Origin of the sequence: Sphingobacterium alimentarium (assembly GCF_004342685.1) — a bacterium.
Lineage (GTDB): Bacteria > Bacteroidota > Bacteroidia > Sphingobacteriales > Sphingobacteriaceae > Sphingobacterium > Sphingobacterium alimentarium.
Genome location: NZ_SMBZ01000023.1, coordinates 1 through 52,072, shown reverse-complemented (window position 1 = coordinate 52,072; position 52,072 = coordinate 1). Strand labels below are relative to the sequence as shown.

47 protein-coding genes, 6 tRNA genes and 1 riboswitch are annotated in these 52,072 nt (G+C 38.6%); of the genes, 19 read left to right on the top strand and 34 right to left on the bottom strand.

What is annotated here, in order from left to right:
• Positions 1 to 2: 2 nt before the first annotated feature.
• Complete coding sequence (locus tag EDC17_RS09655) at positions 3 to 854, bottom strand: glycoside hydrolase family 25 protein (protein ID WP_132777873.1); 852 nt, start codon at positions 852 to 854, stop codon at positions 3 to 5.
• 48 nt (positions 855 to 902) lie between these two features.
• On the opposite strand from EDC17_RS09655, the gene EDC17_RS09650 reads away from it, so the two are divergent.
• Both EDC17_RS09650 and EDC17_RS09645 read left to right on the top strand, forming a co-directional pair.
• Complete coding sequence (locus EDC17_RS09650) at positions 903 to 1,787, top strand: bestrophin family protein (protein ID WP_132777872.1); 885 nt, start codon at positions 903 to 905, stop codon at positions 1,785 to 1,787.
• 117 nt (positions 1,788 to 1,904) lie between these two features.
• A tRNA-Ser gene (locus tag EDC17_RS09645) sits at positions 1,905 to 1,989 on the top strand.
• 381 nt (positions 1,990 to 2,370) lie between these two features.
• On the opposite strand, the gene EDC17_RS09640 is transcribed toward EDC17_RS09645, so the two are convergent.
• Positions 2,371 to 3,060: a hypothetical protein gene (locus EDC17_RS09640; RefSeq protein ID WP_132777871.1), complete on the bottom strand. Its 690-nt coding sequence runs from the start codon at positions 3,058 to 3,060 to the stop codon at positions 2,371 to 2,373.
• 207 nt (positions 3,061 to 3,267) lie between these two features.
• Between EDC17_RS09640 and EDC17_RS09635 the strand changes: the two genes are divergently transcribed.
• Complete coding sequence (locus tag EDC17_RS09635; protein WP_132777870.1) at positions 3,268 to 4,128, top strand: Rpn family recombination-promoting nuclease/putative transposase; 861 nt, start codon at positions 3,268 to 3,270, stop codon at positions 4,126 to 4,128.
• Between the two features lie 522 nt (positions 4,129 to 4,650).
• On the opposite strand, the gene EDC17_RS09630 is transcribed toward EDC17_RS09635, so the two are convergent.
• Positions 4,651 to 4,989, bottom strand: coding sequence for a fasciclin domain-containing protein (locus EDC17_RS09630; protein WP_132777869.1), 339 nt, complete (start codon positions 4,987 to 4,989; stop codon positions 4,651 to 4,653).
• A gap of 295 nt (positions 4,990 to 5,284) precedes the next feature.
• Here EDC17_RS09630 and EDC17_RS09625 point away from each other — a divergent pair, with 295 nt between their 5' ends.
• Complete coding sequence (locus EDC17_RS09625) at positions 5,285 to 6,103, top strand: ZIP family metal transporter (protein ID WP_132777868.1); 819 nt, start codon at positions 5,285 to 5,287, stop codon at positions 6,101 to 6,103.
• A 76-nt stretch (positions 6,104 to 6,179) separates the two neighbouring features.
• Here the strand turns inward: EDC17_RS09625 and EDC17_RS17060 are convergent, their stop codons facing one another.
• The 5 genes from EDC17_RS17060 to EDC17_RS09610 all read right to left on the bottom strand — a co-directional run bounded on the left by EDC17_RS17060 (position 6,180) and on the right by EDC17_RS09610 (position 9,341).
• Complete coding sequence (locus tag EDC17_RS17060) at positions 6,180 to 6,584, bottom strand: group II intron maturase-specific domain-containing protein (RefSeq protein WP_262708185.1); 405 nt, start codon at positions 6,582 to 6,584, stop codon at positions 6,180 to 6,182.
• A gap of 33 nt (positions 6,585 to 6,617) precedes the next feature.
• A complete protein-coding gene (locus tag EDC17_RS17055; RefSeq protein ID WP_394343356.1) occupies positions 6,618 to 7,100 on the bottom strand; it encodes a reverse transcriptase domain-containing protein in 483 nt (160 codons plus the stop codon).
• Between the two features lie 81 nt (positions 7,101 to 7,181).
• The gene (locus EDC17_RS17050; RefSeq protein ID WP_207895737.1) at positions 7,182 to 7,367 is read right to left on the bottom strand and encodes a hypothetical protein; all 186 of its coding nucleotides are present in this window, start codon (positions 7,365 to 7,367) and stop codon (positions 7,182 to 7,184) included.
• Between the two features lie 736 nt (positions 7,368 to 8,103).
• Positions 8,104 to 8,445 (bottom strand): ribosome hibernation-promoting factor, HPF/YfiA family, encoded by a 342-nt coding sequence (gene hpf / locus EDC17_RS09615; protein WP_132777867.1) that lies wholly within the window; start codon positions 8,443 to 8,445, stop codon positions 8,104 to 8,106.
• Between the two features lie 14 nt (positions 8,446 to 8,459).
• Positions 8,460 to 9,341, bottom strand: coding sequence for a tyrosine-type recombinase/integrase (locus tag EDC17_RS09610; RefSeq protein ID WP_132777866.1), 882 nt, complete (start codon positions 9,339 to 9,341; stop codon positions 8,460 to 8,462).
• A gap of 164 nt (positions 9,342 to 9,505) precedes the next feature.
• On the opposite strand from EDC17_RS09610, the gene EDC17_RS09605 reads away from it, so the two are divergent.
• The 3 genes from EDC17_RS09605 to gloA2 are packed head-to-tail and all read left to right on the top strand — an operon-like array spanning position 9,506 to position 13,481.
• Positions 9,506 to 12,145, top strand: coding sequence for a heavy metal translocating P-type ATPase (locus tag EDC17_RS09605; RefSeq protein ID WP_132777865.1), 2,640 nt, complete (start codon positions 9,506 to 9,508; stop codon positions 12,143 to 12,145).
• A gap of 28 nt (positions 12,146 to 12,173) precedes the next feature.
• Positions 12,174 to 13,079: a DUF72 domain-containing protein gene (locus EDC17_RS09600; protein ID WP_132777864.1), complete on the top strand. Its 906-nt coding sequence runs from the start codon at positions 12,174 to 12,176 to the stop codon at positions 13,077 to 13,079.
• A gap of 9 nt (positions 13,080 to 13,088) precedes the next feature.
• Entirely contained in the window at positions 13,089 to 13,481 is a 393-nt protein-coding gene (gene gloA2 / locus EDC17_RS09595; protein WP_132777863.1) for an SMU1112c/YaeR family gloxylase I-like metalloprotein, read from the top strand.
• A gap of 53 nt (positions 13,482 to 13,534) precedes the next feature.
• On the opposite strand, the gene EDC17_RS09590 is transcribed toward gloA2, so the two are convergent.
• The 4 genes from EDC17_RS09590 to EDC17_RS09575 form a co-directional block, all read right to left on the bottom strand.
• On the bottom strand, positions 13,535 to 14,122 hold the full coding sequence (locus tag EDC17_RS09590) for a response regulator (RefSeq protein WP_243646109.1): 588 nt from the start codon (positions 14,120 to 14,122) through the stop codon (positions 13,535 to 13,537).
• A 90-nt stretch (positions 14,123 to 14,212) separates the two neighbouring features.
• On the bottom strand, positions 14,213 to 15,529 hold the full coding sequence (locus tag EDC17_RS09585; protein WP_132777862.1) for a tetratricopeptide repeat-containing sensor histidine kinase: 1,317 nt from the start codon (positions 15,527 to 15,529) through the stop codon (positions 14,213 to 14,215).
• On the bottom strand, positions 15,495 to 15,914 hold the full coding sequence (locus EDC17_RS09580) for a hypothetical protein (protein WP_132777861.1): 420 nt from the start codon (positions 15,912 to 15,914) through the stop codon (positions 15,495 to 15,497). Before EDC17_RS09580 ends, EDC17_RS09585 begins: the two co-directional genes overlap by 35 nt.
• Before the next feature lie 110 nt (positions 15,915 to 16,024).
• Positions 16,025 to 16,558: a thermonuclease family protein gene (locus EDC17_RS09575; RefSeq protein WP_132777860.1), complete on the bottom strand. Its 534-nt coding sequence runs from the start codon at positions 16,556 to 16,558 to the stop codon at positions 16,025 to 16,027.
• A 176-nt stretch (positions 16,559 to 16,734) separates the two neighbouring features.
• Here EDC17_RS09575 and EDC17_RS09570 point away from each other — a divergent pair, with 176 nt between their 5' ends.
• Entirely contained in the window at positions 16,735 to 17,541 is an 807-nt protein-coding gene (locus EDC17_RS09570; protein ID WP_165894396.1) for an alpha/beta hydrolase, read from the top strand.
• Between the two features lie 123 nt (positions 17,542 to 17,664).
• Here EDC17_RS09570 and EDC17_RS09565 read toward each other — a convergent pair whose 3' ends face one another.
• Entirely contained in the window at positions 17,665 to 18,846 is a 1,182-nt protein-coding gene (locus EDC17_RS09565; RefSeq protein WP_132777858.1) for a class I SAM-dependent methyltransferase, read from the bottom strand.
• A gap of 95 nt (positions 18,847 to 18,941) precedes the next feature.
• Here EDC17_RS09565 and EDC17_RS09560 point away from each other — a divergent pair, with 95 nt between their 5' ends.
• Together EDC17_RS09560 and EDC17_RS09555 are read left to right on the top strand one after the other, a co-directional pair.
• A complete protein-coding gene (locus EDC17_RS09560) occupies positions 18,942 to 19,730 on the top strand; it encodes a Cof-type HAD-IIB family hydrolase (RefSeq protein ID WP_132777857.1) in 789 nt (262 codons plus the stop codon).
• Positions 19,731 to 19,911: 181 nt separating this feature from the next.
• Entirely contained in the window at positions 19,912 to 20,286 is a 375-nt protein-coding gene (locus tag EDC17_RS09555) for a hypothetical protein (protein WP_132777856.1), read from the top strand.
• Positions 20,287 to 20,421: 135 nt separating this feature from the next.
• Here the strand turns inward: EDC17_RS09555 and EDC17_RS09550 are convergent, their stop codons facing one another.
• The 5 genes from EDC17_RS09550 to pdxH all read right to left on the bottom strand — a co-directional run bounded on the left by EDC17_RS09550 (position 20,422) and on the right by pdxH (position 24,765).
• Positions 20,422 to 21,747: a PDZ domain-containing protein gene (locus EDC17_RS09550; protein WP_132777855.1), complete on the bottom strand. Its 1,326-nt coding sequence runs from the start codon at positions 21,745 to 21,747 to the stop codon at positions 20,422 to 20,424.
• A gap of 250 nt (positions 21,748 to 21,997) precedes the next feature.
• Entirely contained in the window at positions 21,998 to 22,195 is a 198-nt protein-coding gene (locus tag EDC17_RS09545) for a hypothetical protein (protein WP_132777854.1), read from the bottom strand.
• 227 nt (positions 22,196 to 22,422) lie between these two features.
• A complete protein-coding gene (locus tag EDC17_RS09540) occupies positions 22,423 to 23,616 on the bottom strand; it encodes an NADH-quinone oxidoreductase subunit D (RefSeq protein ID WP_132777853.1) in 1,194 nt (397 codons plus the stop codon).
• A 1-nt stretch (position 23,617) separates the two neighbouring features.
• Positions 23,618 to 24,115, bottom strand: coding sequence for an NADH-quinone oxidoreductase subunit C (locus EDC17_RS09535; RefSeq protein ID WP_132777852.1), 498 nt, complete (start codon positions 24,113 to 24,115; stop codon positions 23,618 to 23,620).
• The gene (gene pdxH, locus EDC17_RS09530; protein WP_132777851.1) at positions 24,112 to 24,765 is read right to left on the bottom strand and encodes a pyridoxamine 5'-phosphate oxidase; all 654 of its coding nucleotides are present in this window, start codon (positions 24,763 to 24,765) and stop codon (positions 24,112 to 24,114) included. Before pdxH ends, EDC17_RS09535 begins: the two co-directional genes overlap by 4 nt.
• Positions 24,766 to 24,899: 134 nt before the next feature.
• Between pdxH and EDC17_RS09525 the strand changes: the two genes are divergently transcribed.
• A complete protein-coding gene (locus tag EDC17_RS09525) occupies positions 24,900 to 25,460 on the top strand; it encodes a YqgE/AlgH family protein (protein ID WP_132777850.1) in 561 nt (186 codons plus the stop codon).
• 253 nt (positions 25,461 to 25,713) lie between these two features.
• Here EDC17_RS09525 and EDC17_RS09520 read toward each other — a convergent pair whose 3' ends face one another.
• The 5 genes from EDC17_RS09520 to EDC17_RS09500 form a co-directional block, all read right to left on the bottom strand.
• Positions 25,714 to 26,280, bottom strand: a complete 567-nt coding sequence (locus EDC17_RS09520) for a hypothetical protein (RefSeq protein WP_207895736.1) — start codon at positions 26,278 to 26,280, stop codon at positions 25,714 to 25,716.
• A gap of 835 nt (positions 26,281 to 27,115) precedes the next feature.
• A tRNA-His gene (locus EDC17_RS09515) sits at positions 27,116 to 27,189 on the bottom strand.
• Between the two features lie 306 nt (positions 27,190 to 27,495).
• A tRNA-His gene (locus EDC17_RS09510) sits at positions 27,496 to 27,569 on the bottom strand.
• A gap of 115 nt (positions 27,570 to 27,684) precedes the next feature.
• Positions 27,685 to 29,574 carry a molecular chaperone HtpG gene (gene htpG, locus EDC17_RS09505; RefSeq protein WP_132777848.1) on the bottom strand — a complete coding sequence of 630 codons (1,890 nt, stop codon included), beginning with the start codon at positions 29,572 to 29,574 and terminating at the stop codon, positions 27,685 to 27,687.
• 213 nt (positions 29,575 to 29,787) lie between these two features.
• Positions 29,788 to 30,459 (bottom strand): hypothetical protein, encoded by a 672-nt coding sequence (locus tag EDC17_RS09500; protein ID WP_132777847.1) that lies wholly within the window; start codon positions 30,457 to 30,459, stop codon positions 29,788 to 29,790.
• Positions 30,460 to 30,532: 73 nt separating this feature from the next.
• Positions 30,533 to 30,627, top strand: a riboswitch (SAM-I-IV-variant riboswitch).
• Between the two features lie 66 nt (positions 30,628 to 30,693).
• Between EDC17_RS09500 and EDC17_RS09495 the strand changes: the two genes are divergently transcribed.
• Positions 30,694 to 30,960, top strand: coding sequence for a 5-oxoprolinase (locus EDC17_RS09495; RefSeq protein ID WP_132777846.1), 267 nt, complete (start codon positions 30,694 to 30,696; stop codon positions 30,958 to 30,960).
• Between the two features lie 94 nt (positions 30,961 to 31,054).
• Here EDC17_RS09495 and EDC17_RS09490 read toward each other — a convergent pair whose 3' ends face one another.
• On the bottom strand, positions 31,055 to 32,173 hold the full coding sequence (locus EDC17_RS09490) for a DUF2891 domain-containing protein (protein WP_132777845.1): 1,119 nt from the start codon (positions 32,171 to 32,173) through the stop codon (positions 31,055 to 31,057).
• Between the two features lie 65 nt (positions 32,174 to 32,238).
• Between EDC17_RS09490 and EDC17_RS09485 the strand changes: the two genes are divergently transcribed.
• Positions 32,239 to 32,904: a DUF937 domain-containing protein gene (locus EDC17_RS09485; protein WP_132777844.1), complete on the top strand. Its 666-nt coding sequence runs from the start codon at positions 32,239 to 32,241 to the stop codon at positions 32,902 to 32,904.
• Between the two features lie 66 nt (positions 32,905 to 32,970).
• On the opposite strand, the gene EDC17_RS09480 is transcribed toward EDC17_RS09485, so the two are convergent.
• The 6 genes from EDC17_RS09480 to EDC17_RS09455 form a co-directional block, all read right to left on the bottom strand.
• Entirely contained in the window at positions 32,971 to 34,236 is a 1,266-nt protein-coding gene (locus EDC17_RS09480) for a sugar porter family MFS transporter (protein WP_132777843.1), read from the bottom strand.
• Positions 34,237 to 34,245: 9 nt separating this feature from the next.
• Positions 34,246 to 35,106, bottom strand: a complete 861-nt coding sequence (locus EDC17_RS09475) for an ROK family protein (protein WP_132777842.1) — start codon at positions 35,104 to 35,106, stop codon at positions 34,246 to 34,248.
• Between the two features lie 6 nt (positions 35,107 to 35,112).
• A complete protein-coding gene (locus EDC17_RS09470; protein WP_243646108.1) occupies positions 35,113 to 36,288 on the bottom strand; it encodes a glycoside hydrolase family 130 protein in 1,176 nt (391 codons plus the stop codon).
• Between the two features lie 2 nt (positions 36,289 to 36,290).
• The gene (locus EDC17_RS09465) at positions 36,291 to 37,748 is read right to left on the bottom strand and encodes a RagB/SusD family nutrient uptake outer membrane protein (protein ID WP_132777841.1); all 1,458 of its coding nucleotides are present in this window, start codon (positions 37,746 to 37,748) and stop codon (positions 36,291 to 36,293) included.
• 3 nt (positions 37,749 to 37,751) lie between these two features.
• A complete protein-coding gene (locus tag EDC17_RS09460; protein ID WP_132777840.1) occupies positions 37,752 to 40,769 on the bottom strand; it encodes a SusC/RagA family TonB-linked outer membrane protein in 3,018 nt (1,005 codons plus the stop codon).
• A 185-nt stretch (positions 40,770 to 40,954) separates the two neighbouring features.
• Entirely contained in the window at positions 40,955 to 41,947 is a 993-nt protein-coding gene (locus tag EDC17_RS09455) for a LacI family DNA-binding transcriptional regulator (RefSeq protein WP_132777839.1), read from the bottom strand.
• A gap of 256 nt (positions 41,948 to 42,203) precedes the next feature.
• Between EDC17_RS09455 and EDC17_RS09450 the strand changes: the two genes are divergently transcribed.
• Positions 42,204 to 43,400 carry an MFS transporter gene (locus tag EDC17_RS09450; protein WP_243646107.1) on the top strand — a complete coding sequence of 399 codons (1,197 nt, stop codon included), beginning with the start codon at positions 42,204 to 42,206 and terminating at the stop codon, positions 43,398 to 43,400.
• 57 nt (positions 43,401 to 43,457) lie between these two features.
• On the opposite strand, the gene EDC17_RS09445 is transcribed toward EDC17_RS09450, so the two are convergent.
• From EDC17_RS09445 to EDC17_RS09430, 4 genes are all read right to left on the bottom strand, one after another.
• Positions 43,458 to 43,533: transfer RNA gene (locus EDC17_RS09445), tRNA-Thr, on the bottom strand.
• A 9-nt stretch (positions 43,534 to 43,542) separates the two neighbouring features.
• Positions 43,543 to 43,623: transfer RNA gene (locus EDC17_RS09440), tRNA-Tyr, on the bottom strand.
• A 23-nt stretch (positions 43,624 to 43,646) separates the two neighbouring features.
• A tRNA-Thr gene (locus EDC17_RS09435) sits at positions 43,647 to 43,719 on the bottom strand.
• A 130-nt stretch (positions 43,720 to 43,849) separates the two neighbouring features.
• Positions 43,850 to 44,581: an SIMPL domain-containing protein gene (locus EDC17_RS09430; RefSeq protein WP_132777838.1), complete on the bottom strand. Its 732-nt coding sequence runs from the start codon at positions 44,579 to 44,581 to the stop codon at positions 43,850 to 43,852.
• A gap of 117 nt (positions 44,582 to 44,698) precedes the next feature.
• Between EDC17_RS09430 and EDC17_RS09425 the strand changes: the two genes are divergently transcribed.
• From EDC17_RS09425 to EDC17_RS09405, 5 genes are all read left to right on the top strand, one after another.
• The gene (locus EDC17_RS09425; RefSeq protein ID WP_132777837.1) at positions 44,699 to 47,536 is read left to right on the top strand and encodes an alpha/beta hydrolase family protein; all 2,838 of its coding nucleotides are present in this window, start codon (positions 44,699 to 44,701) and stop codon (positions 47,534 to 47,536) included.
• A gap of 311 nt (positions 47,537 to 47,847) precedes the next feature.
• A complete protein-coding gene (locus tag EDC17_RS09420; protein WP_132777836.1) occupies positions 47,848 to 50,037 on the top strand; it encodes a glutamine synthetase III family protein in 2,190 nt (729 codons plus the stop codon).
• Positions 50,038 to 50,139: 102 nt separating this feature from the next.
• The gene (locus EDC17_RS09415) at positions 50,140 to 50,589 is read left to right on the top strand and encodes a GNAT family N-acetyltransferase (RefSeq protein ID WP_132777835.1); all 450 of its coding nucleotides are present in this window, start codon (positions 50,140 to 50,142) and stop codon (positions 50,587 to 50,589) included.
• A 131-nt stretch (positions 50,590 to 50,720) separates the two neighbouring features.
• A complete protein-coding gene (gene kdsB / locus EDC17_RS09410; protein WP_132777834.1) occupies positions 50,721 to 51,464 on the top strand; it encodes a 3-deoxy-manno-octulosonate cytidylyltransferase in 744 nt (247 codons plus the stop codon).
• Positions 51,465 to 51,579: 115 nt separating this feature from the next.
• On the top strand, positions 51,580 to 52,072 hold a 493-nt coding region (locus EDC17_RS09405; protein ID WP_132777833.1), incomplete at its 3' end, for an O-acetyl-ADP-ribose deacetylase.

Here is a 52,072-nt window from a genome sequence, read left to right as displayed (position 1 = left end):
GATTAATAGGGTAAGGTTAAATTCTCCAATTTCTCTATATCAGCACGGTACATATTCAAATCGACAAAACCTTTAATGCCTTTGACGCTACCTTTTTCCGAAAATTGCCAAATATCCCAATGCTCCTTCGGAGACTCGATCCAAAAGTTATAATTGGCAATCCACAACTTATAGTCTTTAAATTCAGTCTCCAAAAAATCCGTAAAGTAGCTATCACCGGAATAAACAATAGGCCTAACTTTATAATGGGCTTCCACCAAATCCAGCCAGCGTTTTAACCCTACACGAAGGCTATCCATAGATTGCGTTCGTGGACGCTCTTCGATATCCAATACCGGTGGTAGATCACCTGGGCTCAATTTGACTGTTTTAATAAAGTTTTTTGCTTGCTTGACAGAGTTTTCATTGGGTCTGAAATAGTGGTATGCACCTCGCAATTTATTAATAGACTTTACGCCTTCCCAGTTTTTCTGAAATTTACTGTCCTTTCCCTTCTCGCCCATTGTCGCGCGCACGAAAATAAAATCTATAGGAAATTCAGTATTGATGAGGCTTACAGAATCCCATTCGATCTTGCCCTGATATTGGCTCACATCAATACCAAAAGATTTATCATCATGAGCCTGCATCAAAAGTATATTCCGAGCATCATGTTTACTTTTCTCCGAATTCGATGTTTTGATTTCCTTATCAAATATTACATGAAAATAATACTTGATACTGGAATGGTATTTCCAAACAGCAATTAACAAAATAAGAATGAAGGGGATAGCGATACTCCATATCAAATAACGTCTCCGTTCTTGTGTTGTAACGGTTACATTTTTTTTGCTGCTTTTCTGATATTTCGCCATATTGCAACTAAAATAAGCTATTTCGAAATATCTATCAACTAATATTAAATGAAAGTCTATAACCCGAAAGATTGGTTCAATACACTCAAATATTTAACGAAATCCGAACATTCCAAAAAGGTCTATCCTATCCTAGTAGTGGTGGCGCTGTTTTCGTGGGGAGTAGCTTATTTAGAATTAGAATACCTGAAGTTGTCGGACAAAAGCTGGATTAAAAACATCACTACCGTACATAATCTATTAGGTTTTGTATTATCCCTGATCCTCGTATTTCGGACTAATACTGCATATGATCGCTGGTGGGAAGCGCGCAAACAATGGGGAGCACTGACCAATATAAGTCGAACGCTTTCGATAAAATTGAACGCAATGTTACCCGCTGATGATAAGGTAAACCGAAGTTTCTTTCGTAAAGCCATACCGCTTTTTGCAGAGACATTATTTGATTTCTTGCGCTCGGACTATACCAAATTTATGCTTGATGAAAAAGAACATCCAGAATTGGCCGGTCTTGATGACAAAAAACATGGACCCAACCAAGTAGCATCACTCATTTTCAAAAAAGTGAATGCATTGTATACAAAAGGAATTATTTCGGGAGACCAATTACGAACGGTAGAACAAGAAGTCACAGAAATGACCAATGTATGTGGCGCTTGCGAACGTATCAAAAACACCCCAATCCCGATATCCTACAGCTCCTTCATTAAGGTTTTCATTATCATCTACTCCATTACACTTCCGGTGGGATATGTATTCTCCATGGGCTATTTTGTCATATTGGCTGTACCTTTTATTTTCTATGTTTTGATCTCCATAGAAATAATTGGGGAATCCATTGAAGAGCCTTTTGGACAGGATTCGGACGACCTTCCGATAGATAAAATCGCAGCGAATATTCGTAAGCATTGCCGCGAAATTCTTTCTTCCTAGTTTTAAAATCCCGTATTTATTGTAGTTAATTAAAATAATCAACCTCATTCTCAAGGCATAAGACGATCCCTGCAAAATAATTTTTGTGGATTTGCTGAGAATTTCTACTTTTGTGGCGGAGAGCTGGCAGAGTGGTCGAATGCGGCGGTCTTGAAAACCGTTAACTGTCACAGGTTCGGGGGTTCGAATCCCTCGCTCTCCGCAGTTAGGGATTTGGGTTAAATTCCCGATGGGTTGTTCTACTTCGAGCAACCCTTTTTGTTTCATTATTAGGTAGTTATGATGAAACACAGGGTTGAGGTCGGGTGTTCTAAACGTACCTTTGTCAAACGTCAATCCCCCTTTGAACACCCTGTTTAAAAAAGCATGCTGTTGGTTGAGTGTGGCAAGTTTAAACAATTCGGGTACCTTCCCAAACAGACGGACGATCCGTTATCTGTCCATTTTCACGCCAGATTTCTACACGATTAGTCCATGTCAGCGTCAATTTTCTTTCTTCTATCATATCATAATAATATTTGTCTTTAAAGATACAATGTAAAAAAATATGGAAATTACGGAAAACCGTAAAACCGATAAAAATTTACATTTTCACCAATTGTGCTATCAACTCGATCTCTTTAGCATCTATATGTACTTTTGCCCCAGATGGGTATTCGACCACGATTGTTTTGTCCTCATTGTTGATACATCCGTACTGTGACATTAGCTCATCATACACGTTCGCTTTCTTTGGTTCTCGGCATATTTCTTGACTTTTTATGTTTGGGTTCTTAAAAGGGTTCCAACTAAAGATTTTCGAGACAACCGTATCGGTATCGGCAATGCCCTCAGATACAGGAGCAGTAGGCATGTCTATACATTGTTCACTAACGGTACTTTTAGCCTCTCCGCTCATGTTTAGCTCCTTATCATTCTCGATAGATTTTTCGTATATGGCATAGGGACGAGGTTTAAAATCTATCAACCAAGCCAAAAGTTCCACATTTTTTTCATTTGTTTTCGTCCCTTTTAGGATAAAGTTGCTCAAGGGTTTGAATTTGTCACGGTCAAATATGCGCAGGGCAGACATATGGAATTGTTCCTCATGTGAACGACCAAAGAACGATTTGAGCATAAACAAATCCACACGGTTACACGGTTTTTTATAGAGTGCCATACAATCTGATTTTAGATTGCCGGCTGTTGGGTGTTGCAGGTTCACGGAAAGCTCCTGTGAAGCCTTTTTCTTTTCATAAAATTTCAGCACTTCGGTTGCATAGTTTTGAAACATAATCGTAAAAATTAGATGAATTAATATAAATAGTTAAATACGAAAATATCAGTTTTCACAAAGTTTTGTGTGTCGGGAACGCACAAACTTATCCTAATAACTACCTTAGACTTTCATTATGTTTCACTCGTTTCTGGGATCAGATTTTAGGGGCATTTTACCCCCACCGAACTGTATAGTCAAGCCCAAAATCACTATATTTGTCCTATGGCCGATAAAACAGAAACACCGAGATACATAGACCCGACGACCGATTACGGCTTTAAGCGGATTTTTGGATCAGAAGTCAATAAAGATTTATTGATTGCATTTCTGAATGATCTGTTTCGGGGAAGAAAGGTTATACAGGATTTGGTGTACAATAAAAATGAGCATGTGGGCGATGCTGAGGAAACAGGCAATGTCATCTTCGACCTCACCTGTACGGCAGACAATGGCGAGCAGTTTATTATCGAGGTACAGCGCAGCACACAAGTGAACCTCAAACGACGGATGCTGTACTACGGAAGCAAGCTAATAGCCGAACAAGCACCAAAGGGCAAGCGCAAGGAATGGAACTACCGTATCAGTGAGGTATATGTCATTGTATTGATGGATGGCTTCCCCATGCCCGACGAGGAGGATGGCACGGATTTTCTGCACGATATTTGCTTGTGTAACAGGGACACAGGGAAAATTTTCTATGAAGATTTAGGGTTTATCTACTTAGAATTGATTAACTTTGTTAAAGTCGAGGCAGACTTGGAGAGTGACTTGGACAGATGGCTATATGTATTGAAAAATATGTCAACAATGGACAAGTTGCCAGTATATCTAAGGAAGCCGATATTTGAGAAACTGTTTCAAGTAGCTGAATACAGCAAATTAAGTAAGGAGGAACGTGAAATGTACGATGTTAGTTTAAAACGCAAATGGGATAATAAAGCAGTCCTTGATTATGCTAAGGAAGAGGGCAGAAAGGAACAAGCTCTTTCCATCGCTCGTGAAATGAAAAGGGACGGATTGCCTGTAGAGCAGATTGCAAAATTCACGAAACTTACAATAAAGGAAATAGAAAAATTGAAATAGATTTTAAATGTTTCATACGTAGAAGAAACAGGGGCTTTCGTTTTGAAAGTCCCTGTTTTTTTTTACACCGTTCCACAAGTCCCTAATCTCCCTCAAAAAAACAAGAAAAAACCACCATTGTAGCGTTATATTACAAAAGCTCGTTTTAGAGAGCAGAGAGCCTGCAAAGGCTTGGAAATTAAAAAAAAATCATTAAATTTAGTGTTGTAGTTAGATAATTTCAATGCTAACCATGTTTATAAGCCACGTTCAGCTATCGAAAATCACGCTGAACTTTACTAAAAAAGATACATCATGAAAAATCAAACTACCTTCAGACCGGCATACTTACTGTTGATGGCTTTAATAAACCTAAGCCTTAATAGCGGATGTGAAAAAGAAGAACAGTGGGTAGATGCTATTGTATTAGACTTTGGAAGCCCATCCGTTGACGGTTGCGGTTTTGTACTTGAGATTGAGGGAAAGATCTACTTTCCCGTTAACCTCGAAGAAAAGTACCAAGTAGACAAAAAAGAGGTTAGATTACAATATAGGGAGCTTGGAGACATGCAGACGTGTGGATTCCCTCATTCTGGGGTTGAATACCAAAAAATTAGCATTAGAGAAATTAGAGATAGATAAGAACTCACAGGCTGCCGATAGGCTCTCGATGACGCTTGATGTTACTCCCGATGCTGTAAAAGACTCATTGTCCGGAGCAAATACTGTAAAAGGACCATTGCCACTTAATGTACTAGCCAGATTTGCTTTTTGAACTGCCGATTCTAAGGTTGAAAAATCTGAGGATTCCACCACCACATCGACTATAGTTTTATTTGGAATCATGTTATTATCATCATCATCTGAGCATGCTAGCATCATCGATGAGAGCCCTACTACGGCCGCAGCCAGTAATCCTTTCATTGAATAAAATTTGGTTTTCATAGTTTTTCGAATATTAAATGAATTGTATAATTCTAACCAACAGAAATAAAAAATAGTTTATTTTTGTACTAATTATTTTAAATAAACAATATTTTATACACCATTAGACTTTTATATCGTTCTTTTTAAGATAGATCAAATCAGGGAAGACAACTAAAATCCTCTGTTGATTGTATTTTATTTAGTATGAATTGTATCTTTATGCGCAGTAAATCATAATCCAAGCAGATAGATGTTAGATTCAATCATATCATATTTTGAAAGTATCAATCCTATAACCGCAGCACTTTATGCTACGATTTTCACATGGTTCGTCACGGCCTTGGGTGCTTCTTTTGTCTTCTTTTTCAAGAGTTACAACAAGAATATTATGGACACCATGCTTGGGTTTACGGGCGGTGTCATGGTTGCAGCCAGTGTATGGAGTCTGCTCATCCCTGCCATTAATATGAGTGAAGGGTCGGGCTTTACGCAAGTATATCCACCAGTTATTGGATTTTTGCTCGGTGCAGCCTTCTTGTACAGCATAGACAAAATCCTTCCCCACTTACATGTTAATTTTCAGAAAGTAGAGGGGGTAAAGACGCCTTGGCAAAAAACAACCTTAATGATTTTAGCCATTACATTGCACAATATCCCTGAAGGATTGGCAGTAGGCGTTTTATTTGGAGGTGTTGCAGCCGGTATACCCGAAGCTAGTATTGCGGGAGCCGTTGCCCTGGCCATTGGTATTGGATTACAAAATTTCCCTGAAGGTATTGCCGTGTCGATGCCTTTGCGAAGAATGGGATTGTCCCGTCGTAAGAGTTTCTTTTATGGGCAAGCATCGGCTATTGTAGAACCAATAGCAGGTGTATTGGGCGCATTGGCAGTTACATTTTTCGCGCCTATCCTACCTTATGCGCTTTCTTTTGCAGCAGGTGCGATGATATTCGTCGTGATCGAAGAGGTAATTCCTGAATCCCAGCAAAACAAAAGTTCTGATTTGGCAACTTTAGGATTTATCGTTGGGTTTATTCTCATGATGACGCTCGATGTAGCTTTGGGCTAAATCGAGTAGGAAGATAGGGATTATTTCCTATCTGTCCTCTCACACCTGGCATACGGATCCGTCCCAAGGCGGTTTATTAGAATAACGTCGTTTGATGTGTTGTTCTCCAGTAATAGTAGTCTGCAAATCCTTCGTGACCTAATTTAGTAAAGTATGAGTTTGTTAACGTTGTTTGAAGGATAGGACTTGTCCCTGTTCGCGTATAGGATTTACGGGTGTTCGCATGTTGATAGGCAAGCCAGCGTTTGGCTCCCAGTTTCATTAAGTTACGAATTCGATTACCTGTGGTCTTCCATTGTTTCCAAAGCAGAACACGCAAGCGTCTTCGCACTAGTTTATCTAGTGCTACCATCACCTTCTTATTCCTTGCTATACGAAAGTAATCCACCCAGCCGTGAGTAATTTGCCGTAGTTTAGTCAGTCGCTCATGCATAGGAGTAACTGTATTACGTCGAGTATTTTGACGTAACTTCTCTCGGATTCGTTCGATACTCTTTGCAGAGATACGAATCTGCTAGTATCCTTGAGTTTTGAAGAAACTAAAGCCCAGTAAACTACTTTGGGAAGGTCTGCTTACCTTACTCTTTTCACGGTTCACCTTCAGCTTTAGTGTAGATTCGATGTAGCTGGTGATGTTGCGCATAATACGAGTCGCGGATTTATTACTCTTCGTGTAGATACTAGCGTCATCTGCATAGCGTACAAATCGATGTCCACGGAAGCTGAGTTCCCTGTCCAGTTCATCCAGGATGATGTTTGACAAAAGTGGACTTAAAGGACTGCCCTGGGGGGTGCCCTTGGTTCGCTTTTGTTCAAGACCATGATCCATAATCCCACAACGAAGGTATTTCCCCATCAGGGCTAGGACCCGATGATCCGTAATCTTCTTGCTCAAAAGATGCATCACTTTATCGTGGTTCACTTGATCGAAGAATTGCTCCAAATCAAGTTCAACGCCCCACGTGTAGCCCAAGTTCAGATACTCTTGCGCTTTAATGACGGCCTGATGGGCATTACGATTCGGACAGAAGCCGTAGCTGTTATCGTGAAAATCACCCTCATACTTTAACCCAAGCCATTAGGAAATGCTTTGCTGAATAACACGGTCGATGACCGTGGGGATACCCAGCATACGCTTGCCGCCACTTGCTTTGGGAATCTCTACTTTCCGAACAGCTTGTGGGCGGTAAGTGCCAGAGAGAATATCCGATCGCAGGGATTGCCAGTGCGTGTTAAGGTAGTCACGAAGATTATCGATCTGCATACCATCAACTCCGCTAGCACCTCCATTAGAGATGACACGATCAACTCAACTGCGTGTTTGACATTTCGGATGTGTAATATCTCTTCCAACATAGTATTACTAAAAAAAAACCTCAGGCATTGTGTCCACTTCGTTGCACGACTCAGCTAAGCTCCTCTTGCATTTTACTATCAGTTTCCGACCGACCCTCATGCAAGCAGTTCTCTTAAGTGGTTCGGCTTTTAACGCTTCGTCATAAACTTATTGGTTCCTTTGCCATTCTAACATTCAGACCTTCCCCTGTATAAAGTAGAGAAACAGGGTACTATGTCCTCTGCTGACTTCTGACTAAAGCATAATAGCATTATTATTCTGCTAGATGTTTCTTCGCGGGCATTCGCCTATACCTTTGACAGAGTTTAGTCAGATCTCCCCAGGTAAGAACAATAACTTTCACCTCATATATCCGCTACATTTACCATAGTGTTTCCGTACAGTTTAGGGCTTTGGCTTGTGTTGCAGCCTCACCCAACACTTGCGGCCTTGTATATAGTTTCTGTTCCTCGGACCGAGGTTTTGCCTCAGACTTCCTTCGGATTCCACCTCGCGGTGGACACCCTTGTCATAAGCTAACACTTCCCACTGTAAAGGCGTGTTCGGGACTTACACCCTAGAGTTATTGAACATGCTGGGCACACAACTAAAAAAGGGATGTTTCATCAACATCCCTTTTTCAGATCTATATATAGTAAAAATTCTAAAATTCTTCCTCTTTTGTCAGCAATTCTTTGTGATTGCTAACGGCAGTTCTAGTTTTAGTTTTATGCTTGCTAATCTGTCTTCGTAATGACTCCACCGCAACATCAGTCGCTTCTTCAAAACTCTTCGCTTGCGCCTTAGCGAATAGCTGCGAGCCTGGAATATTGAATTTCAATTCTACTACTTTATTAGCTTCGTCTTCCACGTTTTCTAATCGTAAGTAACATACACCTTCGATGATATTGTCTAAAAACTGTTCTAGTTTACCTGTTTTTCTTTTGATAAAATCGATCAATTTTTGATCTGCATCGAATTTAATTGATTGCACAGTTACATTCATGTTTTCCTCCTTTTTTAAGCTTTTGGATGTGCTTGTTTATAAATGAATTTTAATCGCTCGACAGAATTGTGCGTATATATTTGTGTCGCTGACAATCCTGCGTGTCCTAACAACTCTTTAATCGCATTGAGATCGGCTCCGTTGTCCAATAATGTGGTAGCAAAACTATGTCTTAGTATATGAGGACTTTTTTTCTGTTGAGAAGTAATCATACTTAAATATTTATTCACTACACGATATACCAGTTTGGGATATGCCTTCTTCCCTTCTTTAGTAACGATTAGATATGCTGAATTATTTCCTAGTTTGTCTTCTTTTTTCTTTTCTAAATATAACTTTAGTTCATTTATTAATGTTGAATACATAGGTACGAATCTGAGCTTGTTCCGTTTACCTAATATAAGAATTTTTTTATTATAAAAGTCAATATCCTGCTCTTTTATTTCCAATAATTCCGCTAGACGGATACCCGTACCGAATAGCAATTCTACTATCAAAAAATCCCTGTTATGCTCAAAAGAATCCTCCAGAGATTCCATATGTTGGAGCAGCGAAGTCATCTTTTCTTTGCCCACTACTACTGGTAGCTTCTTCCCTACTTTCATCGCTTTGACGAGATGCGCGGGGTTGGATGAAGCGAATCCTTCACGTAGCAAATATTTATAGTAGGATTTCAAAACAGATATAGCCCGATTGACTGAGGTTGCTGATTTGCCATTCTCCTTCATCGTCGCGAAGTAGTATCTACAGAATTTGTAGTCCACTTCTTCGAAAGGCATCCCCTCCGCCTCCAAAAAGTCCAAATAACTTTGCACTTCCGTATCGTAGGCCGTAATGGTATGCGGCGAATAACGTTTTTCGTATTTTATGTAATTTATAAAACTGCCTTTGTACATCGATTATATCCGAACTTTCAATCAATATAAATATTATCTACTACATTAACTAGCCAACAGATCGAATTTTTTAAAAATCCAATAATTATAACAAAAGGATGAAAAACTTTGTAAGTGATATTAGTATATATTGACGAAATTTGCTTTATAAAATTGATATAGACATGCAGAAACATATATACGATATTACAGGAATGACTTGCAATGGCTGTAGATCGATGGTCGAAAGAAAACTGAATGAAATACCAGATGCCACCGTGCAAGTCGATCTAGCCCATGCTACAGCAGAAATAAGCAGTGCTCAGCATATTGCCTTGGAAGATTTACAGTCCAAATTGGATGAGCTGGGCGGTCAGTATGGAATTCATACACATGGCAAAGGACAATATGCACCTCAAAAAACTATTGAAGACATTCCAGTGTCCCCATCTTCTCAATATATATGCCCTATGTTTTGTGAAGGACATGAGAAGATCTATGGCGATAAAGGAAGATGTCCAGTCTGCAATATGTTCTTGATGCCGATAGAAACGGTAGATTTTACAGCGAAAACCTATCATCTTGCACCAGACGCGTCAAAAGCTGGCAAATATTACTGTCCCATGATGTGTGAAGGCGATAAAGTATATGATGACTTTGGGAGCTGCCCGGTGTGTGGGATGAATCTGGAAAAAATTCCAGAAACTACTTTTAAAGTAACTTTCTCCTGCCCCATGCATCCGGAAATTACATCGGACAAACCCGGAGTATGTACCATCTGTGGAATGGATTTGGTCGCCAATCAACCCATCGACGAAAAAGACACCGTTTACTTAGACTGGAAGAAGAAATTTATTTTTAGTGCGTTATTTGCGTTGCCTGTCTTTATTCTTTCCATGGGCGATATGCTCCCAGGCCAACCGATTAGCAAGTTCGTGCCAGCTCACATCAATGGCTGGCTACAATTATTGATGACCTTACCTGTTGTTTTTTATACGGGCTGGACATTCTTTGTACGAGGTTGGAACTCGTTCAAGACATGGAACCTCAACATGTTTAGCTTAATCGCCTTGGGTACTGCTGCCGCTTTTCTATTTAGTCTTGTAGCATTGCTATACCCGGAAATACTTCCTGCCGAAATGCGTGGTCATCATGGCCAGATTCATTTGTATTTCGAATCGGTGGTGGTCATCCTTACATTGGTTATATTAGGACAGCTGATGGAAGCCAAAGCACATTCGAAGACCAATTCAGCCATTAAAGAACTTATCAAACTAGCACCTGCTGAAGCCATTTGGATTCACGAGGGTAAGGAAGAACGTGTCGCAGTTTCGGATATACAAAAAGGATATATGCTTCGTGTTCGTCCAGGAGATAAAGTGCCTATTGACGGCATTGTAACCCAGGGAGACACTTCCATTGATGAATCGATGATAACGGGTGAATCCTTGCCTATAGCCAAAACCATTGGTGATTCTGTCATCGGCGGTACTATCAATGGCAACCAAAGCTTCGAGATGAAAGCTGAGAAAGTAGGTAATGAAACTGTGCTTGCGCAAATCATCCACTTGGTCAACGAAGCTAGCCGAAGTCAGGCTCCCATACAAAAATTGACAGATAAGGTATCTCGAATTTTCGTTCCCGCAGTTATTGCCATTGCTATTCTCACATTTGTACTATGGTGGTGGTTAGCACATGACAATAATCTTTCTTATGCCATCACCAATGCGCTTTCGGTATTGATTATAGCTTGTCCATGTGCTTTAGGTCTTGCTACACCGATGTCCGTCATGGTGAGCATTGGCAAAGGCGCGAAAAATGGTATTCTAATCAAAAAGGCGGAAGCTTTGGAACAATTACACAAAGCAGCAATACTTGTTGTCGACAAAACGGGTACGGTGACAGAAGGTAAACCTGCCGTAACAGCCTTCAAAGGTTCAGAAAAATTTTCCGATAAGGATGTATTGCAGTTTGCTGCGTCCATCAACCGCCATAGCTCCCATCCTTTGGCCCAAGCCATTGTCAACAAAGCTAATGAAGAAAATCTTACAGCGATTGATGTGACAAAATTTGAAAATCTGGCGGGAAAAGGCGTAGCGGCACAGATATTTCATCTCAAAGCAGCCTTGGGCAATCAGCAATTGATGGATGACTTGAATGTTTACATCGAGCCGACTATTGCGGAGGAGATCGAATTATTACAAAGCACAGGCTCCAGCGTTTCATTTTTAAGTATTGATAAGCAATATGCTGGTTATATTGCCATCAAGGATAAAATTAAGTCCAATGCCAAAGATATCATCCAGCAACTGCAACAAGAAAATATTAAAGTATGGATGCTAACGGGCGACAACGCACTAACCGCGAAAGCTGTGGCGGAAGAAATCCATATAGACAACTATAAGGCCAAATTACTACCCGAAAACAAACTCCAGATCGTTAAGACTTTGCAGGATGAGGGGAAGATTGTGGCTATGGCCGGAGATGGGATTAATGATGCGCCTGCATTAGCGCAAGCAAATATTGGAATTGCCATGGGGAATGGAACAGATGTGGCGATAGAAAGTGCCGATATTACACTTCTGAAAGGTGATTTGAAAGGCGTATCCAAAGCGCTTCGCTTAAGTCATCTGATGATGCAAAATATTAAGCAGAATCTAACTTTTGCGTTTTTGTACAATGTAATTGGAATTCCTCTGGCAGCAGGCATCCTATATCCTTCTTTTGGTCTTCTAATGTCCCCCATGATAGCGGCAGCAGCGATGAGCTTGAGTTCGGTATCTGTGATTGCCAATTCTTTGCGTTTGAATATAAAAAAGCTTTAGCTTATATTTAGCTAAATAATTTTTGAGCATGAAATTCGGACAAGTAGCAGACCCATCGAAAATAGATTTTACCATTCCGCCAACACCTACGGAAACATTAGATTTATTAAAGAAAAATAAATCCGATAGGCCTCTTGAGGTTTATGTAGGCTGTGCGAAATGGAACAAAACGGACTTAAAAGGTTTTTACCCACGCGGAACCAAGGACGAATTGGCGTACTATGCGACGCAATTCAATTCCATTGAACTGAATGCTACGTTTTATAATTCGCCAAGCAAGCAACAAGTTGAAACATGGCGAGAGAAAACCCCGAAAGATTTCAAATTCTTTCCGAAAATTCCGCAATCTATAAGCCACTATTCTCGCTTGCTCAATACGGATGAAAAGGTGAAAGAGTTTGTGGATGCAACCGTCTTGTTTGAAGACAAATTTGGTATGGCGTTTCTGCAATTGATTGATAATTTCAAGCCCAAAGATTTCGATAGATTGGAGAAATTTTTACGTGATTTCCCTAAAGGATATCCCTTGGCTGTGGAAGTGCGCAATGAAGAATGGTTTAAGCCAGAGGTAGCTGAAAAATTCTATAAGGTATTAGAAGAAACAAACAAAACCAATGTATTGGTGGATACCGCTGGTCGACGAGATATGATGCACATGCGTCTCACCACGCCGACAGCATTTATACGATATGTGGGAGCTAATCATCCAAGCGATTATACGCGATTGGATGAATGGATAGAAACCATCGTACAATGGAAAGAGGCGGGTTTACAGCAGTTGTATTTCTTTATACATCAAAATGTGGAAGTAGAATCTCCCCTCTTAGCCGCACAATTTATTAGTAAACTGAATAAAGCGATAGGAACAGATCTACCTATCCCACAAAAACCAGAAGATCCTAAAAAAGAAAAAAATAACAACACATTATTTTAATACCGATGCATGAAGCTGAATAAAATCCACCATATTGCCTTAATAGTAAGTGATTATGAAAAATCTAAACACTTCTACACGGAAATATTGGGTTTACAAATTCTAAATGAGACATTTCGCGCGGAAAGAAATTCTTATAAGTTAGATCTCGCATTGGATGGTGTTTATATTATTGAGCTTTTTTCTTTCCCTGATTACGCACAACGCCCATCCTATCCGGAAGCGCTAGGCTTACGACATCTAGCATTCGAAGTCGACGACATCGAACAAGCATCAGCGGAACTACAAGCCAAAAATATACCTACAGAACCCATCCGCATAGACGAAATAACAGGTAGAAAATTCTTCTTTTTCTCGGATCCAGACGGATTACCATTGGAATTATATGAAAAAAGCAGGTAAATAGGACATTTACCTGCTCCACACTTAAGTTAATAATGGCTGAGTATCTTGTATTAAATAAACCCTTTGTCTTTACAATATGCCACGAGCTGTTCATTTTTTGTGAAGCTTAAGCCTTCACGCATATTACTTAGGCGCTTTTCAATTGTACTTAGGCCATTGGGTTTAATATTTCTTTTATTTAAGTATAAAGGAATTTCCTTTTGCAAGACACCTTCCGCAAGTAGTTGTACGATATGAATATCTAGATGAGTAAACTCATACGTATTCTTTTCTTTAATTGCTTGTTTGATGTCGGTCGGTGTATAAATGTTTCCGTTGTATATCGTAGTAAAAGCTTCCTTCAGATGCTGTGCGTCCCGCCTTGCCTTTCTGACATATCCATCGATACCATATTGGTGAAATAAGCTATCAATAATAGCAGGTCTACTTTCGCTAGAAAAGACAATAATTTTTATAGCGGGCTGTATAACTTTAACGGCTTGAATAAGTTCAATACCACCTGCTATGCGCTGCGGATTATGATCATCTTCAAATGAAAGATCCGTAATGAGTAAATCATAGGGTTCCCCGTCTTGCAATGCACGACTAATCCAAGCTAAAGCATCATCGCAATAGTAGACATATTTAGCATTAGGCACTCCTAATTCAGAAATTGTTCGATGGACAGAAATATTTGCAATTTCATGATCCTAAGCAATCAAAACTTTCTTAAACATATTAAACAGGTCTTACTTCAGAGGAATAATTACAAAAACACGTAACCCATTCCCTTCTTCGGAATCAAAAATAATGGCTCCATTTAGTTTTTCAATACGGGTTTGCGTATTTTTAAGACCATTTCCATAAATACTTTGATTATTAAATCCAATCCCATTATCGGAATACTTCAGATTTAATGCTGAATCAGATATATCAAACTGAATCGATACTTCTGTAGCCTTGCTGTGCTTGCTCATATTAACCATCATTTCCTGACAGATTAATAAGACCTCCTTTTGGATATTCTCTTTTACTTTTTCCCACAATGCCGTGGAATTTCCCACAATTACTATTCGGGTAGTAAGCGTGGAAAATGATTTTAACATATCTCCGAGTGTAGCCTTAAAATCTTCCGTATTTAATTCCCCTTCAGATTCATAAGAGATGTCGCGCGATTTTTCGTACATCAATTCGAGGCTATCCAGTATATTATCTTTATCCAAATGCTCACTATACTCAATCTCTGACATGACACGATATATGCCATTCGCCACTACATCATGGACTTTTCGCGAGGTTTTCAATTGGTGATCCCTAATTCTTTTTTCAGCAGCTAGTTTTATCTGTGCTTTTCGTCTATTATTACGATAGATCAAAAATCCCGTAATCCCCAATACAAAAATGAGGAGGCTTCCACCAAGAATCCGTTGACGGGTAATGAATAAGTCCTTGTTCAATACCTCTTTCTGCAATTGCAGATTCTCCTTCTTGCTTTTTTCTACCTCATACCGTATCATAGCATATTGGTTACTCGCTCTCTGGCGCGCCATAAGGACACTATCACTCAGATGTTTGTATATACTAAAGTAATGTCTGGAAGAATCCGCCTTACTAAGCTTAATCAAACTTTCAGCCGCGTTTATTTTGTCTTTTGCACTTTTCAGTTGGGAAGCTATAGCATAGGCTTTTTGGGCATATACGAGCGCTGAATCACGATTTTTCCTCTTGTGATAATCTCTCAAGTGAGCATATGATGCATTTATACCATAATGGTCATTTCCATTGATTCTATATTTCAAAGCTTTGTGCAGATCCGGCAAAGCATTATAGTGAGGAAAAATTTTGGACCTCGTATGGGCATAATTCGACAGCGTACGAGCGTACTCTGTATCGGAAGAAAATTTAGTCTCCAAAATAGAAGAATAGATCGCATTCGCCTCCTTATACTCCTGCATATAGGTAAGCGTAATAGCCTTATTATTCAAATAGATGTTATAATCTGTCGGATTCGCGGCGTACTGAAGTGCCAAATCATAAATATGTAATAGCAGCTTTATGATCGCCATAGGCGGAAATAACATTTCCGAGGATATTGTAATTAAATGACAACAAAGGAAAATTGGCTTTCTCAGACTTATCAATTAGTTTATCCGCTTCAATCGAAGTTTCCTGCGAACCGTAATAATCACCCTCCAAGTATAAGGTTATTGCCATTTGAATTAAGCAAGTGGCAGCATTCAAACTATCACCTTGTTGCAAAAACCTATCATGAGCCAAATCAAAATAAATGAAAGAACTATCCAATTTATTTTCAGCGAGCAGCTTACTGGCTTTTTCGTAATACAAATTTTTCGCTTCGACTTCTCCTTCGACCTCCTTAATACCCGATTTGGGTTGGCAGGAATAAAAGATTAATAAATAGGCAGAAAGCAAGAATACAAGTAATCTCAAGGTTAAATGCGTTAATTATTTGGTTAACAATTATAGCAAATAAAAAAGATAGGTAAAAATCAAATCCTATCGAATAAATAAAATAGTGTTAGTCTACTATAGATCAAAATTTATTGTTCATCCTTCCAAATACCTAAGCTTTTTTGCCGAGCATAGATTTGGGCCTTGTAAAACAAATCTTCATACTTTATATTCGGAGAGACGGTCATTATGCTGGCGTTTCCTGTACGAACCAGGTGCTCATTGAGAAAAATCCCATTATTCAGGTATACATAGGCCAGAGTTCTGCCGTATTGATCCAGCGAATCGACATCGAAATCCAATTTCACATAAGGGTTTTCCGTCAGAATACTATCTACATATCGTTTTGATTCTGCACCATAGGGATGCTTTTTCTTTCTGAAAACATTTTTTGTTTCAGGTGCATCAATACCAATTAACCTTACTTTTACCCTTTGATCCTTATGATTTAGCATCCAGAATGTGTCTCCATCCACATAGGCGTCGACCTTAAAAATACGAGGATTGCTATACATTTCACTTTCAAAGTTTCCTTCGAAACGTATATTATTCTGGTCCGTATGCTGACTTTGGCAGTAGCTGAATAAAAATGAAGTAAGCACTAAAAATGAGCGTGAAATCATGCGGCAAAAATACTATTATTCGCGATTAACTTTTCATAAAGTATTCCACACGATACAGAAAATTAACCTTAAATTAATATCGGTATCATAATTGAAAGCTATATGATGGACCTTGAAATTTCAAAGTTATGAGAAAGATCAAATTTTCACTGCTTTATCCGTTAATATTGCTTTTTATGATAAATTGCAAAGAGGATAATCCAATAGTACATCCCACCGACCAAGATGTCATCTTAGAAAATGTAAGTTATGGTACGCATGAGCGAAATAAAATGGATATTCAATTGCCATCAGGAAGAAATTCCTCCAAAACAAAGATATTGGTATTGATACATGGCGGTGGATGGATAGGTGGAGATAAGTCCGATTTTGATGTGTTGCTCAACACAGCGAATCTGGAAAATCTCAAAAAAGAATTTCCCGATATAGCCGTCTTCACATTAAATTATAGACTGGCGACTACTAATGCAAACCAATATCCTGCGGCCGAACAAGACATAAAAAAAGCTATGGAATTTATTTTCGGTAATGCAGATTCGTATCAAGTAAATGCTAATGCTATTTACTTGGCGGAAAGTGCGGGCGCACATCTTGCAGCTTTATACACGACCAAAAATCCCTCACCCCGATTGAAAGGAACAATTGGTATTTCTGGAGCGTATGCGCTAAATTCCTTATATGCGGATGGAAATAACGAAGCTAAGGAAGTATTGCAAACATTCTTGGGCGGAACACCACAAAACCAAGAACAAAAATATTATGATGCTTCACCCGTTAATTTCATCCAAGCCACGACTATAAAATATTTGCTGCTCCATGGTCGAGATGATAGGTTGACCCCCATTTCACAGGCTGAAAAATTCGAAACGGCGCTAAAAAGCAAAAACGTAGATGTGCAAAAATTTTATTATTCAGGAGGTCATGGTATCCCACCAGAACATCTATTGGAGGGACTTCAAAGAATACAAAATTTTTTGAAGTAATAGTTTGAGATCTTTGAAGCTAAAGGCTCAAGCTTGACTACATAATAGCCTAATTAAGCTAAATAGTAATAGATAATCTGATATAGTAAAAAAGCCATTGTAGTCTGTACAATAGCTTTTCTATTATAATCCACAGAGTTTTTCCAAATAATGGTAACCAATACCAAAATAATCTTTGGTAGACTTGATATTTTCCAGGATTTGAAGTTGTTTCTCCTTGTCAATTCCTTTCTTCACCGCGACGATCATCACATTTTTTGGGGTATGTGCATCCGATATAAATTGCATTACTTTTGTTTGGTAACCAAAATACTCCAAAATCAATGTACGCAGCCCATCGGTCAACATTTCGGCATGACGCTCCAAAAAGATGCCGTGCTTCGTCATGAAAGACAAATCGTTTTTGGCTTTTACCTTTTCCAACTCCCGGCGGACTTGCTTATGACAGCAAGGCGCCACAACTATTAGGTTGGCATTATGCTGAATTCCCTTATATATTGCATCATCGGTAGCAGTGTCACAGGCATGTAGCGCGATAAGAATATCCAAATCAGCATCCGGTTTGTAATCTTCAATAGTTCCTTGCGAAAAATGCAACTTTTCAAACTGGCTTCTCTCCGCTATACCATTACATAATTCCACCAAATCTTGGCGATACTCTACCCCTTCCACCCGAGTCTTGCGTTGCAACACATTATTCAGGTAATCAAATAAAGCAAATGTCAGATACCCTTTTCCTGCTCCCATATCCACTACTTGGAGCAAATCTTTTGGAGGCAGTGCATCCAATTCTGTACTCAGTAATTCGATATAATGATTGATCTGCTTCCATTTGTCCTGTGCATTTTTATACACATTGCCCGAATCATCTGTCAGTCGCAATTCTTTTAAATAAGTTTTATTCGATTGCCCTACTTTACGTGTTTTTTGTTTATCATGCGATAGGTTCACAGACTTTACGACCAAAGGTTTTTCAGATTTCACACGCCATTGCTGCTTGGCATTCCATTCACAAATCAGATTCTCCTCAGGGGTAAACAAGGTACAAATCCGAAAACCATTGGGATCCAATAGACTTTCAATCTCACGAATTCCCACTTCCACATCAAAATTTTTGGTGATATCACGTGTCTTGTATCGGTAGGTAAATGAAAGCTTAATCGCGCGCTTGATGAGCACAGTTTTCACATAAATATTCTTAAGCTGGTCAATCTCACCTTTATAGTTTCCAAGAGACAACTTGATAAAACGATCCTTTTGTATACTTTCGGACATTTGATTGAAGAATGCGGCTAATACGCTCATATTATTATTTGATAATTGCAACAAAGATACGAAAAGTGCTAGCGAAGTTGAATTTTGACGAATATGTTTTTACTTTTGAGCCACATTACATACATATGCAAAACCCAACTATTCAAGCCGTTTTTTTTGATATCGATGGTACATTACTGAGTTTCAAAACACATGAAGTGGCGGCTTCTACCGAAGAAGCAATTGAGCAATTACAAGCCAAAGGAATTAAAACCATTCTATCTACGGGACGATCCATCAATAGCATTGATCATGTACGTTATCTCAATTTTGATGGATTCATTACATTCAATGGCGGTTATTGTGTGACCAAAGAAGGTGAAATTCTGTTCAAGCAAAATATAGATCCCAATGACATAAAATCAGTATTGCAATATGCCAAAGAGCATCCATTGAGTTTTTCGTTCATGTCCGAAAAAGAGGTCAGCATCCATGATGTGACACCCGAAATTGCAGGTATGTACGCACATCTCAATTTGCCTGTTCCTCCTACGGTGGATATAGAAAATGTCGATGTAGAGTCTATCCTGCAAACAAATATTTTCCTCGGACCGGAAGAGGAAAAAGAATTTATGGCACAGGTAATGCCCAATTCTTTAGCATCGAGATGGTCTCCATTATTTGCAGATGTGAATCCTAAAGGACAAAGTAAGCAGATTGGAATCGATATTTTTTGTCAATATTTTGGGATTGATGTTGCCAACACGATGGCTTTTGGGGACGGAGGAAATGATATTACTATGCTCAAGCACGTGGGTATTGGCGTAGCAATGGGTAATGCCAATCCTGAAGTAAAAGAGATAGCGGACTACATCACCGATGATGTAGATTATGATGGAATCTGGAACGCACTGAAGCATTATAAAGTGATATAAATCACTTTATACATGTCTTACGCAACGATTCCAGGCAATTATTATACAGAATGTAGTAGTAAATGTACATTTTTTCGGTTTATTCAGAAAACAAATAAACTATTAAATAATTTGTTTAATTTAACCAAAGTTTAAATATTAATTCTCTTTTTGGTTAACAAAAATAAAACAGATTACTTGTATGGAAGCTCGCTCAACAGATAGAAAGGTATTTACAATAACCCATCAGGATAATAGTATTGGACAAATCTGCTATAAAAATTATTTTTATGTCCGGGCAGAAATAATTATAAGCGAATCCAACAAATACGAAATAAAACCAAAGGGAGCATTTGGTACAAGTCTTTCTGTCATTGACATGGCAAACAAAAATGAAGTCGCACTTTTAGCGATGACTTGGAGTGGTGAAATCCACATTTCATTTAAGAATCAGAAGGAGTATGTCATTAAGTTAAACAATTTCTTCTCCAATCAGTTTTTTTTGGAAAACCCGCAGGGAGATAAATTAATACTGATAAAATCCAAATTCAATTGGGAAAAATTCCATTATCATTAGGATATCGAATTCAATATGGAGGGATTTGACAATGCCGAAAAAAAACTATTATTTCTTTTAGGGATATATGCGGTTAATTATTACATCATAACCTTGTCAGGCTCTAATGCTGGATTGACATAAAACACGCATCTGTTAGATAATAGGAAGCGCCAAAGGATCTACTAAGCGAAATTCAACCGACATTTCTTCATCATTGCGTGCTAATTTGATTTTTACCAACTTATCCTGCCCAGCTTGTAGTTTATTTTTAATATCCTGCAATTTCATTTTTCCTACGCCCCGCCCATTTATGCGCAGAAGCCTGTCTCCTATCATCACACCCGCTCTTTCTGCCGGAGAATTTGGTCTTACCTGGTCTATAATATAGGTTGCATGCAGTTCGATTTGATAGTTCACCTCCGTGCTAAAATTGATTGTGGTACGACCATCCTTATTATCTGAAAAGTTCGTCAAACGATGTTTCACAAATTCAAATCCTTCGTGTACCACTTCGATTCCACTCATATCTAAAGTATAGGGTTTATCGAAATATTTGTTTGGTCTCATATAGACCACATTGTCGACATAGTCAAACACCAGATAAAACCGGCTTAGTATCTGATTACCAATAGACCCCATGCGATTGGCAACCAACTTCTTCGGATCGTAGCTATTGCTATCTGGATAGGAAACTATTGGTAATTTAATATCAAAATCTGCAATCTGAAGGTTCTTAATTCTATTTTTATATCCATGCACTGCACCATTGAACCCAAAGCCGAGGTATTCTCTTATTGAAGGAGGGCTTATTTTATATTCAGGAAATTCGCGATGAAATATCATCATTGGATCTGAATTGCCCAAATCCAATAGCATTTTGCAATCCGCATAACGTTGTTTCATGGCGTTTATGTTCACCCTTGCATACGCGCGCTCATTTTCAATGCTTATGGGCAATTTTTGGTACTTTGATAATTTAACATTCAAGTCTTCCGTACGCTTGGCGAATGTAATTTTCTTTTTGACGTAGTCAATTGACACTACATTATTCCGGAAGAATGTACTTCCCAGAATACCGTGAATATGAATACCGATATTTTTAGAAATATTGAATGCGGAATCGGTGATGACGTATAAATGGTGGCTCGTGTCCACTAATCCACCGACCTGCAACTTATTGTACAAAGACATAAGTCCTTTTATAGGCTCACCTATCCCAAAACCTTGAAACGAAAAAGAAGATGTATTTTTTAATTTGACAGAATCTAAGACCTCACCAAACAATAAAGTTTCCTTAACACCATTATCAATTATAAAGGATAGTGGCTCATCATTAAGCAATACTGGTACAATAATAAGGTTATTAACGAAATCAAAAGGTATAATGACGTGATCTTTATCTGGAGGTAGTTGCCAATTCTGACCTTTAACAGGCAGCAGGGACATCAAAGAGATGAGTATGGTGAGTAGCCATTTCATACATAGCGAATTACTAAAATATACTTTTAATATAAACAATTAAATTAGAATAGTTTAATAATATCTCTCGGATAAGACATATTATTCAATCATTTATATTCTATAATTTAGCCGCTCCTACACAGCCCCCGACAGCTGCCTAAATCAGCATTCACAAAAACATTAGCCCATAAACATATCCACAAATGTAGTGAATATCCCTATTCCCAACAGCCACATCAACAAGTTATATAGCCAGTCAGGCAACAGATTAAATTGAGGGTGTTTGCAATCGTTGTAACTCATCGTCAGACCATTTAAGTAAATCTTTCAAAACATATATAGGGCTACCCTTTTCGTCGAGTTTTTCTATATAATCCACTATTTCGCCATCCACTTTGATGGCTATTCCTTCTTTTAAGACATGAAAATCACTGTCTATCAATTCTTGTATTTCTTCTCGTGTCATAAAGCCATTGTGTTTTGAAAATAACAACGAATAGAATAATATGGTTGAGGTAAGCAATTAAATTTATGAGAAACTTGAAACGAATTATCTATAAAAAGAATGAGCCTACAACAGGGCTGTTGTAGACTCATCTATTAACCAATTATAAACTTAAATTATGAGAACACAAAAATACAAAATCTAGTTTACTATGCAAATTATTTTTGCGTTTTCTTGCGTTTTTGTTTTTATCTATCTACTTCTCCCAATACGATATCTATGGAACCTAGTATAGCAATTAGATCTGCGATTAATACGCCTTTCCCTAATTCGGGTAAAACCGATAAATTATTAAAACTAGGACCACGCGCTTTTAAACGTCTAGGTATATCGGTTTTTTCTTTTGTTTCAAAATAAAAACCTAGTTCACCCTTTGGATTTTCTGCTCGTACATAATAGGATTGATTGCCAGTATTAATCTTCTTGGGTACTAAAGCCCTCGGATCGAAATCCGGCAAACGTGCATAATCCGACATTAACCGATTTACACATTGTTCTATTATTTTTAAGGATTCACGCACTTCATCAACGCGTACTTTGTAGCGGTCCCAACAGTCTCCTACACTACCCATCAATCCTTGGCCTACAGGAATATCAAACTCCAACTCCGGATATACGGAATACCCATCGATCCTTCTCAGATCCCATTTTATTCCACTTGCACGCAGCATAGGTCCTGAACAGCCGTAATTAATGGCTACATCCGCCGGCAGAACGCCGATATTAGCCGTACGCTCAATAAATATTTGATTGTTGGTTAATAGCCCATCCAACTCATCCAATTTTGGTTTGAAATATTTAACAAAATCCTTGCATCGTTCTTCAAATCCAACAGGAAGATCGTAGAACAATCCACCCACCCAAATATAGTTGTATAGCATACGAGATCCTGATGCCCACTCCAGCATATTCATGATATGCTCTCTATCTCTAAAACACCAAAGGAAAGGTGTGAATGCTCCAATATCTATTCCATAGGTACCAATAGCAATCAAGTGCGACGCAATACGGTTCAATTCGCACACCAATACACGAATATATTCTATTCTCTTGGGTATTTTGTCTTCCATGCCCAACATGCGCTCCACACCCATCACAAAACTGTGGCTATTATTCATAGACGCCAAATAATCCAAACGATCAGTAAATGGAATGGTCTTGCCGTAATTCATGGACTCCGCGTGCTTATCAAAACAGCGATGCAAATAGCCAAGATGAGGAATGACATCCTTGACAATTTCGCCATCTGTAATCAGCTCCAATCGGAGCACACCATGTGTCGAAGGGTGCTGTGGGCCCATATTAATCACCATTTCGGTGGATCCCACACTGGCTATTTTATCCAAATACCGCTGGTATGCGGTGTTATATTTTTCCAGCATATTACTCTCCTTTTATCTTAATACCGTGATAGGATTCTGCATCTTTATAATCTTTTCTCAGCGGAAACCCCGCCCAATCGTCGGGTAATAAGATTCTTCGCAAATCCGGATGATCCGTAAAATAAATCCCCATTAAGTCGAATGCCTCGCGCTCATGCCAATCTGCTGTACGCCATATGCTGCTTACGGATGGCACCTCGGGAAGGTTGTTCTCATCTCTATTTTCCATGGGCAATTCTACGCGAATAGTCAGCTGCGTTTGATAGGGCAATGATGCCAAATTATACACCAGCGCAAATCGGTTTTCGGGATGGTAATCTACCGCCGTAATATTCGCTAGAAAATCAAAATAGAATTCCTTATGGTCGCGTAATAGCTTACAGACATCCACCAAATGTTCTTTAGGAACGACAACAGTATCCTGCTTTGTTCCTTCAAGTAAGGCCACACTTTGAACCCCGAATTCAGCTTGTAGATGCTTTAGTATTTTATCGATCATGGTGCCAATCTATTTTTAATCCATTCACTGTTTGATAATGTATATATAATTCGGTCATGCAAGCGCGAACTACGACCTTGCCAGAATTCAAAACGAACCGGCTGCACCATATATCCTCCCCAAAAAGAGGGACGTGGAATCGCATCCAAGTCGGTGAATTCCCGCTCATGCTCTGCTACAAGTTTTTCTAAAAACGATCTATCCGCGATAATTTCACTCTGCGGAGAAGACCAGGCTCCGATTTGACTTCCGCGCGGCCGTGAAGCAAAATATTCATCCGAATCCTCGGGGGACAAATAAGTCACTCGACCTTCAATACGCACTTGTCTTTGCAATTCGCCCCAAAAAAACAACAAACTTACTTTGTCATATTCTGCGATATCTTTTCCCTTCTGGCTGGTATAGTTGGTAAAGAAACTCAAACCGTCAGCTTTCAAATCCTTCAGTAATACCACTCGTGAAGAAGGATAACCCTCTTTATTAATCGTGGAAAGTACCATCGCATTAGGTTCTAAAACCTGCGAAGTAATCGCCTGCTTAAACCATAATTCGAACTGTTCGAAAGGATTGGCCAAGGTGTCATTTTCTGACAATGAACCTTTGGAATAATCCTCTCGTATTGCCGCTATATCTTTATGCTCTATTGCCATTTATTCGATGTTAACTCCACACAAACTTACTAAAAGCCCTATGAAAAATCGACTTAAATGGTCGTTTTTAGAGCAGGTTTTTTCCTTTTTCTATCATTTTTTAGTAGATTTAATATAATCTTACATTTACACGTATGTTTAACGCAGAGAATCCGCAGCAAGGCAGTCTACTATTATCAGAACCTTTTATGTTAGATCCCAACTTTGAGCGATCGGTGGTTTTATTATGTGAACACAATTCGGAAGGAACGGTAGGAATGATTCTTAATCAACGTTCGCAATTACTCATCACTGATATCATCGACATCGAAATGGTTGATTTTCCATTGTACATAGGTGGCCCCGTTCAGAATAATGCTATTTTCTTTTTGCATCGCGCTATTGACAAACTGGGAGAAGGATCTCCTATCACTAAAGATATTTATTGGGGTGGTGATTTTGAAAAGGCAATTATGCTGATCAATGAAGGCATCTTATCCACTGATGAAATCAAATTCTTTTTAGGCTATTCAGGCTGGGCAGATGGACAATTGGTCGATGAGATCAATCAAAATTCATGGGCAGTACACAATACCTATAATTCAGAATTGACTTTTATTGTGGATGGCGAAGATTTGTGGAAGCAAGCTTTGATCAGTCTGGGGCCCAAATATGCCCACGTCGCCAACTTCCCGAGAAGTCCTAATTTGAACTAAATATAAAAGGGGAAACATTAAGGAGGGCACTGAAAAACTATCCAATAAAAAAGGGCTTATGAATTTTTATACTCATAAGCCCTTATCCTTTGTTTATTTGAATGCATTTAGCAACAACTCTTCAAATAAGAGATTCTCAATGGGTTAAATATGTGCTTTTTCCCTTTTTTTGATACTCAAATTTTTGAAAAGGACTTTTTCAGTGCCCTCACATTAAGCTTCCCCTTTTTTTATAGCTCTATCCCCAGATTGATTAATTGCTGAAGCAAATATTTATCCCCTTCACTATACACGGGATTTGGGTCATACCTTCGGCATTGGGATTCCAATTCGTATTACGGACACAACGTATATTCTTAAAGTTACTTTTTAGCACTTTGATAGCACCTAATGCACTAATATTAGTAATATCGGAGGTTACTACGGCTTTTCTTCGCTCCCCAATTATGGCTGCCTCTTTGATTAGCCCTAAATAACTTTGGGATCCTACACTAACAATGTTTGATCCTAATAAATCTAAGTTGATTAATTCGTCGCCCGTCCATAGATGCACGGAATTAAAGAGATTAAGACCAGTCACTGAAGAAAGATCTCCCGGAGTCAACTTAAATAAATCAATGGATAATAAAGGGTCAATAGGTGTCTTAGTTATGCCCACCAAACTCACTGCTGGTAAATACTTGTTCATAGGTAGAGCCAGGTTGCTCCACGAGCTGCCACTCGAAGTTTTATACGACAAGTGTGCTTCAGGATAAGGTTTGTGCACAGCTTCGGTATTAGGCTGATTGTCATACCCTATAGTCAATATATCAAGCAACAAATTGTAGCACATTTGTAATTACACCATCCGAACCGGCCATATTGCTGAAGTCCGCGCGATTCGGAGTTTTCCATCTATCCTTGGATAAACAAATGAACAGGCATCGACCACCTTACTTTTCACACCCCCAACACCCGAATATTTCAATGGCTCAATTCCACCAAAAGAAAAGAAGGTTCTGTAATCAGTAGTTTGCTTATTATGCGGATAGAATCTGTACCTATGCGTTGCAGAATAATCATGCAAATACTAATTTGCAGGAGCCCACGTGGCTCCGCCATAGGCTATACCCTTTGTCAAGAGATTAGCTTTGAATACTCCTGAAGCTCCAATTGGAATGGAGACATTAGAAAGGAAAAAGAAATCGCGCCAGCGGAAGTAAGATCTGTAGTGCTGGTATTCAAATCTCCGGATAAACTATTGGTTACTTCAATCGCAAGCGAGGGAAATAAAACATTTATACTCTCATCTTGCTCTGTTAATTTAGATTTGTAGGCTAGTTAAAATTCGTAATCATCATTGCTGGTAGATCCTTTAATCCAATTCTCAATCTCGAGACTGTAAGATTCAATAAGTGGGCCGAAAGTTAATGTCGCTGAAGAATTACTAATTGACTCTTTACCCCACAAGTCTATAATTCAATAATAGGTGAGCAATAAGCCTTTCTTTTAGAAGAAGTATTTACTGGCATATAATAATTAGATTAATAATATTTTCCAAAAATAGATGTGAACTCAAATTCCTTTGGATGAAATTCGATATATATTAAATTAAGAAAAAAAATGTGTATAAAGTAAAAAAACTTCAAGAATTCTTGAAGTTTTTTTACCCTCTGGGTAAGTAATGGGACTCGAACCCACGACCCCTAGAACCACAATCTAGTGCTCTAACCAACTGAGCTATACCTACCGTGTTTGTGTTGCAAAGATAATAAATGTGTGAAAACTTCAAAAATAAAATCATGCATTTTCACACAAGAAACTTATTATCAAATCGAAAAAAAAATCAATATTATTAACTGTGGTACGCTTATTCATAATTTGACCTACCAAATTTCATGTCCTCTATATATATGGGGTGACTTAGAAGATGACACATAAGCTAATTTGAATAACGCGAAGGATTGTATAATTACAGTTGTTAAAATTAAAATATGATATGAGGGGATATCACAAAATAAAAAAGCCTCACATTACTGTGAAGCCTTTAGAAGCGGGTAAGTAATCGGGCTCGAACCGACGACCCTCGGTACCACAAACCGATGCTCTAACCAACTGAGCTATACCTACCGTGATTGTGATACAAAAGTAGCATAAAACCCTATTCCATGCAAATATTTCGAAACAAAAAATCCTCATTGTGAAATAACACAATGAGGATTAGGTAATTATTTTTATAATATTATTAAATCATCTCCACGCTACGCTTCACAAAAGAGGTCAAATCCGCTCCTGTCAACAATCCACGCGATAATAAAGCCAAATCAAAAGCTTGTTTTGCTAGTTTTTCACCTTCTTCTTCAGAACTTTCGATGATGCGTTTTACCAGCGGATGATTACCATTCACGGTTACTTTGTAATTGTCAGGTAAGTTGCCGTAAAAACCCATACCCCCACCAGTCTTAGCCATATCCTTCATACGACGCATAAATTCATCCAGAGTCACCGATACAGGCAATTCATCTGCAGCCAATGCTTCTACATTCACGTTCATATCTGTACGGCTGATTGCCTTAGTAAACAAGTCAGTAGCCTTTTTGCTTTCCTCTTCGGAGAGCGTCAATTCTATTTTCTCATCTTTTTGAATCAACTTATCCACCACATCCGAATCCACACGCTTCAATTGTACCTTCTCTCCTCCTTTTTGCTCTAGGTAAGAAGTGAAATGCGTATCCAACGGACCATCCAACACTAATACTTCATAACCTTTTGCCTTTGCATTCGAGATAAATCCGTCTTGCTGCGCTGCATCCGAAGTGTATAGATAGACAATATTACCATATTTGTCTGCTTGGATATCTTTTACCTTCTCGTAATATTCTTTGATGGTATAGTTTTCTCCTTCAGTATTCTTTAACAAGCAGAATTCATTTGCTTTCTCGGCAAATTTTTCTTCGCTCAGCATACCATATTTGATGAACAAACCGATATCGTTCCATTTCTCTTCAAAACCCTTGCGATCAGTTTTAAATATCTCTTGCAACTTGTCAGCAACTTTCTTCGTAATGTAGTTACTGATTTTCTTCACGTTGCCGTCGGCTTGCAAGAATGAACGCGAAACATTCAATGGAATGTCTGGAGAATCGATCACACCATGCAATAACATCAAATATTCAGGTACAATATCTTTCACCTCGTCCGTGATAAATACTTGACGGGAGTACAATTTGATCTTATTACGCTGGATTTCTAATTCATTTTTGATTTTTGGGAAATATAGAATACCTGTCAAATTGAATGGGTAGTCTACATTCAGGTGAATCCAGAATAAAGGTTCATCAAAAGTATTTGGGTACAATTCACGGTAGAAAGCCAAGTAATCTTCATCCGTCAATTCCGAAGGCGCTTTTGTCCATGCTGGATTGGTGTTGTTGATAATGTTATCAACTTCTACAGATTTGTATTTTGGTTTACCTTCTTCATCTTCACCATCTGGCTCAGAAGAAGACTTTGTACCGAAACGAACTTTTACTGGTAAGAATTTAGCATATTTATCTAATATTTCTTGTAATCTGAATTGGCTTAAAAACTCTTTAGAATCTTCATTGATGTGCAAGATGACATCTGTACCACGAGTCGTACGCGTTCCTGTCGAAATTTCGTAAGATGTACTTCCATCACACACCCAATGTGCCGCCTCTGCACCATCTTGATACGACAAAGAGTCTATTTCTACCTTGTCTGCTACCATGAATGCCGAGTAGAAACCTAATCCAAAGCGACCGATGATTTCATTCGCATCGTTAGCCTCCTTGAATTTCTCCATAAATTCGGTTGCACCGGAGAAGGCAATCTGGTTGATATATTTTTTGATTTCATCCGCAGTCATACCAATACCATTATCCGAAATGGTGATGGTCTTTGCTTCTTCGTCAAATCTCACATCAACGATCAACTCGCCTACCTCACCGTTAAATTGACCTAACGACGATAAGCGTTTGATTTTTTGCGATGCATCGACTGCATTGGAAACTAACTCACGTAAGAAAATCTCATTATCTGAGTAAAGGAATTTTTTGATAACCGGAAAGATATTCTCGGTATGAATCGAAATAGTACCTTTTTCTGTGCTCATATATTTATTTTTTTCAAGTTTAAATTTTACAAGAAAGAATTATCAAGGCACGTTCCAAAAGGTTAGATTAGGACATTTTGACAGAAAAGGTGTCAAAATTCATTTTTGAAAAATACTTTATTTCACTAATGGATGAAAAGGTTTTACAATTGGATAATTAGTAATCGTTACAATATTGGTGGTTTTTAGTTTTTTCTTTTTTATTTTGGCAGCTCACCATTTCTTTCCTTTTAATTTATCATTGATTTTTTCGGATAATAAAACAGCATATCGACTATCCGTTTCAGCATCGAATCTCAAAAGATTGCCTGACTCATCTATTTCATAAATTAATGTAGTTTGTGTTTCAAATTCAGGAATACTTCTCGTAAGTTTCTTAATCAATGATTTTAACATTACAGGAGGCTTTCCTTCTACAAACCAAATATCAGACGGTTTATCTACAACCTGAACCATTACACTAGTTCTATAATAGCCTGTTTTGGGCTTTGGTCTAATAGCTAATACAATATGAATTAAACTAGATTGCGAATCACCGTTTAAAACAGCTGATTTCCAGACATCACTTTCAAAATACTTATGTATAACTTTATTGATATTTTCTTTTAGTATTTCGTCACTAAGAAAATTTTCAAAATGAACGGCATTTAGTTGTCCTAATTGAGATAAGTTAATAGAAAATAAAACACTTCCTTCTTTTAGACGAGCAATTAAACTCAATGGAATATCGACTTCTTTCTCTAGATATTTCTTAAAATGATCAATCCCTTTATTTGGTTCAGGATTGATTTCGTATTCTTTATCATATTTAATTTCTTTTACCTCTTGAGCTAAACTGTTTAATGATAAAACTAACAGTAAATAACCAATTACATATTTAACCATGTATTACATAATTTTCTGTTAAATTATAATTTTAAAAAAATATTTTGCAAAACAAATAAAGTCTACTACATTTGTAGGGTATTCAGAATTGCTTAAGCAATACCAACCGAGTGGAGTCACCGCGGTGGTAAAATAATACGGGGTCAACACCAAAATAAACGTCTTAATCAACGCTTATTTCCCAAAAATTTCTGGATACAATTTATGGTTTAACCCTTTAAATTTTTAAATTGTATGTCAAACACAATCCATCTGTATCCACATTTACTGGAAAAATTCAGTAATTATTCCATTGAAGAACTCATACAGCTCAACAACGAAACTGTAAAAGGTCAAGGCTGGGGTTCTACCAAAGCAATGTTTCGCACAGCTATAATAACCGCCTTCTCGCGCAAAGGCATTGACTTATCCCGTATAATCACGAAAGAAGATGGTTTTACAACTGTACAAGCAGTGCCCGTTCGATTGGAGGACAATGCACTTATCCCATTAGCTTATTAAATTTTACTACAATAATTTTAAATCTTTTGCCAGAAGATGATAAAAAAAGGGAAACAGCAGTGTTTCCCTTAATAATTACTATGTCGAATGAAGACTAATGTGCATGCGCCAAAGCATACAAGGCAAAAGTGCCCAACCAATGTGAACCCATATAATCATCCTGCGCGGAGAGATTTGGCAATGAAAATGCTATGTGCTCGTTCGCTACTTTTTTCAAATGCGATAACGTTGAAATCTTTGCACTGATCCCATACAGACAAGCGGCACGGCTATAATTCAGGCCGTCCAAGTGAACCAACTTACCATCAGAACGATCTTTAACAATCGCTGGGGTGAGCTCAAAATCTTTTTGAAATAATCCAGGCATAAACTTCTTAAGCCATGCAGAATAAGCATTTTCATCCAGAATTTTGGACATCAAGTAAGCTTCTTCGAGACAGGGAGATAGAAAATCATATCCGCTCGGTTCGTAGGCTAAATCACAATTCACATCATTTTGGAATAGACGCTTGCCATGTTCGATGATGGCCTGTTCAAAGTCGACATCCCCTACTGCGCGCGCATAGTCTAAGGAGAGTGAAAGACCGAAGGCGGAATTATCATGTTGTCCTGTACGAATTGGATACACCAGCTTTGGCAAATACTCTTTATATCGCTGCACGAGTAGATCTGCTAATGGTTGTAAATTGGATTTCCAGCGTTTTGCGTTATCGTCATTCCATTTTGCCAAGCTTTCCTGCAATTTAAACAACCAAGCCCAGCCATAGGTCCGTTCAAAACTTTTATTATTTTCATCTTGAAAAAAAGCCATTTCAATGGCAACATTTTCAGGGGATATATGCTTGCTCAAAATTTCCCGCACTTTATTATCCGCATCCAATTTTGGATATTTTTGCATCAATTCGACAATCGACAAATAGCCGTGCACGGAAGAATGCCAATCAAAGCAACCATAAAATATGGGACGAAGGAATTTGGGCGATTTCAAATCTTGGTCCGAACCCAGCACCTGCCCCAATTTATTCGGATATTCCACTTCGAGACAATGTATGGGTAGACTAAAAATTTGCGCAGCTTGAGCTTCAGAAAGTGTGAGATGTGCTACCGAAGTAGTACTTTCCTCCTTTGATTTATCATTTGCCACTTTATCACTACAAGCAGAAAAAGAAATCGCAAAGATGAGTATAGTTGAAGAAACAAGTTTAAAATTCATTTGTTAGATTTATGTTGTTAAATAATAACATTAAAAGTAAAAACAATTCAATAAACTAAAAAGGAATGAATATAACTGATCTCATAAGTGGAGGTATTGGCTCCAAAGCTATCGCTGGTGTAGCGAAAGTACTTAATATTGACGAAAGTAAAGCAAAATGGGTAGTTGCAGCAGCAGTACCATTAATGATTGCTGCATTAAATTATAATTCTAAAAAAAGTGCTGAAAAAGAAGCAAGCATTAATAATGCCTTAGAAAAACACAATGGCGGTATTCTTGATCAAATAGGTGACTTTTTTGGTCAAGGCCCATCGGATGATGACAACAAGATTGTCAATCACATGTTTGGCCGAAACACAGATGTAGTTAAAGAGAGCTTGGCTGCAAAGACAGGACTTTCTTCCGATAAAATTGGTGGTGTTCTGGCTATTCTTGCACCGATCGTGATGGGATACTTAGGTAAGCAAAAACAACAAACATCATCGAGTGGTGGTATTGGAGATTTGCTCGGCAGCGTACTTGGTGGTGGCGCAGCCTCCAATTCATCAGAAGGAGGTGGAATCTTAGGTTCAATTTTAAGCAGTGTACTTGGTGGCGGAAATCAAAATGCTACGCAAGGTGGTAATATGGGAGGACTTGCAGATTTGGCAGGAGAATTCTTTAATCAGAATAATGACAGTGGCAAAAAAGGATCTATCTTGGATTCACTAGCAGGTATGTTTGCAAAATAATAAGTATATATTTTTTTAATTGTAAAGAGCGATGTTATCATCGCTCTTTTGTTTTTATAGATTTTGTTATATTTCTTCCAACGATTTGCCTTTCGTCTCCGGTAGAAATAGAATGAAGATAAAACTACATATCACCATGATGGCATACAGCATAAAAATATAGAATCCTCCTTGCACATTACCTTCCACTATGACCGGAAATATCCAAGATATCAAGGCTGCAAAAACCCAGTGTATGGTACTTCCTAAGGATGAACCTTGCGCACGCACTTCATTGGGAAAAATTTCTGCTAAAAACACCCATATTACGGCTCCTTGTGATAATGCAAAAGAAGCAATAAAGCCAATGATATAATACAATAAGAAACTAGAAGTCTCCCCTTTCAGTCCATAAGCTGTCAAAACTAAAAAGATAAACATTCCTATAGCCCCAGAGAGCAAAAGTTTCTTTCTACCGACTTTATCAATAATACTCATACCTATCAAAGTAAAGACGACATTGGTACCTCCAATAAAAATGGGCTGTAAATAACTTAATTCGGAGGCAAAACCTGCCATATCAAATATCCGTGGTGCATAATATAATATAGCATTGATACCAGTCATCTGATTAAAAAATGCCAACAGCACCGCCCATACTATGGGTTTATAATATTTATTTTGGAATAAGGCTGTAGTGGATTTTTGAGGTTCGATACTAAGCGTTTCTGGCAAGTCCAAATTTTGAAAAACAACATTGGCTTCTTCATTACGTCTTTGCAATAACAGCCAGCGTGGACTTTCAGGAATATTGCGCAACAATACATAAAATAAAATTGAAGGAACCGCCATTATACCCAACATATAACGCCATGCATTTTCACCTATATCCACAAAGAGAAAATTGGTGAGGTAGGCGATAAAAATTCCGCTTACGATCATTATCTGAAATAAGCCTGTGAGCTTACCTCGATCTTTGGAAGGTGATATTTCGGATATATATACGGGACCGACTACCGAGCTAATCCCTACGGATACCCCGCCCAAAAAGCGGAAAAACAAGAACATAGACCAAAATCCCGCCAAAGCACAGCCCACTGCCGATAATAAATAGAATATGGATACCGCAATCAGCACCCTTTTACGTCCGTATTTGTTCATAAACTTGCCCGCGCTGATGGCACCCATAATGGTTCCAATCAAAGAAATGGAAACGGTCAGTCCATGCCAAAAAGAATCAAGATTCCACAGCTTTTGAATGATTTGTTCGGCTCCTGAGATGACTGCTGTTTCAAATCCAAAAAGGAAACCTCCCAGCGAAGCGATTAAAGCATATTTCCAGACATTTTTCATATTAAGTTTTTAATTATTTATCGAATTAAATTTTACGTTAGCAATCATTCCATAACAAATATTCATCTCATCCATAGAAGCAATTTTGAGTGGTATAATCACAGCCGATTGGACCTGTTGAAGAAATAAATCGTGTGCATTGGCAATACTGCCACCCAAGATAATACAGCTTGGATTAAGTGGGATTATATAGGTTTGGATAAATTCAACCAGGGCGTCAGCTAAAAAATCAAATGCTTTATCCTTTTCTTCTTTCCACTGATCGGACAACACCAATTCTTTGACGTTTTGAAAAGTATGATGGTTATGGGTCTTTATATATTTAATAATACCTCGTGTAGAAATATAATCTTCTGCGATCCCTTGCCTGAATTTAGCAGAACCGTAATTTAAATCCTTGACTTTTCCGTTTTCAAAAATAGCGGACCCTAACCCAGTGCCAAGTGTCAACCCTACAACTTTTTGTTCGTACATGCCATAGTGATATACCTCTCCTAAAAGAAATGCTTGAGCATCATTAAAAAAGTAAATACAATCCGTGGGAACAGCATATTTTTCGGACAGATAAGATTTTACATCCATATACAAAATCGATTGATATTTATGCATTCCATCCATCAATGATATACCATTCTCATAATCAAAAGGTCCCGGAATGGACACATAAATTTCTGTAATAGGGTCAACCAATTCAGATAAAACCTTATCTATACCTTTTTCCCAATGTCTAAGAATTACATCTTTGTCAGCCATACTATCCACTCCCTCTCGCACATGAGAAAACATTGAAAAGGTACCATCTTTTGCCTTCACCACCGCAGCTGTAATATGCGTCCCCCCGATATCCAAGCAAAGTGCTAAACTATTCATATCGTATTACTTAGAAGAAGGAAGTGGATCAAAATCAGTTGGGCTATTCGGGTCGTAAACAGCTACAGCTACTTTAGAATCCGCACAACCGTAGTATAGAAACCATTTGGATTTATAATAAGATAAACCTTGAATAAAAACTGTTCCATCGACGTATTGTCCACTTTTCTCAAAATCTTCCATTGGTCTCATAAATGGTGTGTCCAATCGTTGCAATACTTTGGTCGGATCATTTTTATCAAATAAGACCTGACCTGCACTGTATGTTCCTAGATTGAACCGAGTATCAGCCAATTCTTGTTTGTTTTCGTTTTTACCATTGTAGAGTAATAAGATACCTTTGTCCGTAAGAACAGCAGGAGGCCCACATTCCGTCAATGCACTATCAAAATAACCAGGCCTTACATCAATAAATTTTTGCAATTCACCATTTTGGTCCAATACAGGTTCCCAATCCACTAAATTATCTGAGGTAGCGCCTTTCACGCCATGCTCACCCCAATACATCCAATACTTGCCGTTTATTTTGGCAATGACTAATTTATCATCCTTAACAGTAGTCACAATGGATGCTGATTTATGCGATGTTTCCATCAATGCGGGGTAATTTGATTTGGCAAAGATGGGACCGTGCTTCGTCCATTTACGCAAATCCTTGGATGTAGCGACGCCAAGTCTAGGCACCTTTCTATTCCATTGGGTATAGAATACCACAAACGTACCGTCTTCGGTCACAGCGACGCGTGGATCTTCCACCCCTCCCGGCCATTCAAATTCCTTTTGGCTATCATCCCCCGGAAAGAGCACAGGCTCTGGGCTGCGCGTAAAGTTAATGCCATCCACACTACTGGCTAGGCCTAATCGGGAAGTACGCAGACCAATGCCGGTTGCGGTATTATCTTCGGCACGATATAATACAAACAACGTATCACCTTTCACAACCGATCCAGGATTGAACGTATCACTCTCCTCCCATTTCAGCATATTGCCTGACATGGGATCTTTAAAGAGGGTTGTCGTATCCGGCACGATGATGGGATTAACCGCAGCAGGCCTTTCGAATCCTCCTAACGTCCAGTCCGGCACAATCTGCACCAGTTTATCTTCCTTCTGTTCGTTTGCTCCTCTACATGAGACTATCAGTAACGAAGCTGCAAAAAATAATTTTCTATATGACATCATAATTAATAACCTTCATTTTGACTTATTTTACCTACAGTTTTATCTACTTCTGCTTGTGGGATTGGATACAACATATGCTTATCAGCAAAGGGCTTACCGAATGACACCAAAGTTTGCTTAGCGATGTTCCAACGTTTTAGGTCGGAAAGTCTATGACTTTCAAAACCCAATTCCACGCGACGTTCATGCTGAAGCCATTGCATAGCTTGGTTCGCATCCGTAGTAGCTGGCCTATCAGCCAGAATACTATTGTTGCCCGCGCGTGCGCGTTGTCGTATCTTGTTTATTATAGCAATCCCTGCTGCAATTTGACCATCTTTGATGTATGCTTCCGCTTTCCACAATAATACATCCGCATAGCGAATAAATATCCGATTGACAGGCGAATTGTCATTTCCTTTGAAGTTGCCATTTTTTGCGCCCAATAACTTATAAATAATCTGATCAGCTACGTTTACTGTACTTTCTTTACGAGGGTCGCCTGCTTCAAAAGCATTTAAAAAATTCGTTGTAGGAGCCATAAAACCCCAGCCCATGAGTGCCGTAAATCCATTGCCTCTACTTGGTTGCATTCCAGATTGATGATCATAAATGAAAATATTTTCTTTCTCTGTATATGCTTTGCTTTCATCAAAAGCATCGAAATAATTAGTATTCAAATCATAGAATCCCAGCTGCTCAATAGCGGCAACCTGCGCAATTACTTCTTTCCAATTTTCTTCAAATAAGGCGACTTTAGCCGCTAAGGCCATGGCAGCCCCTTTTGACACTCTCCATTTTTCAGATTCACTGGCAAATCTAGAATTTGGTAACCCTGCAATTGCTGCCTTTAAATCTTCTTTTATCTGCGCATACACATCGGTTTTATTGGCCCTTACCGCCACTTCATATGCTTCATTAAAATTGGATAAGGGCTTCAACAATAGCGGCACATCTCCAAATAATTTCACCAAATCACAGTAAAAGAAAGCGCGTAAAAATGAAGCTTCTGCCAATAAGCGTGTACGTTGGGCTTCAGGAAGTTTAAGCGCAGCTAATGTTGTCAGATCTGTCAACTGAAATATCGCAGTATTGCTGCGAGAGATGCCTTCATAATTATACTTCCAAATACCTGCAAATGCGCCATTTTCGGGCGTAAAATTATAATTGGCGACATCATCCATCCAGGCTTGATCTCCATCTGGGCTCCATTTTTTCATCGCATCACCAGATGCAATATCCTCCAGCAAAAAATCTGGACGAATCACTAGACCACCAGCCCAATCCCAATCGCCATAGATATTCAAAGTATATGACAATGGTCTGTAGGCGTTTTCAATACCTGTACGTACAGTTCCTTCGGTAGGATCTACTTGTACCTGCTCTTGTGTCAGTATTCCAATAGGATCTTTATCCAAATATTTAGAACAACTGGAGGATACAAGAGCTATTCCTAATATATAATAATTAAACTTCTTCATGACTTAAAAATTAAAATTGAGGCCTAACAAAATAGATTTAGATTGTGGATACGTACCTCTGTCGATCAAATCGGTAGTCTCAGGATCTAAGCCCTTATAATTAGTCCATGTAAAAAGATTTTGCGCGGACACATATAGACGTGCATTATTAATACCAAAGCGATTCACATATTTACCAAATGAGTAACCGATTTCCACATTCTTAAGACGTAAATACGAAGCGTCTTCGATATAGAGTGTAGAGAATTTACTGATGCCTGTATCTTCAAAAGCTACTCGAGGCAAACTATTGCTGCTGCCTTCGCCATCCCATGCACCAAGCATTCTGGTTGTATAATTGAACGGACGAGTATCGAAATCGATAATACGCATACCGTCATTGTAGCGATTAACTTTAGCTACCCCTTGAAAAAATATATTTAAGTCTATGCCTTTATAATCAAATCCTGCAAAGAAACCATAACCCCATCTTGGGATAGCATTACCAATGAACGTACGATCCTCATCATTAATGATACCATCACCATTCAAATCTTTAAATCGAACATCACCAGGCTTCGTACTCGGACTACTCACACCATGTAGGTGATTACTTATTTCAGCAGTGTTTTGATAGATACCCTCCATTTGATAGCCATAATAAACATCTACTGGTTGACCTATTTCTGCACGTGAGTATGTACCAATAATACGCGGCACATTCTCATGCAGTGCCACCACTTTGTTCGATACGCTGGTTACATTACCACCAAAACTGAAGTTTCCATTATCGCCTATCCTATCGCGGTACTTCGCACTTAACTCAAAACCCTTATTATCTACCTGTCCAGCATTCACGTAGGTTGCACCCACATTTCCTATAAAAGTTGGAAGGCTAACAGTCAACAAGATATCTTTAGTTTTTTTGTGAAAAATATCGGCTATAACTTCCAATTTATTGTTTAAGAAGCGCATATCAACACCCAGGTTATTCTGTAGGGTGCTTTCCCAGCGCAACTGCGGATTGCCATATCTCGTGATATTTCCTTCCCTACTGAATAGGGACAAGTACGCATAATTCGGAATATTTTGATTACCCAAACGACCTGTACTCGCTCTTATTTTGAGGTAGTTCATGGCAGAGCTTGAAGGAAAGAAATCTTCATTGCTTACTGTCCAACCTACAGCCACCGATGGAAAATATCCCCATTTATTGTCCGAACCGAATCGTGAAGAAGCATCAGCACGAAGGTTACCTGTTATACTGTATCTGTTTTTGTAGGAATAGGTCGCGGAGCTGAATATGGAGAATAATGCCCATTCATTCGCAAAACCTCCATTCCATAGATCTTGCGATGTTCCACCTAAATCCATGTATTGGAAACGATCCAAAGTATATTCAAATCTTCTTCTAGAGGCGTTGATAGAACTACTTTGATTATTGATAAATTCCGTACCTATCAGCGCATTAACCAGATGATCCTCGCCCAGCGTCTTATCATAGCTTAAGATATTATTCCATGTAATGGTATAATCCTCACCTCGATCCTCATTCAATCCGTTAGGCCTATTGTGGCGACCCAGGCCCAGATCTACCGTAGGTTCTCCACGCTCGTCGTCTCCGAAATTCTGCATAAATACTTTAGTGTGATTGAAATTAAGCTCAACACCTATATTGGATCTAAAGCGTAATGACTTATCTTTCAATATATTTGCAGCAGCTTCTACATTACCAAACAGCTTAAATTGACGCACATTATTATTCGAGAAATACGCTAACGCTATAGGGTTTTGAGACCATTCATAGAGATTGGACTGAAAATTAGATGGACTGACATAAAATGGCAAATCTGTGAATGGATTCTCTGTCGTATAAGTCGGATCACTTGGGTCTTTATAAACACCCAATACCGGTGGACGAAGCAATGCATGACGGATTATCCCTGGTACATCGCCGCGTGACGAGACCACCATTTTATCTTGATGATTTACTAAAATATTACTTTTCAGCTCAAGCCAATCCGAAAGTTTAGCTTGTACATTGGAACGCATTTCCAGTCTTCTGTATTTATCATTGTTATACACTACTATACCATCTTGATCATAGTATCCACTGGAGAACATATAAGATACACGGTCTGTACCTCCTGAGGCAGATAATTGAAAGCTATTTGTCTTGCCTTGCTCAAATAATTCCCCCAACCAATCTGTATTGGCTATATCGGTGCGTGATTTTTGAAGGGTGTATGGATTCGTTCCTGTACTATTCGAATTGCCCCAAGCTTTCTCTAATGTATTGAGATACTGCTCCGTATTCATCATCGTGGGTAGATTCACCGCATTATTGAATCCCGTAAAAGCATTAACGTCAAATTTCGTCACTCCGGCTTTACCCGATTTTGTAGTAACCAAAATCACACCTGCGGCAGCACGTGAACCATAAATGGAAGCTGATGACGCATCTTTAAGCACAGAAATAGACTCTATATCTGCGGGATTTATGAAGCTAAAATTAGTCGTTGGGATTCCATCAACAATAAATAAAGGTGAGTTATTGCCTATCGTCCCTACTCCACGGACACGAATATCAATCGCATCTCCAGGCTGCCCTGTCGACTGCGTAATATTCACGCCACTAGTCTGACCTTGTAGCATTTGCGCAATATCCTGTACACGCCTTTTCTCCGCTACCTTCATATCCACTCGGCCTACCGCACCGGAGATATTGGATTCCTTCAGACTATTATATCCCACGACCACTACTTCCTCCACGTCTTGCATATCACTACTAAGGACAATACTGAGTACATTATCATTGGCTGTGATAATGTATTTGAAGGTTGTATACCCCGTATAAGTTACGGACAACTCATCCCCGGCAGTGGCGGGCATGGAGAAGATCCCATTCACATCTGTAGAAACAGTTGTGTTAGTAACAAGATTTTTTACGGAAGCTCCTGCTAGCGGCTGGCCTTCCGTATCCAAGACTTTACCTGAATACAATTTTTGAAGCAGGGATGTTGCATGGGATGAGCTATTCATGGGCTCGGAAAAAACTTGCTGAAATGGTATACAAAGTGCGACGGATGCAAAGCAACTAAAGAATGCAACCCGCTTAACGAATGACTTTGATTTATACATAATGATTTATATTGGTTATCATAATTGTTGCAAAACCGGTTTTGCAACTTAAGTAAATTTATATCATAAAATTTATATATCCAAATTTATTTTTCTGAACTTCTGCGGATTATCAATTCGGAAGGAATAATTGTTTCAACAAAATCCGCTTCAGCATGCTTCAACTGGCGAATAATCGTTTGGACGATTTCTTTCGCTATTGCTTCCAAGGGCTGACGGATACAGGTAATAGTAGGATTAATTAATTCGAAGAGCTCGTGATCATCAAAAGCTACAATGCCAAATGTAGAAGTTGGGAATTGCGTATTTAAAATTTTCAAAGTCTTCACACAAAGGTAATTTGTGCTAAAATAAAGAGCATCAATATCGGGATGCTGCTGAAAAAATTCTTGCACAGTGGAGCTATCCTTTATCTTTTCCGTTCTAAAAGGCAATTTAAGAACACGAGGACTTGAGCCATGCTGCTCTACGACTTCAAGATACCCACGGAGACGATCCTGCATTTGGGGCTGTGGAGAATCAATTGTAACCATGGCTATAGAGGAATAACCTTTATCCAACAAATGCTGAACGGCTTTCTTACTTGCTGTATAATTATCGGTACCCACGTAATTGGTTTTCAAGCCTACTACCCTTCTATCAAAAATTACTAAAGGAGTTTTCTTTTTAATGATATAATGAATCTGTTCTTCCTGCCCAAGCGTTGGCGAAAGAATTATGCCTTCGACCTTCTTCTCGAGCATGGTATTCAATATCTCATTGGCAATTTCCGGCTCACCAAAAGTACTGCTGTAAAATACTTGATAACCATAGGGACGAAGGTTTTCTTCTATATACAACGCTATAGGTCCGAAGAAGGAGTCCCCAATATTTTCTACAATTAATCCAATCGTTCTGGATTTACCGGTAGCGAGACTTTTGGCCAAAGCGTTTGGTTTGTAGCCTATTTCTTCTACGTAATCCATGATACGCTTGGCAAGTGCTTTACTAATACGCCCTTGCTCTGCCTTGCCGTTGATGACCAAGGACACAGTAGATTTAGAAACCTTTAGGTGTTTTGCTATTTCGTTTATGGACATCCCCACATTGCTAATTTTTACTTTCGTAGCCCGATCATTCCTCTAAATATACATACAATATAAATATTGTAAATATAATTTCACACTTCATTATTAGCATACAAGGTAATTAATAGAAAAAGTATTGGTTCACAAACAACTATTTTATGTTTATAAATGTTCAAAAACACAAAGTGTACTTTTTACAATAAGATGGTGATTATTTATCAGTACATCAGCTTATTTACCTACCTTTGTATAAATTATTATTATATATATGCCGATCAACAAAGGACTTATTTCATTAGCATTTGGAGGGTTAGCCATTGGGATGACCGAATTTACGATGATGGGAATCTTGCCAGATATCGCTAAGGATGTAAATATAGATATACCTACTGCCAGCAACCTTATTGGACTGTATGCTTTAGGTGTTGTTGTGGGTGCTCCCACACTTGTTGCAGCTACATCAAGATATCCAGCCAAAAATGTTTTATTATTTTTAATGCTTCTTTTCTTTATTTTCAATGCAGCATTTACTTTCGCGCCCAACCAATGGACCTTATTTATCTCTCGTTTTATTTCGGGACTACCGCATGGTGCCTTTTTTGGTATTGGCTCTGTTGTCGCTGCCAAACTTGCTAAGCCGGGTAAAGAAGCCCAAGCTATTTCCTTGATGTTTACCGGGATGACTATTGCCAACTTAGCCGGTGTCCCATTAGGTACATACATTGGTCATCATTACGATTGGCGCATCACCTATGCGGTGATTAGTTTTTTAGGTCTTGTCACTTTCCTTACGATTTATTTGTGGATGCCTCATTTTCCGGCCAATAAAAATAACAATATCAAACAGCAGATTGGCTATTTCAAACGTTGGGAAGCTTGGCTTATGATTGGAATTATATCCATTGGGACAGGTGGGCTGTTTGCATGGATGAGCTATATTTCCAAATTAGTAACAACCGTATCGGGACTCCCTGAAGGAAATGTGTCCATCATCATGATTCTGATTGGCGCAGGTATGTGTGTAGGTAATATATTAGGTGGAAAAGTCGCGGACACACTTTCTCCAACCAAGGCTGCCATTACATGTTTCTTGGCTATGGCGACATGCCTTTTGGTGCTATTTTTCATAGCACACATTACTGTTTTGGCTTACCCCATGGCATTCATTACGGGTATGATAGCATTTAGTATAGCGCCATCTTTACAGATGATGCTAATAAATAACGCCAAAGGCGCAGAAACTTTTGCTGCATCTGCCGGACAAGCGGCATTTAATATAGGTAATTCCATCGGCGCATATCTTGGTGCTATACCTATTATGTACGGTCTTACATACAATTATCCCTCGCTAGTAGGAGTCGTGATGGCGAGTTTCGGAGCGTTATTAACTTATATTTTCTTGGTAAAAGTAGAAAGAAAAGATGCGGTACAGACAGAATACAACCACAAGTTGCAAGAAGCGTAACTGCAAGTGATAAAACAAAAAAGCTCGACCTTCATAAGAAAGTCGAGCTTTTTATTTTGGAGCCTCTTATCGGAATCGAACCAATGACCTACTGATTACAAGTCAGTTGCTCTACCAGCTGAGCTAAAGAGGCTTTTTGGAGTGGAGGGAGAAGGATTCGAACCTTCGAAGCCGAAGCAACGGATTTACAGTCCGTCCCATTTGACCGCTCTGGAACCCCTCCAGACCTGTGATTTCTCACATTTGAGCCTCCTATCGGAATCGAACCAATGACCTACTGATTACAAGTCAGTTGCTCTACCAGCTGAGCTAAGGAGGCGTATTATTTAAGAACGCGATGCAAATATCTAAAGTTGAAACCAATATTCCAAATATTTGCATCACGAAAAAAGCTCCTCAGCACTAATAAACTGAATATCAAATTGATTTTTTTATAAAAAACTTAAAAATTATTGACCATAACTCACTTTGACAGTAATATTGGCCGTTTTTGCGCGTGAAGTAGTATTAAAGACGCCACCGTACGAAAAGTCTTCATTGTTATTTTGCCCTGTGATTTGGAAAACACCCAAGTCTGCCTTGCGCAAAGCGCCAAGACTACTTCCCGATTCTTTCGCTATATTCTCTGCGCGAGCCTTAGCATTCTGCGAAGCCTCTGCAATCAACGACAACTTCAAATCTTCCAATTTGGAATAATAATAATTCGGTGCATTCGAAGCTAATTCCACGCCTTGTGAAATCAACGCCGATATTTCACGGGACGCATTATCCACCTTATCCAGATCCTTGGACTCCACACTCACCGTCTGATTCAAGCTGTATCCTGTGAATGTATTATAGCTATTTCCGCGTTCATCTGTATGATAACTGAAATCACGGATTATACTTACAGCGTCGAATACAATTTCATTCTCTTTAATGCCTTTTTGTATTAAAAAATTCTTCACCATTTCACGGTCTTGCTTCAATTGTTCGGAAGCTTCACTCAAGTTTGTCGATTTGCGACTATAGGATGCCGACCATTTTACAATGTCCGAATCAAAATCCTTTTTGGCATTACCTGTCACATTAATGGTATTGCTCACATTGTATTTGTATTTAAAAGCATTACCCAATACTAAGGCTGCGACAATGATTGCCATGGCGGCAATAATACTGACGATTACGGTTGTAGATTTCATGTTTTATATAATTGTAATATGATATATAACGTTCATTGTAAAAAAACGTGCCAAAAATGTTGCAAAAACATATATTTTTATTGCATAAATTTAGCGCTACCAAATAATCAACACCCAATGAAAGAAAAATTTACCAGTGCTGCGTTATTATTATTAATCGCAGCGGCTTCACAAGCACAACAAAAACCACCTATTGGCCACGATGCTTTCGATAGTTGGAAAAGCATCTCAACACAAACTTTGTCTCCCTCCGGGAAATATATTTATTACAGCATATCACCCCAAGAAGGAGATGCGGTAACCGAATTAAAAGATCAGCAAAACAATCTATTATACCGCAGAGAAAGAGGTGCTATGCCGCGCTTAACACAAGACGAAAAGTTTTTCCTCAGCAGTGTCAAACCTTATTTTAAAGAAACCCGTGAGGCAAAAATCAAAAAGAAAAAACCTGATGAAATGCCGAAAGACTCTTTGGCAGTGTTTAATATTGTAACCAAAGAAACAATCAACCTCGGTCCGATTAAAGGATGGAAAACTGCGCGTCTTAGTAAATCATTTGTCGCGTATCAACAGGAATTAGATCTCCCTTCCAAACAAGATACAACAACAAAAACAGCAGATAAGCCTGCCGATTCTACCAAAACAGCAGCCCGCAAAGCACCGGCAAAGAAAGAAAGCGTACTCATACTCTACAATCTTGCCACAAAAGATACTGTGCAACTATGGAAGGCTGATACGTATTACTTCGATGACAATGAAAAATACTTGGTATTCTCCAAAAAAGGAGCTGACAAGGATACGACCAATATTGCAGGATTGTATGTGTACGATCTGAACAACAAGACACAGAAAAAAATCAGTAACGGCAAAGGAACCTACAAAAACATCAACTTTGACGACTTATCACAGCGCTTGGTATTTGCGGCAGATAAATCTCCTGAGAAAGCCTTAACAAAAGATTTCAAAATTTACAATTTCAACTGGCAGACAGATACAGCGCACATCCTTATTGACAAAAATAGTAATGGCATTCCATCCAATTGGTATGTATCGGGTGATGCTAATCTATCATTCAGTGCGGACGGCAAAAAATTATTTTTGGGTCTTGCTCCTATCCCTAAAGTCAAAGACACCACGTTGGTGGAATTCGAGCATGCTAAAGTTGATATCTGGCATTGGCAGGATGATTATCTAATGACGCAGCAATTGGTGAATGTAGGCCGTGAACGCGCAAGAAGTTTTGATGCGGTGTACAATTTCCAATCTCAAAAACTTATACCTCTTGTAGACGAAGATTACGGAAGACTATCGACCACGACTACTTCCAATGAAGAATGGGCTATTACATCACGTATTTCTAAAGAAAACAGAATTGCTACCCAATGGTCTTATGGTGCTCCTCAAGATATATTTTTGGTATCAACTATCAACGGAAGCAAAAAATTAATAAAAGAAAATCTATTGGGTCAAGCAATCTTGTCTCCGAAAAGCGAGCAAGTCATGTTCTTTGACATGGAGAAAGGTACTTGGTCTGTTTACAACATTAACAGCCAACAGGAAATACCTTTGAGCCAAGGCATCAATGTTTCATTCGCAAATGAGGAGAATGATATGCCAACACTTGCCAATTCTTATGGTATCGCTGGATGGGCAGAAGATGGAAAGGGTGTTTATGTGCATGATCGCTACGACATCTGGTATTTTAGCTTTGATGGAAAAACTAAAAACAATGTAACGAATGGCTTTGGTAGAGAGAATAAGATCGTTTTGCGTACACAATTGTTCCGCAATACTGATCCGCGCGTACCTTTTAATGTACTAAACACCAAAAAACCATTATTACTTACCTCTTTTAACGAGTTGACGAAAGAAAATGGATTTTTCAACATTAATTTATCAAAGAAAAATAGCCTAAAAGAAATTATTCAATCTAAAAACAGCTACAAACGATTAATTTCTAACGAAAAAAACAGCATTTTTGCATTAACAAGAGAAAATTACGTTGAATATCCAGATTTATATCTTACTAAAGATTTCAGCACATTCAACAAATTAACAGACATCAATCCTCAACAAAAGAATTACAATTGGGGCACGGCCGAATTGGTGAAATGGACTACACCAAAAGGTTATGCTGCCGAAGGTATTCTTTACAAACCGGAGGATTTTGAGCCAAATAAGAAATATCCTATTATCGCCTATTTCTACGAAACACACACAGAAGGATTATATAATTACCACGAGCCTGCTCCTACGCCATCGCGATTAATGATTTCATATTTCGTGAGTAATGGATATTTGGTATTCTCACCGGACATACGTTATCAGACAGGCTATCCTGGTCAGGCTGCAGAAGAATATATCAATTCGGGAATGAAGTACCTAGCACAAAATGCATGGGTAGATGAAACAAAAATGGCTATTCAAGGACAAAGCTGGGGAGGATACCAAGTCGCACATCTTATCACACGTACAAATATGTATGCTGCTGCGTGGACAGGTGCTCCGGTAGTAAATATGACTTCAGCCTATGGTGGTATCCGTTGGCAATCCGGTATGTCAAGACAATTCCAATACGAAAAATCACAAAGCCGATTAGGAGCGACACTTTGGGAAAATCGTGATTTGTACATTGAGAATTCTCCTCTATTCTTTATGGACAAAGTAACGACTCCGGTAGCTATCATGCACAATGACAATGATGGTGCTGTGCCATGGTATCAAGGTATTGAAATGTTTACTGCACTACGTCGTCTACAAAAACCTGTGTGGTTGTTAAATTACAATGGTGATGATCACAACTTGATACAACGTCAAAACCGTAAAGATATACAAAAGCGCCAAGCTCAATTTTTTGATCACTTCCTCAAAGGAAAACCTGCAGCGGACTGGATCAAAAAAGGTATCAAAGCAGTGGATAAAGGTATTGAGTGGGGATTAGAGATTACAGATTAATAAACATTTTAATCTTACAGAGGCGAGGGGTCAGCATTATTGCTTGACCCCTCGTCTTTTTATTCTCAAAAATAATCAACCACAACACTATCGAAACATGAAAAAAATGAAATATTAATGTTTTTCACTTTATTTTTCTGAAAACAGCATTAAAAAAATGCATTCAAACACGAAATTCAACCCAAAAAAAATGAAAACATCATGCATTTTATATATTTTTTGAAAAAAATTATAAAAATTTAACTTCATAACGTATTTTTGAACATCGTAAAGATAAAAACAACACAAAGACACAACCAAACTCAGATAAAATGTCAAACTTCAGATTTGAATCATTAAACGCAGTAACAACAAGACCTGGAATTCCAGAAGAAAAGGTAAATACGAAAAGAGCTATTAACATTTTTGGCAAAAATGTGTTTACAATGGCTAAGATGCAGTCTTACTTACCTAAATCTACTTTCAAAGAACTTAGTAAATCAATCGAAGAAGGAGCTGTTATCTCCCGTGAGATAGCGGATGCTATTTCTCAAGCGATGAAAACATGGGCAATTGAGAATGGTGCTTCACATTATACACACTGGTTCCAACCTTTGACAGGTACGACAGCCGAAAAACATGATGCTTTTTTCGAGCCTGATGAGAATGGCAATGCGATTGAAAAATTCACTGGTGATGCGTTAGTACAACAAGAGCCAGATGCCTCTTCATTCCCGAATGGTGGTATCCGTAACACGTTCGAAGCACGTGGATATACAGCTTGGGATCCAACATCACCTGCATTTGTATATGAGACGCCAGCGGGTAAGACGCTATGTATACCTACGGTTTTTGTGTCTTACACAGGGGAATCATTGGACTACAAAGCGCCATTGTTGAAAGCTGTAGCGGCAGTAGACAAAGCGGCAACTGATGTAGCACAATATTTTGACAAACAAGTAACTAAAGTAAATGCCTCTTTAGGTATCGAACAAGAATATTTCTTAGTAGACTTAGCATTGTACAATGCACGCCCTGATTTACAATTAACTGGTCGTACATTATTTGGACATATGTCTGCTAAAGGACAGCAATTAGAAGATCATTACTTTGGTGCTATTCCTGAACGCGTATTAGCATTCATGGTAGACCTTGAAAATGAAGCTTTGAAATTAGGTATTCCATTAAAAACTCGTCACAACGAGGTCGCTCCTTCTCAATTCGAATGTGCGCCAATGTACGAAGAAATCAACTTGGCTATTGACCACAACCAATTGTTGATGAATGTAATGGAGCAAGTAGCTATTCGCCACAACTTCAAAGTATTATTACACGAAAAACCATATTCAGGTGTAAATGGATCAGGCAAACACAACAACTGGTCATTAATCACGAATACAGGCGTAAACTTGTTGTCTCCAGGAAAAACTCCTAAAAACAACCTGATGTTCTTGACATTCTTTGTAAACACAATCAAGGCTGTTTATGAATATGCAGATTTATTACGTGCTTCTATCGCAAGTCACTCGAATGACCACCGTCTAGGTGCTAACGAGGCTCCTCCTGCAATTATCTCTATCTTCTTGGGTTCGCAGTTGGATGAAATTTTAGAAGAAGTAGAATCAGCGCGCGTAGCCAAAAAAGTAAAAGCAGAAACAAACTTATGGCATGGCATCCCTAAAATCCCTGAATTGAGATTGGATACTACTGACCGTAACCGTACATCACCTTTTGCTTTCACAGGTAATAAATTTGAATTCCGCGCAGTAGGTTCTTCTGCGAACTCTGCATTGCCAATGACAGTTTTGAATGCTATCGTAGCTGCACAATTGATCGAATTCAAAGCTGAAGTAGATAAACAAATCAAAAAAGGAACGAAGAAAGATCTTGCTATCTTAAACGTTATTCGTAAATACATCAAAGATTCTAAAGCTATTCGTTTCGAAGGAAATGGTTATAGCGAGGAGTGGGCTACTGAAGCTGAAGCTAGAGGTTTGTCAAACATCAAGTCTACGCCAAAAGCATTAGATGTATACGTAAAAGAAGAATCATTAGAATTATTCGAAAGATTAGGCATCTATTCGAAACGCGAATCTGAAGCACGTCATGAAATTTTGTTAGAAAACTTCTATAAAAAATTACAAATCGAAGCGCGCGTAATCGGCGATGTAGTGAATAGTCAAATCGCTCCTGCTGCATTTACTTACCAAAATGAGTTAATTAAAAATGTAAAAGGTCTACAAGACTTAGGTTTGAGCAAAGAAGCTTATTCTTCTCAATTGAACTTAGTTGAGCGTATCTCCAAACACACAAATACAATCTTAGAAAAAGCGGAAGAAATGCGTCAAGCACGTAAAAAAGCAAACGTAAACGAAGTTCTAAGAGAGAAAGCTATCGCTTATGACGAAGTGGTGAAACCATATTTTGATGAAATCCGTTACCACGTCAACAAATTGGAAAAAATCGTTGATGATGCGAAATGGCCATTACCAAAATTGCGTGAGCTTCTATTTATTCACTAGCAACTAATCAACCTTAATATATCAATCGAAATAGCCAGCAATATGTTGGCTATTTTTTATTTGGAGACTATAATCAAATTTAAATAGATAACGGCATAAAACATGAACCTCATACGTACCACTTCTGAAAATATAGATTTCACGAATCTTGTAAAAAGTCTCGATCAGGATTTAGCGATAAAAAATGGTGACAAAAATGATTTTTTTGTACAGTTCAATAAGATAGACTTGATTCAACATGTAGTCGTAGCGTATGACAGCGAGCAAGCCATCGCTTGCGGAGCTATAAAAGAATACGACAAAGAGACTATGGAAGTGAAACGTATGTTTGTGTTGCCTCACATGCGGAGCAAAGGGATTGCAGCATTGGTACTGAACAATTTGGAAAAGTGGGCAAAGGAATTGGGCTACAAGCGATGTATTCTAGAAACTGGAGAAAAGATGAAAGAAGCAATTGCCCTGTATAAAAAATGTAATTATATCCGAATTGAAAACTATGAACCTTATAAGGATGTTATAGAGAGTAGATGTTTTGAGAAAAAATTAAAATAAATTCCTGGAATAATGCTAATGGAGGTAGGTATGCGAAAAAAGCAAGTTTTATACCTATTACTCTAGAGAATTTGGCCATATTGCGTTAGCATTTGTAAGGATTTATTTTAATTATTAATTAGTTTTACACTATGAAAATAATCGGTATCATTCCTGCTCGATACGATTCGAGTCGTTTCCCTGGCAAGCCCTTAGCGGATATAGCCGGTCAAAGTATGATTCAACGGGTGTATCATCAAGCGAAGCACGCTACTTCACTATCCGAAGTGATTGTCGCTACAGATGATCAACGCATCTATGACCATGTCAAAAGTTTTGCTGGCAATGTCATGATGACCAACAAAGAGCATCAATCGGGCACAGACCGCTGTGCTGAGGTAGCTGCGACTCTGGTTGGTTTCGATGTTGCGATTAATATACAGGGCGATGAACCTTTTATCGATCCGCAACAAATTGATTTGTTGGCATCCTGCTTCCAACAGGCGGATACTGAAATTGCTACTTTGATTCGTCGTGTAGAATCCGAAGACGAACTATTCAACGAAAACAAACCCAAGGTAGTGCTCAACCGTAAGGGTGAAGCAATTTACTTCTCGAGACAGGCAGTTCCTTTTTTACGTGGGCAAAAGTCAAATCAGTGGTTAAACCACAGACCCTATTACAATCACATAGGCATCTACGGGTACCGCCTAGATATTTTAAAACAACTGACTGCCTTACCCCTATCCGATTTAGAAACGATGGAATCTTTAGAGCAGTTGAGATGGATAGACAATGGCTATAAGATACAAACAGCAGTGTCTACACATTCCAACGACGCTATAGACACTCCCGAAGATCTACAGTATGTGTTAGACAAGTATTTCAATCTATAAACTCTTCGTAAAGGTTGTATAAAAAGGATAAATTCGAATGAAATAAAAATTTATTGGAATTTATCCTTTTACTATTTATAACGGATTGTTGTTCATCGACCAAACAAAACAAGAAATGAATAGAATAGAAGTAATAAAAGGCGACATCACACAGATACAAGTAGATGCCATTGTCAATGCGGCAAATTCCTCACTTATGGGCGGTGGAGGTGTTGATGGCGCCATACATCGAGCCGGCGGGGAAGAAATTTTAGAAGAATGCAAAAAGATTATAACCGAGCAAGGAACTTGTCCGACTGGCCAAGCTGTATTAACAACAGCAGGTAGATTATCAGCCAAATATGTCATTCACACCGTGGGTCCAATATGGAAAAATGCCACGCAGCATGAAGATGAAAATTTGAAAAACTGTTATATTAATTCTCTGCAGTTGGCCGTAAAAATGGATTGCAAGACTGTAGCATTTCCTTCCATAAGTACGGGCGTATATGGATTTCCAAAAGATAGAGCTGCAAAAATAGCTATCAAAGCAATATCCGAATTTTTAGCGAATAATAAGACGTTAGAAAAGGTATGGCTCGTATGTTTTGATGACGAAAACTATAGAT

What these genes read in the sequence shown, in the direction of transcription:
- EDC17_RS09570 (WP_165894396.1), top strand. Translation starts at nt 16,735, where the DNA reads ATGATAAATTGCAAAGAGGATAATCCAATAGTACATCCCACCGACCAA.
- EDC17_RS09610 (WP_132777866.1), bottom strand. Translation starts at nt 9,341, where the DNA reads ATGTACAAAGGCAGTTTTATAAATTACATAAAATACGAAAAACGTTAT.
- htpG (WP_132777848.1), bottom strand. Translation starts at nt 29,574, where the DNA reads ATGAGCACAGAAAAAGGTACTATTTCGATTCATACCGAGAATATCTTT.
- EDC17_RS09605 (WP_132777865.1), top strand. Translation starts at nt 9,506, where the DNA reads ATGCAGAAACATATATACGATATTACAGGAATGACTTGCAATGGCTGT.
- EDC17_RS09525 (WP_132777850.1), top strand. Translation starts at nt 24,900, where the DNA reads ATGTTTAACGCAGAGAATCCGCAGCAAGGCAGTCTACTATTATCAGAA.
- EDC17_RS09555 (WP_132777856.1), top strand. Translation starts at nt 19,912, where the DNA reads ATGGAAGCTCGCTCAACAGATAGAAAGGTATTTACAATAACCCATCAG.
- EDC17_RS09560 (WP_132777857.1), top strand. Translation starts at nt 18,942, where the DNA reads ATGCAAAACCCAACTATTCAAGCCGTTTTTTTTGATATCGATGGTACA.
- EDC17_RS09475 (WP_132777842.1), bottom strand. Translation starts at nt 35,106, where the DNA reads ATGAATAGTTTAGCACTTTGCTTGGATATCGGGGGGACGCATATTACA.
- EDC17_RS09625 (WP_132777868.1), top strand. Translation starts at nt 5,285, where the DNA reads ATGTTAGATTCAATCATATCATATTTTGAAAGTATCAATCCTATAACC.
- EDC17_RS09415 (WP_132777835.1), top strand. Translation starts at nt 50,140, where the DNA reads ATGAACCTCATACGTACCACTTCTGAAAATATAGATTTCACGAATCTT.
- EDC17_RS09500 (WP_132777847.1), bottom strand. Translation starts at nt 30,459, where the DNA reads ATGGTTAAATATGTAATTGGTTATTTACTGTTAGTTTTATCATTAAAC.
- EDC17_RS09485 (WP_132777844.1), top strand. Translation starts at nt 32,239, where the DNA reads ATGAATATAACTGATCTCATAAGTGGAGGTATTGGCTCCAAAGCTATC.
- EDC17_RS17050 (WP_207895737.1), bottom strand. Translation starts at nt 7,367, where the DNA reads ATGCAGATCGATAATCTTCGTGACTACCTTAACACGCACTGGCAATCC.
- EDC17_RS09470 (WP_243646108.1), bottom strand. Translation starts at nt 36,288, where the DNA reads ATGATGTCATATAGAAAATTATTTTTTGCAGCTTCGTTACTGATAGTC.
- EDC17_RS09495 (WP_132777846.1), top strand. Translation starts at nt 30,694, where the DNA reads ATGTCAAACACAATCCATCTGTATCCACATTTACTGGAAAAATTCAGT.
- EDC17_RS09450 (WP_243646107.1), top strand. Translation starts at nt 42,204, where the DNA reads ATGCCGATCAACAAAGGACTTATTTCATTAGCATTTGGAGGGTTAGCC.
- EDC17_RS09465 (WP_132777841.1), bottom strand. Translation starts at nt 37,748, where the DNA reads ATGAAGAAGTTTAATTATTATATATTAGGAATAGCTCTTGTATCCTCC.
- EDC17_RS09490 (WP_132777845.1), bottom strand. Translation starts at nt 32,173, where the DNA reads ATGAATTTTAAACTTGTTTCTTCAACTATACTCATCTTTGCGATTTCT.
- EDC17_RS09545 (WP_132777854.1), bottom strand. Translation starts at nt 22,195, where the DNA reads ATGACACGAGAAGAAATACAAGAATTGATAGACAGTGATTTTCATGTC.
- EDC17_RS09540 (WP_132777853.1), bottom strand. Translation starts at nt 23,616, where the DNA reads ATGCTGGAAAAATATAACACCGCATACCAGCGGTATTTGGATAAAATA.
- gloA2 (WP_132777863.1), top strand. Translation starts at nt 13,089, where the DNA reads ATGAAGCTGAATAAAATCCACCATATTGCCTTAATAGTAAGTGATTAT.
- EDC17_RS09565 (WP_132777858.1), bottom strand. Translation starts at nt 18,846, where the DNA reads ATGAGCGTATTAGCCGCATTCTTCAATCAAATGTCCGAAAGTATACAA.
- EDC17_RS09655 (WP_132777873.1), bottom strand. Translation starts at nt 854, where the DNA reads ATGGCGAAATATCAGAAAAGCAGCAAAAAAAATGTAACCGTTACAACA.
- hpf (WP_132777867.1), bottom strand. Translation starts at nt 8,445, where the DNA reads ATGAATGTAACTGTGCAATCAATTAAATTCGATGCAGATCAAAAATTG.
- EDC17_RS09635 (WP_132777870.1), top strand. Translation starts at nt 3,268, where the DNA reads ATGGCCGATAAAACAGAAACACCGAGATACATAGACCCGACGACCGAT.
- EDC17_RS09640 (WP_132777871.1), bottom strand. Translation starts at nt 3,060, where the DNA reads ATGTTTCAAAACTATGCAACCGAAGTGCTGAAATTTTATGAAAAGAAA.
- EDC17_RS09430 (WP_132777838.1), bottom strand. Translation starts at nt 44,581, where the DNA reads ATGAAATCTACAACCGTAATCGTCAGTATTATTGCCGCCATGGCAATC.
- EDC17_RS09585 (WP_132777862.1), bottom strand. Translation starts at nt 15,529, where the DNA reads ATGGCGATCATAAAGCTGCTATTACATATTTATGATTTGGCACTTCAG.
- EDC17_RS09650 (WP_132777872.1), top strand. Translation starts at nt 903, where the DNA reads ATGAAAGTCTATAACCCGAAAGATTGGTTCAATACACTCAAATATTTA.
- EDC17_RS09425 (WP_132777837.1), top strand. Translation starts at nt 44,699, where the DNA reads ATGAAAGAAAAATTTACCAGTGCTGCGTTATTATTATTAATCGCAGCG.
- pdxH (WP_132777851.1), bottom strand. Translation starts at nt 24,765, where the DNA reads ATGGCAATAGAGCATAAAGATATAGCGGCAATACGAGAGGATTATTCC.
- EDC17_RS09480 (WP_132777843.1), bottom strand. Translation starts at nt 34,236, where the DNA reads ATGAAAAATGTCTGGAAATATGCTTTAATCGCTTCGCTGGGAGGTTTC.
- EDC17_RS09600 (WP_132777864.1), top strand. Translation starts at nt 12,174, where the DNA reads ATGAAATTCGGACAAGTAGCAGACCCATCGAAAATAGATTTTACCATT.
- EDC17_RS09535 (WP_132777852.1), bottom strand. Translation starts at nt 24,115, where the DNA reads ATGATCGATAAAATACTAAAGCATCTACAAGCTGAATTCGGGGTTCAA.
- EDC17_RS09420 (WP_132777836.1), top strand. Translation starts at nt 47,848, where the DNA reads ATGTCAAACTTCAGATTTGAATCATTAAACGCAGTAACAACAAGACCT.
- EDC17_RS09630 (WP_132777869.1), bottom strand. Translation starts at nt 4,989, where the DNA reads ATGATGCTAGCATGCTCAGATGATGATGATAATAACATGATTCCAAAT.
- EDC17_RS09550 (WP_132777855.1), bottom strand. Translation starts at nt 21,747, where the DNA reads ATGAAATGGCTACTCACCATACTCATCTCTTTGATGTCCCTGCTGCCT.
- EDC17_RS09455 (WP_132777839.1), bottom strand. Translation starts at nt 41,947, where the DNA reads ATGTCCATAAACGAAATAGCAAAACACCTAAAGGTTTCTAAATCTACT.
- EDC17_RS09460 (WP_132777840.1), bottom strand. Translation starts at nt 40,769, where the DNA reads ATGAATAGCTCATCCCATGCAACATCCCTGCTTCAAAAATTGTATTCA.
- kdsB (WP_132777834.1), top strand. Translation starts at nt 50,721, where the DNA reads ATGAAAATAATCGGTATCATTCCTGCTCGATACGATTCGAGTCGTTTC.
- EDC17_RS09575 (WP_132777860.1), bottom strand. Translation starts at nt 16,558, where the DNA reads ATGATTTCACGCTCATTTTTAGTGCTTACTTCATTTTTATTCAGCTAC.